This is a genomic window from Haloarcula sp. Atlit-120R (assembly GCF_003665885.1).
GTDB lineage: Archaea > Halobacteriota > Halobacteria > Halobacteriales > Haloarculaceae > Haloarcula > Haloarcula taiwanensis.
This window is the reverse complement of the sequence record NZ_QPLN01000004.1, coordinates 111,157-167,994: the sequence shown is the minus strand read 5'-3', so window position 1 is coordinate 167,994 and position 56,838 is coordinate 111,157. Positions and strand designations below refer to the sequence as shown.

Sequence of the window (56,838 nt, the reverse complement as noted above, 5' to 3'; positions counted from 1 at the left end):
CCGTCTACCGGAACTTCGACTGTCTTCGACCCCGTCGCCGCCCGAAGCGGCCCGTACACAGTCACATCCACACTGCTCAGTCACGTCCCAGTCCTCAAAAAGACCGGGCCCCGTCTCGAAATCGCTGCCAGATAAGACCTGATTCACCGGCAAGCGGAGGTCACGGACGTGGGCGGCTCTGTGGAACAGCCAGTGGCGGTGAGGGCGTGTCACATAACAACCGTGGTGTCGGTGAGAAATTCTCGCTTCGCTCGTTTGGCCTCTGGCCCCTCGGACACGAGCCCGGGTTCCGATGCGGTGTCATCAAACCGGTTCGGATCCGGCGAGACGGCCTCGAGAATCTCGGTGAATGTTGCACCCTGTCTGCCAGTGATATGGACGAACCCGCCACGCCGGCGCTGCTCAAACGGCGTCGTCTCCGGATCCGGGAATGCGTCCCGAATACAGCTGACGTTCTCGCGGAGGTACGCCGAAGCGTCGTACTGGGAATACTGACAGTCGGCATAGAGCTGCTCTTTGTTTCGCTCGTTGAGGTCAGCCTCGACGTGCTTGGATGACTCGTACCGCACCCCCACGGGGGAGATATCGCCAGTGAGGAAACTGAGGTTGACAGTGAAGCAATCCGGGTATCGGAGAATCAGTAGAAAGAATATCTGCTCGTCAACGGTGTAGCGTTCCTGCAAGCGATAATAACACTCCAAGTAATACGCCGCGAGCGCCCCGATCCAGTCGTCACGCTCGCCGTCGAGATACGCGGTTGCGACTTCATAATAGTCCTCGCCAGCGACCTGCTGTAGGCGGTGCTCGAAGCTCTGTCTCATTTCGTCCAGTTCGTCCTCGTACACTTCCGTCAGGGGCACGTCTGGGTCATCAAGTAACTCGCTCTTTCGCTCGCCAGCCGCCGCAATTCGCATCATATTCTCGTGTACGGATCGCTCCGCCTCCACATCTGGGAGCGGAACTCGAACGGCCTGTTGGCGAAGGATCTCCGAGCCGGACTCCATACGCTCACGCCAGTCCGTCATGGATGTATGTCTGATTGCTTCCAAGTATTAATCATTTGTAGATACCCCAGAGTTGTAACCGATGACAAGCACCCAGAAGAAGTTTACAAGCCGAGTAGAAACTAGCGTGACGCTACTATGCCCTCCAAGCAAGCCGTCAGTAGCCTCGGGAGTCTGCTCGCCGTACTCGGACTCTCCGGGGTCGCAACAGCACAGTCTACAGCCCCTGGTGGCGTCGGTGATCCGGCCCTCAACGTCGTCATCCGGTTCGGTGTCGGGTTCATCATTCTCGCGGTGTTGGGCGCCGCAGCCGCCGCCATCGGCCCGACGTACACGACGAATGCCGTGCGAGAGATTCAGGACGACCCCGGCGGGGCAATCGGCTGGGGCGTCCTCGTCGGCATTCTGGTCCCCATCGGACTGGTACTGCTCGCACTGACCGTCATCGGCGCGCTGATCTCGGTTCCCGGGTTGCTCCTTCTCGGCGTCCTCGGTATCGTCGGTACCGGGATTACCGCCGTCTGGGTCGGCAACTCGGTCATCGGCGACGACGGGACCGTCAGGGCGACGGACGGGGTCGCCGGCGGGTTGTTACTGGCCGTCCCCTTCGCGATTCCAATCGTCGGCGGCCTCCTCCTCAACCTCATCACGCTCGTCGGTCTGGGCGTGGTCGGCCGGGACCTGTACGAGAGTTGGTCTGACTGAGCGGTCAATCGTCCCCAATTTACTGGCGGCAGTTGTATCATCAAGAGGATCAGCTAGCCCCAGGACACCCGAGTTCGTACGGATCCTTGTACACGCCCTGCGGAATCGAGACCGAGGTTGGCTCGTCGTAATCAGTGTACTGGACCGTAATCGTCGCGGTTGCGGTCGCTCCCCGCTGTGAGATCTCGATGTCGAGTTCCGACTGGACAGGGCGATTCGTCTCCGGGTCAAGCCACAGTCGCGCCGTCGCGTTCTCAAGCGAACCGCGGTTTAGATCCATGCCACCAGCCTGTCGGCGATCCATAAGTGATTCGATAGTCTCGGCGCTCGGGGAGGCCGTGGCGAGGACAGTCCGGTTGCCGTCACGCGTCTCATTGCCCTGCCAGTAAACATTCGAGCGTTCGAAAAGCAGTAGTTGCCGATGGAGCGGCGTCGCGGTCGCCCACGGTTCGGAGCGAGAGACGTTCTCGACAGCGTAGCCGCCCCAGGGATCCTGACAGCCCTGGTACGCTCTGTAGCCGTCGATGTAGGACTTGACCGTCTGGCCTCGCGTCCGTGTCGTCGCTTGCATTCGTCGTGTGGAGACGTTCACTGCACCCTCTCCGTCGACCCGTACGGTCCGTGACTGCTCGCCATCCGACGCGGTCACGTGCATGTCCATCTCGAACCGGTACGCTTCGACGGCGGCGACAGTGCTGTTCGCCTCCTCGACGGCCGCGACGGCGCGTTCGTCGCTAGGCGGCGGACTATCACCCACGAATGTGCCACATCCAGCGAGGAGGGAAACGAAGCAGACGGCGAGGACCAATCGTCGCATACGATACCGTCGTTCCCCGTCGGTCTAAAACATCATGGATCCGACTGGTGATGTTCCTCACAACAATCTGGAGTCGAGTTGGGTCTGTAAGTCCACCACTAGAATGTACGCCGCCAGTGCGAGAACGAGCACCGAAAACCCGGTCCAGAGGTGGAGATTCACTGCACCCTCTCCGACCCACTGTGGGACTGCCGGGCGCATAACGGGCGGCTGGAGCGGCCAGAGCAAGTCCGACGACACGTACGGATCCGGGGGGAGGATACGTTGGTTGTCGGCTACCAGATGTGAGAGGTGGGCGAACGCAAACGCCGCCCCGAGTCTGGTCCGGTCGGTTCGGACTGCGTACGCGACGACGGCAATCGAGAGCGGAATCGCGAACGGAAGCGAGTGCATAAACACCCGCCCGGAGGGAATCAAATGGAGTTCGTACGCTAATGGTTTGTCGATGAGATCCGGGAACTGGCTGCCGAAAAACGTGACTGCGACTAGCTGGAGCGACGGGAGGTGTCTGTCCCGGAGAAGGGCGTATCCTGCAACGGGGAGAAGGGCGATGATGAAGTGTTCGCTCGGGAGGACCATTCTCTATCCTGGTAGTGTGTCAAGTCGACGTGCGAGCAAATACCTTGTGTGGGATGGGGCTCTGCGTGTCGCATAGTATTCCGGTGAAGAGTCCATCGTGGACTGCATGCCTTCCCGCGCATGACTTCAACTAGCCTAGTGTGGGCAGTAGGCGATTACACTCGGTAGAGGGTGTGTGTGTCTCGTGAGGCTCACTTCGAGGCACAGGCAAACTATATCTCGTTTCAGCAGGCGTACGTTGACTGCTCCGATTATCAGACCGACGCAAAGGCAAGCCGAGAGATGGCACGCAAACTGGTGGCGAGCCTCGACGCGGATATCGACGTCCCGCGTGTCGGAATCGGAGCCGCCGACTACCGTGACATCACTTGGGACCTGCTTGCGGAGTACGATATTAACTCACTGGTCGTCATTCTCGATGAAATCGACAAGTTAGACGACGACGAGCTGTTACGCAGCCTCTCGCAGGCTCGAGAGAGCGGGAAGGCAGAGACACACGTCGGCGCCATCTGCATCAGCAACAGGATCGAATATCGCGAGCAGTTGAGCGAACGCATCGACTCCAGTCTTCAGGAGAACGAACTCGTCTTTGACCCCTACGATGCCGGCCAGTTACGGCGATCCTCGAAAACCGAATGGATGCCTTCGAACCAGACGTGTTGGAGCCCGACGTGATCCCGAAGGTCGCGGCCCTCTCAGCCAAGGAACACGGGGATGCACGGAAAGCGATCGATACGCTATACGAAGCTGGTCGTCTCGCTGAGAAACAGGGGACAGGAACAGTCACAGTCTCACATGTCGATGACGCCGTCCAGCGAGCAGAAGTGAACCGTTTCGAGAAACTCGTTCGTGGGACGACGCCACATATGAAATACATTCTCCGAGCGCAGGCGCTACTTACTGTCGACAACCCAGAACAGGAGGCGTTTCGAACCCATCAGATATACACGCTCTATCTGAAGGTCGCGGAGCAGGCTGGAGCGGATCCGCTCTCCGAGGATCGCGTGTACCGACTGCTGAAAGAACAGTCGTTTCTCGGGGTGACTGAGTCGAATCACACAGGGGGTGGACAGGGTGAAGGAAGCTACTTGGAACATCGGCTACTTCGAGATCCAGAGGTCGTCATTCAGGCCATTGATAGCTCAACGAAGGGCGGGGACCCATGACGGCACTTCACTCGTTACAGGGTGTGTGGGTCGGCTTCGATATTAAACCGCAGAGGGGAGCCAAAGCGCAGTTCCGTTTCCGATAGAGTTCATGTTACCACGACCCGTCAATAGCTCGCTGATAGACGGTTTCGGCCTGATCTGCAACCGCATCCCAGTCGTATTGCTGCGCACGTTCGACGGGATCCGTCGCTGGGCGGTCACCACCTAAAACATCGTCGAGTGTTTCTGTGAGGGAGTCAACAGTAGGATCAACGAGGAAGCCCGCGTCACCGATAACTTCGTCTGCCGCCGAATCCGGATGGTCCGCAGCAATCACGGTACAGTCAGCAGCCATTGCTTCGACGAACGTAATTCCAAATCCTTCTCGCGTCGAGGGAGACGCGAAAATGTCCGCAGCACGCATGTGCCCGAGCACATCCTCGTAGTCATCAAGAAAGCCTAACATCGAAACGCGGTCGGCGTGTTCCAGTGATTCGCGTTTGGTATCCAGCCGGTCACGCTCCGGGCCGTCACCGATGATCCCCAGCGTGACGTCATGCCTGTCGGCGACTGCATCGAAAGCCTCTAGCAGAATGTCAACGTTCTTGTGCTCGATCAGTCGACCTGCGAAGACGATGTCGTAGCCGGTGTCGGGGCGGGGGGCCGTCTGGACCTGCTCGGTATCGAGCCCGTTGGGCACGACCTCGATATGCTCGCGATTCGGGCCGATGTCAGCGAGGTTGTCCGCAGTGATGCCTGAAACAGCGATCGGATGCTGGGGCGTCTTGGCAGTGAGTTGTTCGACGAGTTTGCCACCCGGAGCGAGCGGGCCAAGGTACTCCTCCCAGTAGTCGCCCCAGACCTCGTGCCAGGTCGTGACCACTGGTGTGCTAGTCCCGAGGCTAGCAAGCTTCGTCGAGAGAACTGGAAAATACGGGAAGACGCTAGCGATCGCAAGGTCGTGTTCATCGTTGCTGAGACGTCGACGGAGTGGTGGAAGTGCTCGGGCGGCAAAATCGATGGCCTCGGTGATGGACCGGCGGTCGTCTTCGTAGAGCTCTGCTTCAGGGGCGACCGCACGGAGGGTCATTCCCTCGTGGGTTATCTCTGTTGGGCCGTCCCAGAAATGTCGGCCGTAGATGGTGATGTCGTGGCCTTCGTCGGCGAGGCGGGTGCCGATTTCGTGGATTCGCTTTTCTGCACCGCCTTTCACATAGGGAAACACTACATTACTGATAAAAGCAAGGTCCATTATGAGGTGATTGTATTACCACAGGACAGCGTCTTGAACGCAGCGTTTCGGGGGTGTTCAGTCCACAGAGCTCGGAAAGTCACACCTAATCAGGTGAACTGATCGCAGCAGGTAGCACTACACCATTGTGTGGCACTGTCTAGTTGAGGGGTTGAGAAGTGAGCAGGCCGTAGCGAGAGGTGTTCATGACACTCGCAGACCTGCTCAACGAAACGTTAGACGAGGACAGTCAAGATGTTTGGGAGAACGAGCGCACTCCGACACCCGTCCGGCGATTTGCGGTGCGTCTCCACTCGGCGGGGCTGTCGATCAGGGAGACGGTCGCTATCTTTGACCTGCTGGGTGTCGATCGCTCTCACGGTGCGGTCTGGAACTGGGTTCATACGTTGTCTGAAGCCCAGAGCGACCCGCCGACGGCGTCGCCGTCGCGGGTCGCAGTCGATGAGAAACAAATCGAGGTTGACGGCGAGAAAAAGTGGTTGTACGCCGCTGTCGACACAGAGTCGAAATTATTGCTCGAAATCGACGTGTTCAGCCGCCGCGGGACTGACCCCGCGGCGGCGTTCCTGCATCGACTCATTGAGAAACACGATGTCGCCGATTCAGTGTTTCTCGTAGATGCTGGCGGCTATCTGACTGCCCTCTCACGCCACGATCTGAGCGGTCGGCTCGACTACCGAATCCGGAACCACATCGAAAAGTGGTTCCAGACTGTGACCATGCGAATCGACCGCTTTCACTCGTTTTGGCGGGGCAGTCAATCCAGCGCGAAACAGTGGTTACGGCGCTTCAGACACCACTACAACCACGAACGGCCAAACCAAGCACTCGACGGTAAAACGCCAGCTGAGGTCATTCAGAACTAGACAGTGCCCATTGTGTACTTCTGTAAAAATTGATATTATTTTATAGAGGCTTGAACTTTCCGGGTTTGAAACAACTACTTATATATTTAGGTCTAGTGAAATATGTGATTGGATTTACGTTTTAAAATGCTTGGGCGGATCCGTTTCCAACTATCTGAATGTCATTCTCCGAGTGGTTAATATTCCGATACTATTTAAATGTGGTAATACGAAATTGGACTATGCGTGTTGGAATCAACGGACGCGCTCTTTCTGCTGATGAACCCGGAGGCGCAATCCAAGCAAGTATCAAGTTTGTACAGGGTTTAGTCAATAGTCAGAAACACGAAGTGATTATATTTGGGGACGAATCCTTATCAAAGGTATTTCCAAACAATCCTATACACAATCCGTTATATTACATAGATTCCCAGTATTATGGAGTTTTCTGGGAGAGAATTATACTCCCAAAGGTAGCCGAAAAAAAGAACGTCGATGTTTTATTTTCTCCTAACGGAAATGCGCCGCCATTCCACACTCGATTTAAAAATGTAATGATGATACACGATATAAATGCCCAGTTAGGGATGTCCAGCAAAGTCCATCAGATATATCGGAAGGCCACTGTACCATCAGCCGCGGAACAGTCTGATGCCATCGTAACAGTTTCACAGTTCTCGAAGTCAGAAATATCCGAGAAGATAGGGATTCCAAAAAGTAAAATATATGTCATATATAATGGTATTGATAATCTTTATCTATCCGACGAGGCCGGCGATGAGTTTGAATTACCGGATGAATACATTTTATATACCGGAGCTTTGAATCCAAGAAAAAACATACAGGGAGCAATAAATGGCTTTGAGACAGCAAAAAGAGAATATAATATGCCACACGATCTGGTTATAATCGGTCCGTCAAACAAATCCATATTTAAGAATATGAGCGTTAAGCAGAGTGGTCATATACACACGACTGGTTATATTTCACCTAGCAATCTCAAATATGCATATACGAACGCCGACTTATTTCTATATCCATCAATGTATGAAGGGTTTGGCTTACCGCCACTTGAAGCAATGGCTTGTGGTACTCCCGTGGTCGCATCCGACGTTAGTTCATTTCCGGAGGTGCTTGGAGATGCTGCTGAGCTTGTGAACCCACACTCTATTGAGGAAATATCCAATGCAATTGGAAAGGTTCTCTTCGATAATAGTTATCATAAGTACCTTTCAAATGTGGGCCGAAGGCACGCACAAAAATATACTTGGCAACAAGCTCAAAACAAGATGTGCAATTTAATGGCAAATCTTAGTTAGTAATCTTTTTCCTAAGTGACAACTTAGTGTTAGTATGGTTGATCAGCCAAATATAATACTACTAACAGTCGATTGCCTTCGCTACGACCGGTGTTCTTTTAATGGGCACTTTCGAGAAACGACTCAAAATTTGGATAATATGCTACAAGAGTCAGTAGTATTTGATCAAGCATACTCGACTGGACCATGGACCTCTGATTCAGTACCGGGCATACTAGCGGGCCTTCATTCCCACAACTCGGCATACTTCGACTCACCAAATCTTAAAGCGATACCTAGAGGGACTACAACAATTGCGGAGGATCTGTCTAGCCAAGGATATAACACCTTTGCAATACTTAGTAATCCACATTTAACCAAAGGACGGAACTTTGACATCGGTTTTGATAAGTTCCAAAATATCCGGTCAGATCTTAATGAGAAAAGATTTTCAGAGGAAGATAGCAAATCGAATTCTATTATACAGTTAGGCGATATACTGTGGAAACTGCGAGAGCGGATGCAAAACAGGGATCAATTACGGATTATCAGTCCATATACCCATATGTTTTCGTCGTATCGCTCTATACAAAAATTCAGGGGTTGGCCTACTATCTCTGCGCAAGAGGTTATTTCAAAATTATGCAATACTATTGACGGTACGGATAGACCTTTCTTCGCTTGGAGTCACTTGATGGATCTTCACGCACCACTGAATCCAGAGTCTGTTAAAGAAGGGGGACTCTTAGAAAACGACTCTAGTTACAGGCAGTACATATATGATGCCCGGAGAGCAGCAAATATCCAGGAAAGCAGATACAATTTGATGTATGATAGTACTTTACGATACATCGACCAATGGATCGGAAAATTAGTGGAGTATCTTAAAAACAATGGATATTGGGAAGATACTATAATAATACTAACATCGGACCACGGAGAGGCACTACATGAGAAAGGTGTGTATGGTCACGTGTCATTAGGAGAGGAATTTGCGCACGATGAACCAAGACACTATTTGTATGACGAACTTTTACATGTCCCACTTATGGTCAGGATTCCAAACAAGGATGGCTCAAGAGTGCAAAGACAATTCTCGTTAGCATGGATAAACGAGATATTAGAAGAAATTCTTGGTGAGGACCTTACTTCATTCCCAGCAGAAACCGGAGTTTCACATTTAGACGGAAATGAGGAACTTGAGAGCCCTGTTTACTCAGATAGTATAACAGAAAACGGGCACACGATAGCAGTAAGGAATCAAAAATATAAATATACAAAAATGGAACATGCCAGAGAAATTTCTGATGATGGGATAGGATCCTACCTTTCCAATGGTATTGAGAACAAATTGGGATCAATGTCCCAAATCCCAATTGAACTAATTGAATTTAGTGAGGCCCATTTTTGTGAACCGTCGAGTCTTAGTGCTGTAAATGCAGAACTGGGCGAAAATGTTGATGACTTATTGAAGCAGCTAGGTTATAAGAATTAGAAAGCAGGCTAATGAATCAAGCACTGGGTGCTGATGGCACTGTCTAGTTCTGAATGACCTCAGATGGCGACCCTCTCCTTGATCGACAGCCCCGCCGAGTGGAGACACACCCCAAATCGACGGGTGCGGGTGCGCTCGTTCTCCCAAACGCTTTGACTCTCCTCATCTAACGTTTCGTTGAGCAGGTCTGCGAGTGTCATGAACACCTCTCGCTACGGCCTGCTCACTTCTCAATTCCTCAACTAAACGGTGCCGTGCTGATATTCATGTCATGATTCAGACTTCATTATGGGATAAGCATTGGAGTGCCAGTAATAGTTATTCATACTGCTTACAAGTATCAATTCATTAAATCCCGATACAATTTACACGTCTCGGAGAAAGCATGTTCGTTTGCATATATTTTCATTTTCTCGCGGTATTCAGCATATAAACGGCGATTTTCACGCAACGCAACAACATTAGAGATTATCTGTTCTGTATTCTCTGACAATACCAAGCAGTCAAAATTGTCATTTATCTCTTGGAAATAATTTATATCCGATGTTATTGTTGGGACAGCATATGCAGCACACCAATTAAGTATGCCACTCTGAGAAATGCTCTCATACGGTAAGATCATTACGTCAATGGCACCAAATGCTTGGTGAAATTCCGTATCCGACAGAACACCTGTCAGCTGTAAGTTTTGCAGGCTTGAGTGAATAGATTCTTCAGTGATCTCTGAATCATCCCGTATCCCACCAGCTAAAATAAATTCGGTGTTTGGATGTTCTTTAGCAAGCTTGTTAAATATGTGTGGGTTTTTTCTTGGGTAGATATAACCAACCATTCCGACAACAAAGTCGCTCTCCGCATAGCCAAATTCCTCTTTAGCATTTTGAAGTTCTTTTGTTTGTCTCTGTGGTACCCCATGAGGTATCACAATTTTTTTGCTGAGGCTGGTGAAGGGCGGATCATAGATTTGTTTCGATGCAACAGAATCAAGAAATACTAATTTATATGATAAGACCCACATGATCTGATGTATTATCATAATATAAGCCATTCTGAACAGACTATCATCAGCTGAGTCCTTTTCCCAAACCTCATGTATGGATACGGTTATTTGTGGAACATCATATAATATAAATGTGAGATGGGTAGATATCAAGAATAGCGGAAAATAGAGCCCAGAAGGACCAAATGATTGATATCCTAAGTGAATGTTTATATGGTCTGGGTCATGATTTCGCTGTATTCTAATAACTTGCTTTACGTAGTATATTGGATTTAAATGGGGTTTTAGAGCTATTCTCTCAGTCTCCAGTTCTTCAGACAATGAAGACGCATATTTTCCCACGCCACCGGCTTGGACAGATGGCGAGACAATAATTGAGGTCATGTCTGTAATGAATGTCTCTTCCTCAAACCATTAGGTCTTTTATCATTCCGATTAATTTAGCGACTGTGACTAGTATCGCCGTTGTCGTTTTGGATACGCTGAGACGAGATACGTTTAATGAGCACTTTAACTGGATGCCGGGAACCAAATTCGAGAATGCATATTCCACCTCCCACTGGACAGTTCCCGCTCATGCATCCCTTTTTACAGGAAAATATCCCTCAGAGATTGGTGTTCATGGAAAATCCGTGGATTTAGATTGTCAAAAAGCAGTAATCGCCGAGAAATTACGGGCCGATGGTTATTCGACGAGAATGTTTACCGCAAATCCGCAAATATACATGTGGGACGGGTGGGATCGTGGGTTCAGGGACCATGTAGGCCCCTCAAATCTCGACCCAAAGTACGATAACTTGGTGGACTGGGAAGAATTCTATTCTAAAAATACCAAAACCGGAATTCGTAAATATTTTTCTGCATTAAGATATTGCATTGAAGATGATTCCCCAACAATCCCGTCGTTAAAAAGAGGTTATGAATTAGAAACCTCTACGCCAGACAGCGGTGCTAGTTCGGTACTAAAACGAATCAAGTCAATCGATGTAGGGAGCAAAGATTTCCTATTAATCAATCTAATGGATGTACATACTCCATATTATCCCCCGGAAGAGTACCGAAGCTACGCCGATCCGGTGAACGTGGTCTTTGCAGACAGTTTCTCAGATGAAGAGCTCAATAAAGAACGGATTCGGACCGCATATAAAGATTCTGTAAGGTATTTGTCTGACAAATACAAAGATATCTTCACAATTTTGTCGGAAAAGTATGACTACATTATCACCCTTTCAGATCACGGAGAGTTGCTCGGTGAACACGGGATGTGGAATCACAGTTACGGCCTTTATCAGGAACTGGTTAAAATACCTCTAGTGGTATCCGGACAAAATATACAGACAAAGTCAATTCCTCGTTCAGTAAGCATTTTAGATGTACACCAAACAATAGCAGATTTAGCCGATGTTGATGTCGAATCAAGGGGTGAAAACTTGTTGAATAGTTCTAAAAAGCAAGAGCACCTGTTTGAGTACCATGGATTGTTATCTTGGCATCAGGACCAGTTTGATAGGAAGAATATTCCTGAAAAAACATTTAACAGACTCGATACTCCTTTAGACGGCGTTGTTGATGACGAATGCTTCGCTCGTGAAGATCATGATGAAGGTATAGTTGTAGAACGTGGGAAAACTAATTCAGAGGATGCAAGCGAAAAGATCGACAAGATCATATCCCAATTCAAACGCACACCTCACGGAGGAATGGATGATCAAGATGCTGATGATGATGATGATGTATCGGATGAAGTGAAGTCAAGACTAGAAGACCTCGGTTATGCTTAGATATGAATTCTATTGATTTACCGAAAATCTTCACCAGTGCTAGTCTAGTTTTTATTGGAACGATATTCGGGCGTATATCCGGCTTAGCAGAGCGGCTTATTATTGGTAGAGCAATCGGTGTTGAGCAATACGGCTCTGTTAGCATTCTATTATCTTTAGTAATGTTTTCGTCTATACTTTGCTTATTTGGACTATCTGAGGGAGTTCCCCGCTACATATCGAGGCTTGAAAATAGAAGAGATCGGAGGGGTATCTGGATCTCGGCAACTATACTGTCGGCAGTTTTAAGTATAGCTATTGTAGTCTTGTTAGTTTTTTCTTCTGAGCGATTATCAGATATACTATTAAAGGAAAGGGTCGGGATCCTATTCGAGATGTTCGTATTAAGTATACCATTCATTGCGCTCACCGATATAAACGTTGGAGTGATACGGGGCTACGAAAATACCAAGTATAGAGTCCTCTCAAAAGATCTGTTATACCCATTTATAAGGATATTCATATTAGCGGTGGGAATCCGTTTCGGACTTGGCATTCAGTCGGCTGGATTTGCATACCTTATTGGCTCTTTTGGAGCCTTTTTATCATCTGGATACTTGGCAGCTAGGCTTTTGTCTCCAATTGGTGAATTCAAGTATCAGATTTCTTCCTTATCGAAATTTTCTGCACCACTTATGATATCATCTGCCATGGCGGTTTTACTCACTCAGACAGATACACTTATGCTTGGATATTTTAAAGGTTCCCTTCAGACCGGTTTGTACAGCGCTGCATATCCTCTAGCAGCCGGGCTGCAAATCGTTCTGGGCGCTTTTGGGTTTATATACCTACCACTGGCCTCCAAGCTAGACGCTGATGATGCTTCTGCAGATATGAATCGTATATATACTCTAACTACAAAGTGGGTATTTATAATTACGTTTCCAGCGTTCCTTGTATTTACCCTCTTTTCTTCTCAGACAATTAGACTATTTTGGGGAGAGACGTATCAATCAGCAGGAACTGCATTAGGGATCCTTTCGGCTGGCTTTTTCAGTAATGCAATCGTCGGTCGGAATAGAGAGACACTGTCCGCGATCGGTGAGACAAAGATTGTCATGTATTCTAATGTATTAGCGTACGTGGTCAATGTGTTTCTAAATATTCTATTGATACCACCTCTCGGTTTCGCTGGATCAGCTGTATCATCAGCGCTCTCTTACATCTTAATGAATATTTGCATCTATCTGATTCTAAGAATCAATTTCGGAGTCACACCTTATAGAGGACAGGTGTGGAAGATATACACATCCATTCCTCTGATTCAATTGCCGTTATTCTATGCCACGACACGGATTATATCAGTTGAGCCGATTCACGTGCCTCTCATTTTGATGACTAGTGGAGTTCTGAATCTGATTATAATCTACGTAGGGGGCTTCTTAAACGATGATGACATGATAGTTATATCTGAACTGCTCGATAAGGTACGGCCTATTAGTTAGTTTTAATTGTGTCCGCTCACTTAACTTTTGTATCCGATTGAGCAGATGAACAAAGTTAAAAAAGTCTCCTCCAGCTTATTTTTTATATCGGCTTCTTTGGTTATTATTACAATCTCTGCAGAGGCACCTACTAACTATTTCCGAGACGTGTTTTTTTACGCTGATACCTATATAGTAAGGAACATAATTGAACACGGTTATCTGACTACAGACAGCGTAACGTCCGATGCAAAGGTATTCTGGGGAAAAGCCTTCACTCGTAAAACGTTACCAATACTACCCCTATTAATTTCTGTGATAAAAATAGTAACAAATATCGACCTATCTACTATATACACTACCTTCCCATCGTTTATAATTCACTCTTTTGCATTTATGTTAATATTCCGCCGTCTTAAAATGAATACATTTGCTGTCATTTTATTGGGCGTAGCTGCTGGTACTGCAACACCGGGAACTTCATTGTATACAATGGCACCCAACGGGTCTGGGAGGGGTATTCTCTATACTGCCGTTGTGTTTCTTGTACTATTCCTGTACAGAATAAGGCCAAAAGACTCAAAAAATACGACTGTACTAGCGTTACCCATCATTATTTGCCTTTGTGCCCTATTCCAGTGGTACCCTCCTCACTATGCAAAATTATTAGGCATAGTCGGTGTGGTGACGGTAGCATTATCACACAAGCGCCTACAAAAGATGGCAGCCCTCCTGTCAATAATTATAATAGGCGGCCAGCTGTTTGTATGGATATTCACGATACCACTCGGCCCGTACGTACACTACTTCACTCTTGCAGTCTCTGGATTGAGTGAACTGCAAATATCGTCCCCACTGAGCGGTGGTACTGACGTCGGGACCAACGTAGCACTGAAATCCACAGCGATACCGCACAAATACTACTCATTACTGCCTCTGATACTCCTCTTCCCATCTGGTGTCTATGGTGGACTCCACGCTATAATTAAAATAACTAGGGACCGGTCAAAGATACACCCCATTGAATTGGTTGCAGTTAGTTGGGGAGTCACGGTATCAGTGATCAGCGTATTTTATTTAGCGACATCTACAGGCTGGCTTATAGGGCGGCCATATCTATTAGCACTTCCGGTGATTTTTCTCGGCGCTGGAATAGGAATTAAACAAAGGAGAAAATCCACACAGATAGCGATTTCACTTCTAATACTATTATTAGTTCTTGTTTCACTTTCATTTCAAGCGGGTAGCGCTGCTTCAGAGATACAAACGTATCAACCCGGTGTAGCAGAGGGATCTCAATGGGCTGGAGCGTATGCCGCCGGCAATGTTTATGGAGATGTCAAGACAGGGGCACCGATGGCAGCTTCTGGAGAATTTTCAGCCAGATATCCGAGGGAGTTTCAAGGGCTAGATAGAGGGTTCTATAGTGAAAATTACACAAGGTTTTGTAAACATATGAGGCCCTACCACGGAATGATTCTAAATAGTCAGATGCATCGGACGGGATTCTACGCAGCGGCTTTACCACGTAAACCGATGAATACATTTGCCTACAAGATGAGAGTCAAGAAGTCTGAGAAAGTCTACACAAACAGTGAGGCAACATATATAATTCCAAGCTGTGGTTAGAGATTGATAGAAAGGGTGATTACCTAACTATTCTCCGGGCGCTTCCAGCTCCACCAATGTCAAATCCCGATCTAGCATACAGTAGTCATGCGGCGGGTCGCCGATAATCTCGTCAATCCGATACTCCTCATCAAAATCAGCCCCGGCGGGCTCACAGTAAGGATGGCTGGGACATTCGGTGTGCGGACAGGGCCCCATCAGCGACGCCTTACTACCAGCGTACGCGCCCTTCGACGGAACATTGGCCCGAATCGGTGCGGGCTCGACCTCGACGGCCCGAACGCCGTCTTGATGCATCGCACAGTCTAGCGTCTGGCCGCTCTGTCTGACGTTGGTAATCCGGTACCGGTTCCCGGTCGTTAGATTGAGACACTGGTCGCGGTAGGGACACCCCGCACAGCCGCTGGCTTCGCCGCGGTAGACGAACTCCTCGCCGGCCTCGGCGAGGCGGGTCCCGACGAGCGTGACAGTAGTCATGGTAGCCTATACACTGCGAAGACGGTAAAGTATCATGACCGCCCGGTCAGTTCGTCCAGTTTGTCCAGATATGCCTCGCGGGGCACCTGATACAGCGAGCGGTGGTCCAGGTCGCCGTCGGCGAACTGGGTCGCCAGCTCCACCGCTCCCTCGACGGCAGCGTCGCGGCGTTCGTAGGAGTCGGCGTCGCGCTCAACGTCGGGTTCCAGATAGAAGGTGACGTACCAGCGCTCCCCGGTCCGGTCAGCGCCGGGGCGGCGGGTCCGCTTCCCGCGCGTGAGATAGATGGTCGGGAGACACGGGGCCGGGAACTGCTCGGAGTCAAAGACGTCCGGACGATATGCGAGGATGAGTTTGTCGTCGGTCTCGTTCCACACCGTCCAGTCGTCAGGAAGGCCCGACAGGTCCATATCGTCGAATTAGCGCGGACCGCCAAGAATCCGCTGGTCCGTCCCAGAGTTCGCCAGCTCTGGATACCGACAATCAGTGGCGCGGCGGAACGTCAAAGCGTCACGTTGCACTACTACGTGTCACGTTCTCAGCCGCCAATCAATCCGGCAACAGATTCACATCAATCCAGCGCTAAACACTGGCCGACACACCGAAGAGAACAGTTGACAACCGACACAGTATATAAACCAGCGAAAAAATAATGAGATGTGCTAACATACGTGTGGCCCGCCATCCCCGAGTTCGGCCGACCAGCGCACCGAAATTTATCGGCGGTATGCCCACAAGAGGGCAAAGTTCTTATATGAACAGAACTCGTACGGTAAATAGTATCGGAAACAGTTCGACACTGATTCCCGTTACCAAACCAGGTCGGAACAGTCCCCGTGTTCCGCCCGGCAGGTCAGCCATGGAAGGGTACACGCGCCACCCTGCAGTGAAGGGGTATTCAGCGGCTGTATGCGGTCACATCTGTAGCGGGCAGCACCGAGGACGAGCGGACACACAGCCCAGAGGCCAGCCCGCAACGGCCGGCGGTCGCCTGCAGCCACGACGGATTACTGAGATAGCATGAGCAAGAACAAAGAGACACTTGAAGCGCTGAGCAAGGAGTACCGTGACACGATACCGGCGGACCTCCGGAAGACGAACACGTTCGACTGGTATCTGCAACAGTTGTACGACGAACCGAAGATCGCCCGCAACGCCCACCAGCGCGTGGCGGATATGTTCGACTACTACGGCAAGTCCTACGACGAGGAGGCCGGCGTGGTCGAGTACGAACTGGCGAGCGAGGACCCGCTGAACGACGGCGAGAACACCTTCTACGGCCGGGTCATCCACGAGGCGATCCACGAGTTCGTCAACAAGGTCAAATCCGGCGCTCGCGGGCTCGGCCCCGAGAAGCGCATCAAGCTACTGCTGGGGCCGGTCGGGTCGGGCAAGTCCGACTTCGACCGGCAGGTCCGGCGGTACTTCGAGGACTACACGAGCCGGGACGAGGGGCGGATGTACACGTTCCGATGGACGAACCTCTGTGACGTGATTCACGACCAGGACCCGGCCGACGACGTGGTCCGGTCGCCGATGAACCAGGACCCGCTCGTGCTCCTTCCGCAGGCACAGCGGGACAAGGTCATCGAGGACATCAACGAGGACCTCGATGCGCCCTACACCATCCGGAACGAGCAGTCGCTGGACCCCGCCTCGGAGTTCTACATGGACCGCCTGCTGGCCGAATACGACGACGACCTCCAGGCTGTTCTCGAAAACCACATCGAAATCGTCCGCTTCGTCGCTGACGAGAACCAGCGGCGCGGTATCGAGACTTTCGAACCGAAAGACAAGAAAAATCAGGACGAGACGGAACTGACCGGCGACGTCAACTACTCGAAGATAGCCATCTACGGCGAGAGCGACCCGCGAGCGTTCGACTACTCCGGGGCGTTCTGTAACGCCAACCGCGGGATATTCTCCGGTGAGGAGCTGCTGAAGCTCCAGCGGGAGTTCCTCTATGACTTCCTCCATGCCAGTCAAGAACAGACAATCAAGCCCAAGAACAACCCCCGCATCGACATCGACCAGGTCATCGTCGGCCGGACGAACATGCCCGAGTACCGGGACAAGAAGGGCGACGAGAAGATGGAGGCGTTCAACGACCGGACCAAGCGCATCGACTTCCCGTACGTCCTCCAGTACGAGGCCGAAGCCAACATCTACCAGAAGATGCTACGCAACGCCGACCTGCCGGACATCCAGGTCGAGCCACACACCCTGGAGATGGCGGGCCTGTTCGGCGTCCTCACCCGCATCGAGGAGCCGGACAACGAATCCATCGACCTCGTGCAGAAGGCGAAAGCCTACAACGGCGAAATCGACGAGGCCGACGACGTCGACGTGAAGAAGCTCCGCGAGGAGGCGGAGAAAATGGCCGACATCGGCGAGGGGATGGACGGCGTCTCTCCGCGGTTCATCGGCGACGAGATCGCCGAGGCCATCATGGATTCGATGCACCGCAGCCGGGACTTCCTCTCGCCGCTGACGACGTTCAACCACCTCGAGGGCAACCTCGAAAACCACGGCTCCATCGACGAGGAGTCGTTCAGCAAGTACTACCGCTTCCTCGAACTCGTCCGCGAGGAGTACAAGGAGCGGGCCATCGAGGACGTGCGCCACGCGCTGGCCTACGACATGGACGAGATTCAGCGCCAGGGCGAGAAGTACATGGACCACGTCATGGCCTACATCGACGACGCGACCGTCGAGGACGAACTCACCGGCCGCGAGCAAGAGCCCGACGAGCAGTTCCTCCGGTCGGTTGAGGAGAAGCTCAATCTCCCCGAGGACCGCAAGGACGACTTCCGGCAGGAAGTGTCCAACTGGGTGTCCCGGCGCGCCCGCGAAGGTGACACGTTCAATCCGCAGGACAACGACCGCCTGCGCCGGGCGCTGGAACGCAAGCTCTGGGAGGACAAGAAGCACAACATCAACTTCTCGGCGCTTGTCTCCAGTTCGGAGATGGATGACGAGGAGCGCAACCAGTGGATCGACGCCCTCATCGAGCAGGGCTACTCCGAGGAGGGGGCCAAGGAAGTGCTCGAGTTCGCCGGTGCGGAGGTCGCCAAAAGCGAGATGGAAGAGTAATGACAGGCCAGGAGTACATCGACCGCGCGGACGAGTCTCTCGACGCCGCCTACGAGGCCCCGATGAGCCTCGCGGAGTACGTCGACACCGTCCTCGAAACGCCCCAGGTCGCGGCGCATGCCTCAAAGTACCTGCTCGACGCCATCGAGGACGCGGGGACCCGGATGGTCATCGAGGAAGGCGACGAGAAGGAGCGCTACCGCTTCTTCGACGACCCGTACAACGACGGCGAGCACGCCATCCTCGGCAACACTGAGGTGCTGAATGCCTTCGTCGACGACCTCCGCTCGATCGCCGCGGGTCGCGGGAAAGACGAGAAGATAATCTGGCTGGAGGGGCCGACGGCGACTGGCAAGTCCGAACTGAAGCGCTGTCTCATCAACGGCCTCCGGGAGTACTCGAAGACGCCCGAGGGCCGGCGCTACACCGTCGAGTGGAACGTCGCCGGGGCCGGCGGCAGCGCCACCAGCATGACCTACGGGAACGCGGCCATCGAAGACGAGGACGACTGGTACGAAAGCCCCGTCCAAGCCCACCCGCTGACGGTGTTCCCCGACGACGTGCGGGCGGACCTGCTTGCCGAGGTCAACGAGCGCCTCGACGACCACATCCCCATCCGCGTCGAGGGCCAACTGGACCCGTTCTCGCGGGAGGCCTACGACTTCCTCGAAGAGCAGTACCGCCGGCAGGGCGAGACGGACCTGTTCTCGGCAGTCACCCAGCCGTCCCACCTCCGGGTGAAGAACTTCGTCGTGGACGTGGGACGGGGCATCGGCATCCTCCACTCCGAGGACGAGGGCACGCCGAAGGAACGGCTCGTCGGCTCGTGGATGCACGGCATGCTCCGCGAACTCGATTCGAGAGGCCGGAAGAACCCACAGGCGTTTAGCTACGACGGCGTCCTCTCTCAGGGCAACGGTCTGCTTACGGTCGTCGAGGACGCCGCCCAGCACGCCGACTTGCTCCAGAAGCTGCTGAACGTCCCCGACGAGAGCCACGTCAAACTCGACAAAGGCATCGGAATGGACGTGGACACCCAGCTGGTCATCATCTCGAACCCGGACCTCGAAGCCCAACTGAACAAGCACGCCGACCGCGAGGGCCAGGACCCGCTGAAGGCGCTGAAACGCCGGCTGGACAAACACGAGTTCACGTACCTGACGAACCTCTCGCTGGAGGCGCAGTTGCTCCGGCGCGAACTCACGAACGAGACGGCGGTCTGGGACCCCGAGTCCTGGGACGAACTGGAGACGTGGATTCAGGAGCCACTGACCATCTCGGTCAGAGACGAGGTGGCCTCGGCCACCGAGAAGGAGCTGGCTCCACACACCGTCGAGTCCGCCGCGCTGTACGCCGTCGTCTCGCGGCTCGACAGCGCCGAGATCCCCACCGGGCTGGACCTCGTGGACAAGGCCCTGCTGTTCGACCGCGGCTACCTGATGGAGGGCGACGAGCGCGTCGACATCGACGACTACGACCTGGAGACTACCGCCGAGGACGGCGACCACGGCATCCCGGTCACCTACGTCCGTGATATCATCGCCGACCTGCTCCACGAGCCACAGGACCGACATCACTCCGACCTTCCGGTCGAGCACGTGCTGATGCCACGGGACGTGCTCAACGCCGTCGCCGAGGGGCTCGAAGACGCCCCCGTGTTCTCGACCGGTGAGGCCACGGAGTACGAGGAACGCGTTGTGACTGTCAAGAACTACATCTTCGGCCAGCAGGAACAGGACGTGCTCGACGCGATGATGCGGGACAAGCGCGTCGACGAGGCGACCGTCGAGGAGTACATCGAGCACGTCTACGCCTGGGAATCGGACGACCAGATAGAGAACGAGCGAGGCGAACTTGTCGACCCGGACCCGCTGAAGATGAAGGTGTTCGAGATCGAGCATCTGGGCCGGTTCGACGAGAAGAACTACGACGGCAACGAGCCCGACCACGCCGTCGAGCAGTTCCGCACCGACAAGATAATCACGGCGCTGAACCGCCACGCGTGGCAGCGCCGCGACGAGGAGTTCCGCGTCGGCGACGTCAACCCCAAGGAGATTCCGGTCATCAACACGGTCCTCGGGAGCTACGACTGGGACGATATCAAGCGGACCTACGAGGACTTCGAGCCCGGGCAGTGGGACAACCCGCCGTCCGGGACCGAGACGGCCCGCCTCAAGGCCAAGACGCTCTCGAACATGGTCGAGATGTTCGACTACACCGAGGCGTCGGCCGAACTGACGAGCAGGCACGTCATGAGCCAGGTGAGTTACAGATGGGACTGAAAGACGACCTCGAACGGTACCGCGACGTGGGCGAGGAGCGCCGTCAGGACCTCGCCGAGTTCATCCAGTACGGCGACCTCGGCCAGTCGCGGGGCGACTCCGTCCGCATCCCGATCAAGATTGTCGACCTGCCGGAGTTCGAGTACGACCAGCGCGATCAGGGCGGCGTCGGCCAGGGCGAGGGGGCCGAAGAGGGCGACCCGGTCGGCCAGCCACAGCCCCAGCCCGGCGACGGCGACGACGGGGAGGACGGCGACCCCGGCGAGGAAGGCGGCGAACACGAGTACTACGAGATGGACCCCGAGGAATTCGCCGAGGAACTCGATGAGCAACTCGGGCTCGACCTCGAACCCAAGGGCAAGAAGGTCATCGAGGAGAAGGAGGGCGACTTCACGGACATCACCCGGACCGGCCCCTCCTCGACGCTTGACTTCGAGCGGCTGTTCAAGAAAGGACTCAAGCGCAAGCTCGCGATGGACTTCGACGAGGACTACGTCCGCGAGGCGCTGAAAGTCGACGGCTGGGGGCCGGCCACCGTCTACGAGTGGACCCGCGAGCAGAACATGCCCGTCTCGAAGGCGTGGATAGACGACGCCTACGAGGAACTGCCCGCCGACGAGCGGGCCGTCTGGGACTCCATCGAGGAGATGGAGGACAACGTCGACCGCGTCGAGACCTCCCAGCGCATCCGCCGGGAGGGCGTCGACCAGATTCCATTCCGCCGCGAGGACGAACGCTACCGCTACCCCGAAATCGTCGAAGAGCGGGAGAAAAACGTCGTCGTCGTCAACATCCGGGACGTGTCGGGGTCGATGCGCCAGAAGAAACGCGAACTCGTCGAGCGGACGTTCACGCCGCTTGATTGGTATCTCACCGGTAAGTACGACAACGCCGAGTTCGTCTACATCGCCCACGACGCCGACGCCTGGGAGGTCGAACGCGAGGAGTTCTTCGGCATCCGCTCGGGCGGGGGCACGCGCATCTCCAGCGCGTACGAACTCGCCGCGGAGGTCCTCGAAGAGGAGTACCCCTGGAGCGAGTGGAACCGCTACGTGTTCGCGGCGGGCGACAGCGAGAACTCCTCGAACGACACCGAGGAGAAAGTCATCCCGCTGATGGAACAGATTCCGGCGAACCTCCACGCGTACGTGGAAACCCAGCCGAGCGGCAACGCCATCAACGCCACCCACGCCGAGGAGGTCGAACGCTCCTTCCGCGACGCCGACAACGTCGCGGTCGCGTACGTCTCCTCGCCGGAAGACGTGGTGGACGCCATCTACGACATACTCAGCACGGAGGACCAATGAACAACGACAGATTCGCGAAACAGCGCGTGGCCGACGACCTCGACGAGCCCGTCGAGGAGGCCGGCAATCTCGCCAGAAAGCTCGGCCTGAAGCCGTACCCGGTGAACTACTGGATCGTCGACTACGACGAGATGAACGAACTCATCGCCTACGGTGGGTTCCAGCAGCGATACCCCCACTGGCGGTGGGGAATGCAGTACGACCGCCAGCAAAAACAGGGCCAGTTCCTCGGCGGGAAGGCCTTCGAAATCGTCAACAACGACGACCCTGCTCACGCCTTCCTCCAGGAGTCGAACACCCTGGCCGACCAGAAGGCCGTCATCACCCACGTCGAGGCCCACGCGGACTTCTTCGCCAACAACGAGTGGTTCCGCATGTTCACCGACGGCTCCTCGCGGACGACGACCGATGCCTCCGGCGAGGACCGCCGCCGCGGCCCCGACGCCGCCGGAATGTTAGCCCGCCACGGCGACACCATCCAGGAGTACATGCAGGACCCCGACATCGAGCGGGCCGAGGTCGAGCGGTTCATCGACCACGTCCTCTGTCTGGAGGACAACATCGACCAGCACGTCCCCTACAGCCCCGTCGAAACGGTCCCCGAGGAGTTCGAGGACATCGAAGGGGCCGACGTGACCGACCAGCTGGAGGACCTCGATCTCTCCGAGGAGGTCAAACGGCAGGTGTTCGACGAGGAGTGGCTGGACGCCCAGCGCGACGACGACGAGAACGTCACGTTCCCCGCCGAGCCCGAGAAGGACGTGCTCGGCTTCCTCCGGAAACACGGCATGCAGTACGACGGGGACGCCGAACGCGCCACGGAGATGGCGGACTGGCAGAAAGAACTGCTGGAGCTGCTCCGCCGCGAGGCCTACTACTTCGCCCCCCAGAAGATGACGAAGGTGATGAACGAGGGCTGGGCCTCCTACTGGGAATCCCTGATGATGACCGGCGAGCAGTTCGCCGGCGACGACGAGTTCATCCTCTACTCCGACCACATGTCGAAGGTGCTGGGCTCGGGGGGGCTGAACCCCTACAGCCTCGGCCTGGAGATCTGGGAGTACGTCGAGAACACGGAGAACCGCCGCGAGGTCATCGAGCGCCTACTCCGTGTCGAGGGCATCACCTGGCGGAACTTCGACGACAGCGTCGACTACGAGATGGTTCAGGACCACCTGGAGCCGCCCGAGTGGCTCACCGATGTCCCGGGCCACCTCGACGACCTCGACCCCGAGGACCCGCGGGTCGACGCAGACGGGCTGGCGGCGGCCCGCGACGGCGCGTTCGATGTCGAACAGTACCCTTGGAAGGCGCTGACTTACGAGGGGCTGGCCCAGCGCCACTACTCGCTGGTCAAGCCCCAGTACCGCGGGTTCGTCTCCCGGGTCGGCCAGGAGGAACTGGAGCGGACCGCCCGCTACATGTTCGACGACTCGCGCTACGACAGCGTCACGGACGCACTCGAGGACGTGGACTACACCCGCGGCTGGGAACGAATGCGAGAGATTCGGGAGAGCCACAACGACGTGACTTTCCTCGACGAGTTCCTCACCCAGGAGTTCGTCGACGACAACGACTACTTTACCTACGAGTACACCCACGCCTCCGGCGACTACCGGGTGACCTCGACAGACCACGAGGACGTCAAGAAGAAGCTGATGTTGCAGTTCACCAACTTCGGCAAGCCCACAGTCGTCGTCGAGGATGGCAACTACCAGAACCGTAACGAACTGCTACTGGCTCACCGGTACAACGGCGTGATGCTCGACATCGGGCAGGCCAAGGAGGTCCTGAAGCGCACCTTCGAACTCTGGGGCCGCCCGGTGAACCTCCTGACGATCGTCAAGGAGTTCGACGACCATGACGTGGAGGTCGCCAAACGGCGCGACCGCGAGCCCGAGCCCGAGGAGGTCGGCAAGCGCATCCGATACGACGGCGACGAGGTCACCGTCACCGACGTGGACTGGGCCGAGGTCGAACACCTCACGGCGACCGACATCGACTACAACACCAAGCCCGACGAATGGCTGGCCTGAGTGCTGTGGGGCACTCTCGGCGCAGGCGGAGAACCGCCCTACGACACTGACAGGCAGTTTCTCGTTACAGCCACCCGAATCATAGATAATAAATGTCCTATCTTCACATAGGTCCGGGGAGTGGCATTCGATATGAGCGCGACTCGGTTCACTGTCAAAAGCGATGCACACACCGATGTAGTGGATATTACCGAGCAAGTCCGGGAGGTAATCCCCGCAGACGCAGAGGGAACCTGTACCGTGTTCGTCCGCCACACCACGGCGGGCATCACAGTCAACGAGGCCGAGCCGCGGTTGCTGGGAGACCTCAGCGACGCACTCGGTGACCTCGTCCCGGACAGCGGGTGGGCCCACGACGAACTGGACGGCAACGCGGATTCACACGTCCGGGCGATGTTTGTCGGGCCAAGCGAGACGATTCCCGTCCGCGACGGGGACCTCGATATGGGGACGTGGCAGTCCGTGCTGTTCGTTGACTGTGACGGGCCGCGCGAACGAGCGGTTGACGTGGTCGTTACCGACTGAATCGGAGTGCAGGTGATCCCGGTCAGGCCGCTTCGACCTGCTGCTCGCCGTATATCTCGGCGAGTTTTTCACGGTACGCGCTGCGGATGTTGCGGCGCTTCTTTTTCATGGACGGCGTAAGCAAGTCGTTCTCCGCGGTCCACTCCCGGGAGACAAGCGCAAAGGACTTGATACGCTCGACGCGTTCGAGTTCCTCGTTGACCGCGTCGACGGCGGTCTGGACCCACGCGTGGACGCGTTCGTCATCGACCAGTGCTTCGGGATCGGCGGGAAGGTCGACGCCCTCGCTGTCGGCCCACCGGCGGAGTTCCTCGAAGTTCGGAACGATTATCGCGCCGACGAACTTCTGGTCGTCACCGACGACCATGACCTGGTCGACTCGGTCGCTCGTCGCGAACTGGTCTTCGATGGGCTGTGGCGCGACGTTCTTTCCGGTCGAGAGGACGAGCAGTTCCTTGAGGCGGTCGTGGTAGATGAGGAAGTCGTCGTCGGTCCGCTCGACGATGTCGCCGGTTCGGAACCACTGGGTGCCGTCGATCTCCGTGAAGGCCCGCGTCGTCGCATCGGGCGCGTTCCAGTACCCCTGCGTGACGTTCGGGCCGTCGACGAGCAGTTCGCCCACGTCGCCAGTGACGTCATCGAATTCGCTGGCGTCGACGACACCGGTGTCGATGTGAATGTCGACAGCAGGTAGCGGGGCTCCCAGCGTTCCGGGACGGATATCTTCTGGCGGATTCACCGTCAAAACCGGCGACGTTTCCGTAAGCCCGTATCCTTCGAGAATCGTCAGCCCCATGCCGAGGAACGTCTCACAGAGCGTTTTCGAAAGACTGCCGCCGCCGCTGACCATGAACTCGATGTTCCCGCCAAGCCGTTCTTTGACGGTGCTGTAGACGAGGCGGTCTGCGAGCGAGTGTTTCGCTGTGAGTATCGGTCCAGGGTCGTCGGTTCGGGCGTAGTCGCGGGCTACGTCCATCGCCCAGTCGAAAATCCGCTTTTTGAGCGGGGACTCGCTGGCCTGCGTTCGCATGTTGTCGAAAATACGCTCGTAGACTCTGGGGACACTCAATCCGGTCATCGGTTGGACGGTCTGGAGGTCGTCGGCCAGCGTATCCGGGCTTTCGGCGTAGCTCACAGCCGCGCCGGAGGCGTACATGAAGAAATGACCCGCGAGGCGCTCGAATACGTGTGCCAGCGGGAGGAACGCTATCGAACGCGTCTCGGCGGTAACGGTCGGCAGGTCCGACGACTTGTCCGGTCGTGGCCCGATTCGCCTGCGCGTCTGGTTGACGTTCGACCGGAAGTTGCGGTGAGTGAGCCGGACCCCTTTCGGTTGGCCTGTCGTTCCGGAGGTGTAGATGAGGCTCGCAAGGTCGTCGGGGTCGCGCTCGTCAAGCCAGGACTGGTACGCCGACTCGCTGAACGTCTCCTCGCCGCGCTTGTACACTGTATCGAGTGTGTACACGTCTTCGCGGTCCACATCGATATCGTCCATGACGACGATGAACGAGAGCGAGAGAGCGTCCTCGACAGCAAGAACGCGGTCCAGCATCGCAGCGTTCTCCACGACGACAGCGCTCGCCTCCGGGTCCGACAGCAGATACTGGACCTGGTTCGGTGAGGAATCCGTATACACTGTCGTCACCACCCCGCCCGCAGAGAGAACGGCAAAGTCGCTCAGCGCCCACTCCATCCGCGTGTTTGCCAGGATACCGACGCGGGTGTCCGGGCCGACACCGAGGTCGCGGAACCCTGCAGCCAAGTGTTTGACCAGGTGATGCATCCGCTCGTAGCTGAGTTCGGCGTAGTCGCCGTCGGGAGCCGCCGGTATCACGTCGTCAGTCAGTGCCCGGTCGTAGACGCCACCCTTGTACAGTTGGGCGGTCGTGTCAGCGTTCCGGGCCGCGCTTGCGGCAAACATTTCGCCCAGCGTGTCGTCGCCGATGACTTCGTCAGTATACGCTTCCTCGGCCTGACGCCAGTCAGAGTGATTGCCTGCGGTCATGTCATACCGCAGTGTTCACTAGGCCATCCCAAATATGTGCAGGGTGTTAACACTCAATTGGTTTGTCGGAGTTGATTCCGTCAACGGTTTTAGACGAGGAGGCGACGAGTGAGGGGCAAGGTGTCGCACCAAGATTTTATCGCGGCCACAGCATAATTGACCTATGGTCATCTCGACGGAACCAGCCTGGGGTGAAGCCGTGGAGCAGTTCGTCAAAGAGCACAAGAGCGCGATCGTGTACGCCGATATCGAGCAAGAGACAGTCCTGCACGAGGGAGCGGTTCGCGTCCTCGCAAACGGCTGGGTCGAACTACCAACGGGGCGACTCCTCTCGCCAGACGCTGTCCACCACATCGATACGCAGAGCGGCTGAAAGGAACTGAGTAAGGTGTTGTTGGCGAGGGAAGTCCACAGACCTATCGCGCGAGCGAACTCATCGATTGGTGGTCACTGCCCAGAAGACAGCTAGAGCAGACGCCTTATTGCCACTCTAGCCGGCAGTCCTCGTTGCAAAAGTGGGCGGTTTCGACGCCGCCGTCCTCTATCCATGTGATGACGCGGTGAGTCACTTCGTTGGCGATAGCGTCACCGCAGGTAGCACACTCCGGTGCCTCGTCCTCGTCGATATCTTCGTGGTGATCTGATGTCGGGTCGACCATCTTATTTGAGAGTGTCTTTCACGCCACTTAATCTCACATACTTACACTGAACATCACGAACATACACGAATGTCGAACCGGTAACAGAAGGCTAGCGACACGTAGTTACCGCAGACAGACGCTCGATAGAAGATGCCCGCTATCGGTCCCGGGTAACGGACTCTCCGGGGGTCGTCGTCGCGCCCGTCGAAAGGACGACACCGGCGTTCAGACTGGTGTTGATGGCCGTCTTCGCACCGTCGCCCGCGACGACACCGAACTTCCGTCGGCCCGTCGAGACGCGGTCGCCCTTCACCGTCATCTGGACCGGGTCGCCGTCGTGGCGGAGGTTCGCCACCTGCGTTCCCGCGCCGAAGTTGACCTCGCGACCGATGACGCTGTCACCCACATAGGAGACGTGGGGAACGTTCGAGTCCGCCATCAGAACGGTGTTCTTGAGCTCGACGCCGTGGCCGACGTGGGTATCCTCCCCCAGAAGGGTCGCCCCACGGACGTATGCGTTCGGACCGACGTGTGCGCCCGAGCGGACCAGCGCCGGTCCCTCGATGACGACGCCGGGTTCGATGACCGCGCCGGTCTCGACGACGACTTCGCCGCGCAGGTCAGCATCGCCACGCACCTCTCCGTCGAGTCGCCGGTCCAGTTGCCCCAGTTTCCACTCGTTGGCCTCCAGTAGCTCCCAGGGCCGGCCCACGTCCAGCCAGCGGTCGACTTCGACGGCAGTGACCGTCGACTCCTCAATGACTCTCGCAAGGACATCTGTGATTTCGCGCTCCCCGCGGTCGCTGAGCGGCACGTCCAGCCAGTCCCGCGCTTGCGCCGGGAAGACGTACGCTCCGGCGTTCGCCAGGTCCGTCGGTGGGTCGTCGGGCTTCTCGACAATGCCGGTGACAGTGTCACCATCGGCCGACAGCACGCCGTAACTGGTCGGGTCGTCGACGCGGTACGCGGCGACCGACGGTGCGGCGTCAAAGAGGGCGTTCAGGCTCTCGGCGTCGTAGAGGTTGTCGCCGTTGAGAACTGCAAAGGGGCCGTCGAGGTGGGCCTTCGCGGCGGCCACTGCGTCGGCGGTCCCCAGTTGCTCCTCCTGAACGGCAAAGCTGACCGGGACGCCGCTGTACTCGTCGCCGAAGTACGAGCGGACCACCTCGGCCTCGTAGCCGACGACGAAGATGAGTTCATCGGCCCCCGCCTGGATTGCCATGTCGGCGGTGTGTGCCACCAACGGTCGGTCCGCGACCGGGAGCATCGGCTTCGGTGTGTGGTCTGTCAATGGCCGCATACGCGTCCCCTGCCCCGCCGCGAGTACAACTGCTTGCATGGTCTGCCCGTCGCCCGGCCCCGAAAAATACCTACCGCTGTTGACTCGTTCGGGAGGCGGATTATCGAGAAGTCACGCTGATTCGGTCGTGGAGAAAGCCCTATCTACACCTATTCCACGGCCTCGAACGTCCACTCTGCTCCGAATGGCGTCGTCCGGTAGTCCCACCGCCTGTCCGCGTCCGGTTCCGTCACCAGTTCGATAGTTCTGGTTTCCCCAGCGGGAATCCGCTGCGTGTAGGGGCCATCAGAGTCAATGTACCACGTATCTGCGGAATAGCCGGCAAGTATTCCTGGTTCATCGGGCGTCTTGAACTCGAAGATGGACTTGAACATCCCTGCGCTGTCGCCCACGTTCTCGACCTCCATCTCGACTATCGCTTCATCGCCCGTGACGTCCTCCGGCGGAACATCGATGTTCGCCAGTTCGAATTCGGGGAAGCCACCGGGTGACTGGAGCGGGATTTCGACATCAGCGACTGCACTCCCTTCTGCGAGATTTATGCCGAACGCGAGGTCGTCAATCTTGGCCTTCGGGACAGCGTAAATCAGATGGCCGCTGTAGGTCTGCCCTGGATTGATGTTCTCCCCGGCTGCGTTCGTTCCGTCACGGCCTGCGGCCGACTCGCTCACGAAGCTCGACTCAGGAACGACAAAGTCGTCTTTCGACACCGTCTTCGCCTCGCCAGTTCCGTTCTCGAACGTCACGCTCAGAATCAGGAGGATATTATCTGAGACCGTTTCGCGAATGGCATGGACGGTGTTATCTCCCAAAGCCCGTTCGCCAGAGGGCAGTTCGTAGGCGATCATCTGTTCGTAGGACATATCAGACACTGTGGCCTGAACGCCGCTCGCAAGTTCGATGGTTTCCCCAGTACTCCCCCGCTTCGGGAGGACCGACACGGTTGACGTGACCGTATCGTCGACGGCGTAGAAGTCCGACGACGGTTCAAACGCCCAAGCACCGGCGTACTCGGCGTCGACACGATAGCTATGCGAGACTTCTTCGCCGGACGCCAGTCCGTCAGCGTTGACGGTGACTGTCTGTGGCTCAGTGTCAGCTGATTCTGAGTGGACGAACTCAATGGTTGCATCCCCGGAGATCGGCTCACCACCGACGTTGACGGCAGTCACGTCACCCTTGACCGTGTCACCGAACGCGACCTCTTTTGGCCCACTCACGGAGAGCAGTTTCAGCCGTGCCGGTGCCTCTTGATCTACTTCATACGTTGGTTCCGGCGTTGGTGTCGACTCACTGGTTCCGCCTCCGCCGTCTCCTCCGTCGCTCCCACTACATCCTGCAAGGCTGAGTGCAGCGATGCTGCTTCCGATCGTACTTACGTATGTTCGCCGTTTCATATACTACTGGCTTCATATACATATATAAATATGTGTTCTTTTATCCATATAATTGTCAGATATTAATACACAGAGCGGCGACACTGCGAAGCTCGGAGGTTGAATTCGCGGCTACGTACCGGCCGGTCAGAATATTGACGCGTCGAGTAGCGGGCACAGCAGTCGCTCACTGGTTTGCTTACGACAGTAATGTGCTCGGTCAGGGATTTGAACCCTGGTCCTCGGCTCGAAAGGCCAAGATGATTGGCCGGACTACACCAACCGAGCGTACTCATTCGTTCCGGGTGGACCAATTTAACCCCATCGAAATAGACGCTACCTGAGGATGCGTACCATTCCCAGAGACATCCAGATTGGGTGACAACTGTCGTCACACTTTATCGGTCAGACCGACTGTCCCACGATATGTCGGTCAGTTCGTTCGTCAAGAGCAACTTCTTGGCCGGGCTCGTTCTCGTTGGTCCGCTTGTGGCAACCATCGCTATCGTCCGCATCATCCTGGGCTGGGTCGGGGGGTTCCTCGACCCGCTCATCCGCGGGACGCGGCTGGCGGCGCTGACGGCGAACAACGTCTTGCTTGCCCAGTTGCTGACGCTCTCGGTTCTCGTCGCGCTCGTTACCGTTCTGGGCTATCTCGCCCAGCGAAGTATCGGCCAACAGCTCTTCGGGAAGACGGGCCAACTGGTCACGTTCGTCCCTGTTGTTCGGACCATCTACGGCAGTATTCGGCAGATGACCACCTCCGTGGTCAATCGGCAGTCGGACTTCGAGTCCGTCGTGTACGTGGAATACCCTCGGGAGGGTGTCTACCAGCTTGGGCTGAAAACAGGGACAAGCCCCGCAGATGTCTCCGAGGCAGCCGATGAACGCGCATCGAGCCTGTTCATTCCCGGAAGCCCTAACCCGACCCAGGGGATGCTCGTGATGGTTCCCGAAAGCCAGACCTACGAGTCCGACCTCAGCGTTCGGGCAGCCATCCGCCTGCTGATGACGACCGGCATGGCACAGTCCAACGACGCCATTCCACTCGACGACCCGAGGTCAGCAGCGGAGTGACCGACGCCGGGTAGGGCGGCGACGGCGCTGCCGGTCCCAGCAGCTTACTTCCCTTCGAAGTCCGGTTCTCCGTCGCCCATGAACGCGTTGATGCCCTCCATCACATCGTCGGTGCCGATGAGATGACCGAAAGCCTGTGATTCGACTTCGAGGCCGGCGTCGATGTCGTCGCGGCCGGCGAGCATCGCGCGCTTGGTGAGTTTCTGTGCGACCGGCGGGCCGGCGGCCATGTCCTTCGCCAGTTCGAGCGCGTGCTCGTGGAGGGCGTCGTTGTCGACGACCTCGTTGATGAAGCCGTATTCGGCCATCTCGTCGGCGTCGTAGCGGTCGCCCGTGAAGATAATCTCCTTGGCGCGGCCTTCGCCGACGATGCGGGCGAGGCGCTGTGTGCCGCCCCACCCCGGCAGGAGGCCGAGGTTGTGTTCGGGCTGGCCCAGTTCGGAGCGCTCCGAGGCCACGCGGAGGTCGGCACAGGTCGCCAGTTCCATCCCGCCGCCCAGCGCGTAGCCGTCGATCCCGGCGACGACCGGCATCGAGCATTCCTCAAGCTTCCCGAAGGTTTGCTGGCCCTTGCGGGAGAGTTCGATAGCGTCCAGCGGCGTCGCGTTCGAGGCCATCGCCTGGACGTCGGCCCCCGCGGAGAACGCCTTGTCGCCGGCCCCGGTCAGCAGGATAGCACGCACCTCGTCGTCTTCTTCGAGCAGGTCGACGGCGTCGGCGAGGTCGTCCATCAGCTCCGGGCTGACAGTGTTCATCCTGTGTGGGCGGTCGAGTTCGATGTGGCCGACCATCTCGCCGGGGTACTCGACGGTGACGTTGTCGAACTCTGCCGGCGCGTCGTCTTCACTGCCGTAGAAGCCACCGTCCTCTGCGGCCTCTCGGAGGCCGTCGGAGACGGCGTAGCGCTCCGCGCCGGTCTCCTCGTGGGTTTCTTCGAGTGTGTCGACGAGCGTCTCAAGACCGGTCTTGTCGGCGATTTTCGCGGGACCGTCCGGGAAGCCACCGCCGAGCTGGACAGCCTGGTCGATGTCCGCGACGGGGGCCACGTCGTTCTCGACGAGCTTCCCGACTTCGTTTGCCATCACGGCGATGAGGCGGTGCTCGACATCTTCGCGGCCGGCATCCGTCGGAATGTCGACGCCGCCGTTCTCGTAGTCGTAGAAGCCTTTCCCGGTCTTCTTCCCGAGTTCCTCGTTCTCGACTTTCTGTTCGAGTAGCGGACACGGGGCGTAGGGCTCGCCCAGCACTTCGTGCATATATTCGAGGACGTGGAGGCCGACATCGTTCCCCACCTGATCGGAGAGTTCGAACGACCCCATCGGCAGGCCCATGTCGAACTTCGTCGTCGAGTCGACCTCGGCGATGGTCGCCTCATCGCTGTGGACGAGCCACGCGGCCTCGTTCATCAGCGGGACGAGGATGCGGTTGACGATGAACCCCGGCGAGTCCTTGCGGACGCGGACCGGTGTTTTACCGAAGTCCTCCGCAAGCGCCTCGATAGCGTCCAGCGTGTCGTCGCCGGAGTGTGCACCGGAGATTACTTCGACCAGTTGCATTCGCACCGGCGGGTTGAAGAAGTGCATCCCGCAGAACTGCTCGGGCCGTTCGGTGACTTCCGACAGTTCCGTGATGGAGAGGCTGGACGTGTTCGTGGCGAAGATGGCGTCTTCGGGGGCGTGTTCTTCGACCTCTGTGTACACGTCTTTCTTGATCTCCATCTTCTCCGGCACGGCCTCGATGACCACGTCGACGTCGCTGACTGCTTCCTCTACATCGACAAGCGGCGTCACGCGGTCCAGCGCCGCGTCAGCCTCGTCCTGCGTGAGCTGGTCCCGCTCGGCCAGCTTGTTCAGCGACCATTCGATGTTGTCGTAGCCGTCCTCGACAAACTCGTCTTTGATGTCTCGCATCCGCACGTCGTAGCCTGCGAGTGCGGCCACTTCGGTGATTCCATGACCCATATTCCCGGCACCGAGCACGGCGATAGTGTCAATATCCTCGAAATCCATGACATATCGTTCCACTGCCGGCCGAGGCTTCAACGTTTCTCTCATTAGAAAACCACTTTCGAGTTTATTTCGGATTACAAACCATTAATGCATTTCACGTCAACACACCACATATGGACTTCCAACTAACGAAAGAGCAGCGACAGATAAAAGACGAGATTGCCCGGTTCGCGGAAAACGAAATCAAGCCCGTCGCGACCGAGTACGACACGGAAGAGAAGTTCCCCCGAGAGATCGTCGAGAAGGCCGCTGAGATGGGGCTGACAGGTGCGAACATCCCGATGGAGTACGGCGGCGCAGGCTACGATACGCTGACGAACGCCATCATCGCCGAGGAGCTGTTCGCGGCCGATCCCGGCATCGGTCTGAGCATCCAGTCGGCCGCCTTCGGCGCGGACGCACTCATTGGATTTGGCTCGGAGGCCCAGAAAGAGGAGTACTTGGAGCCGGTGGCGACCGGCGACGCCATCATGGGCGCGGCCATCTCCGAACCCGACACCGGTTCAGATGTGTCGTCGGTGTCGACACAGGCGCGCAAGGAGGGCGACGAGTGGGTCATCAACGGCAACAAGATGTGGATTACCAATGGCTCGGTCGGTGACTACTTCGTCGTGCTCTGTGAGACCGACCCCGACGCAGAGGGGCGGTACAACGGCTTCTCACAGATTCTCGTCGAGTCCGACCGCGACGGGTTCGAGGCAGAGAAGATTACGGGGAAGCTCGGCATTCGCGCGTCGGACACGGCAGAGCTCATCCTCAACGACGTGCGCGTCCCCGAGGACAATCTTGTCGGTACGCGCGGGGCCGGCTTCCTCCAGATAATGCAGTTCTTCGACGAGACCCGGACCGGCGTGGCCGCACAGGGTGTCGGTATCGCCCGCGGGGCCGCCGAGCGTGCCCTGGAGTACGCACAGGACCGTGAGCAGTTCGGCCAGTCCATCTCGGAGTTTCAGGCCATCCAGCACAAGCTTGCCGAGATGTTCACCGAAATCGAGGCGGCACGGCAGCTCACGCATAAATCCGCCTGGAGCGTCGACAACGACGCCGACCGGCTCACCGAGTTGGCGTCGATGGCCAAAGAAAAGGCCTCCCGCGTCGCCGTCGAGACGGCCGACGAGGCCGTCCAGATCCACGGTGGCGCTGGCTACGTCAACGACTTCGACGTCGAGCGGTTCTACCGCGACGCAAAGATTACCCAGATCTACGAGGGAACGACCGAGATCCAGAAGAACATCATCGCCCGGGAACTGCTCGGAAAGGGCATGACCTGAGCAGTCCCCGGTTGTCGACGTGAGACACCCGTCTCCCGAGGGTGCGCTCGTTGAGTGAGGAACGACAGCAGTCCAACCGCTGCTTTTTAAGCCGCCGAGTAACGTAGAGTAGCCAACTATGGGCGACCGAGTCCCACGCCGTGCTACTCGCCCGCTCCGGACCGTAATCAGTGGTTGCTCCCCCCGCCGCCGTTGTTGTCCCCGGTGACTCGGACCACGACCGACTGTCTCGTGTGCAGACGATACGCTCCCCCCACACTACACTAATGTTCGACCGACTGAAAGCGGATATCCGTACAGCACTCGCAAAGGACCCGGCGGCGACCAGTGCCATAGAGGTCGCGCTCACCTATCCCGGCCTGCACGCGATCTGGGCCTACCGGGTCGCGCACTGGCTCTGGACCAACGACTGGACGCTGCTCGCCAGACTCGTCTCCCACATCACGCGGTTCCTGACAGGCGTCGAGATTCATCCCGCCGCGGAGGTCGGCGACCGCGTATTCATCGACCACGGGATGGGTATCGTCATCGGTGAGACGGCCGAGATCGGCGACGACGTGCTCCTGTACCACGGCGTGACGCTCGGCGGCACGTCCATGCGACGGGAGAAGCGCCACCCGACAGTCGAAGACGGCGCGACCGTCGGTGCTGACGCCTCGATAATGGGACCGATTACCGTCGGAGAAAACGCCTCCGTCGGCGCTGGCGCTGTCGTCGTTGACGACGTGGCGCCGGAGACGACAGTCGTCGGCAACCCGGCGGAACCAGTCGGTGCGGACGGTGTCACTTCACCGAATCCAGACCCTATCATCGCCGACGGCTAACAGGGACAGACACGTTCTTTTCGGTCGAGCTAGTACCACAGAACGATGAGTGACTCGCCACACGAGGCGTTACGTGCGGACCCCGACATCGGGCCGCTGGTCGCGGCACACGGCGAACTCACGCTTGACCCCGCATCAGACCTCTTTGAGCGACTCGTCGTTTCGATTCTCCGCCAGCAAGTGTCGATGGCGTCGGCCGCCGCAACGCGAGAGCGGCTGTTCGACGCCGTCACCGTGACGCCGGCGGGCATCAGAGAGGCAGATGACGAGGTGCTCCGGGATGCTGGTCTCTCGCGGCAGAAGACTCGTTACGTCAACGAGGTCGCCGACACGTTTCTGGACCATGGCTACTCGCTGGAGACGTTCGCGGACGCCAGTGACGAGGAGATCCGCGAGGCCCTGACAGCGATTACGGGTGTCGGCGACTGGACTGCAAATATGCAACTCCTGTTCGCGTTCGGCCGCGAAGACGTGTTCCCGGTCGGCGACCTCGGCATCCGCAAGGGGTTCGAAGCCGTCGTCGGAGAGGGGTACAGCCGCGCAGAGATGCGCGAGTACGCCGAGCGGTGGTCGCCGTATCGGAGCTACGCGAGCCTGTATCTGTGGCGGGCCAGCGAGGATATCGCCGAGAGCGTCGCCGAAGTGCGCGAGGACTGAGCCGGTTCGGAATCTGGTGCGAACGGTTACTCCTCGCTCTGTTCCTCTTCTTCGGTCTCCACGTCTGACTCGTCGTCGGCACGGCGGGTCACGTCGACCTGATAGTGCTTGAGGATGTCCCGTCCCAGCAACAACGGGTAGTCCATGTGCCCGCGGTCTTCGACGCTTGCGGTGACGGTGTGCTGGGTCCCGCCAACACCGACGACAAGGTCGACGACCGGGCGCGACCGACCGGACTTGAGGCTCCCGGACTTGATTTTCACGATGTCGAGAATCGGTCCCGTTCCGATTTCCGCGGCGAGTTTGGCGTCGATACTAGTTCTGGTCGCACCCGTGTCGGACTTCGCGAGGACGGACTTGGTCCCCTGGGTCCCGGTGACGACGACCTCCTCGATGTAGCCCACGACGACGTTCTCCTGCGCCTGCGGCTGTGGCTTTTTCGGCGTACACGCGGGCTTGGAGTCGTCGAGTCGGTCCGAGAGCCGTTCGACAGTTTCGTCGTCGACACTCCCGCCAGCGCGCTCGATGGCGAGCTGGGCGATATAGGGAGCGGGGCTGACACCACTTGCCTTGAACAGTCCGCGGAACCCGGCGGTGGGGTTGACTTCGAGCACGTAGTACCCGTCGTCGCTCTGGACGATGTCGACGCCGGCGTAGTCCAGCCCGATTGCCTCCACCGAGTCGAGGGCTATCTCCCTGACCCGCTCGGGGAGCTTGCCGGTCATGTCCTCAACGTCGCCGCCCAGCGCGACGTTGGTCCGCCACTCGCCCTCGGGCGCGTAGCGGTTCATCGCGCCGACGATCTGGTCGCCGACGACGTACACGCGGAGGTCGTGGTGGCGTTTCTCGTCGTGTTCCATGTACTCCTGTAAGAACGCGTAGCGGCCCCCGACCTGTGCGTTGACCTGGTTTTCGATGTCGACCATCCACGTTCCGCCGCCGTGAGTGCCGATGGCCGTCTTGTACACCGCGCGGTCACCGAAGCGGTCCCGCTCCTCGTTTAACATATCGCTCGACAGCGCGAGCAACGCGTCCGGGACCGGGACGCCGGCGTCAGCCAATGCGGCAGCGCTCGCAAACTTGTGTAGGGCCGTCGTCGCCGCCATTGGCTCGTTCAACATCGGCGCGAGCCGGCTGATGGTCATCCCCAGTCCGATCCCTTCGGCAGGGTGTTCGCTGCTTGACAGCAGCAGTCGGTTCGCAACGACGTCGACACTTGGGTTGAGTGTCATCTCGCCGTCAGCAACGCTGACCGCAGTGTTTTCCGCGCGAAGCCACTCCGTTCCGTAGCCCATCTCGTCGACCGCGTTCAGAATCGCCTTCGATTCTTTGCTTGAGTGGAGACTGAGAACACCCACTGTGAGGTCTTGGTCGCTCATGTTGTCGCCTTCTGCCGGCCCCAGTATAGGTGTACGGATGCGGCATGCGGCACGGCCAGTCCGGACCTGCCTCGCCGGAGGGGTTTTATCAGCCGCCTCGTGTTGTGAGTGCATGGGCAAGGCCGAGCCGTTCACCTACGACGGGGGAATTGTGTCGCCGGGGGAGACCCGCAACATTCGCTATACGGTCAGCGAGACGTATCTGGGGGATGCCGTCCGAATGCCGGTTACCATCGTCAACGGGGAACGGCCCGGTCCGACAGTGTTTCTCACCGCAGCGGCACACGGCGACGAACTCAACGGCATCGAGGTCGTCCGGGAAGTGGCCCACGAGTGGGACCACGAGGGGCTGGCGGGGACGCTAATCTGTCTCCCGGTGCTGAACGTCCCTGCGTTTCTGGCACAGGAGCGATACCTGCCCATCTACGACAGAGACCTGAACCGCTCGTTCCCCGGTGACCCCGACTCGACGAGCGCCAAGCGGATGGCACACAAGATTTTCCGGAACTTCCTGGCCCCCTGTGACGTGGGCCTCGATTTCCACACGTCAACACGCGGGCGAACTAACATGCTCCATGTCCGGGCAGACATGGACGACCCGTCAGTCGCGCGGGTCGCGAACGCCTTCGCGTCGAACGTCATCATCTCCTCTGACGGCCCGTCAGGGTCGCTCCGGCGGGAACTGAGCGATTCGGGCGTCCCAACGATCACGATAGAGATGGGCGAAGCCCACCGGTTCCAGCGACCGCTTATCGACTCGGCACTGGAGAGCGTCCGGTCGGTGCTCGCGGAGTTTGGCCTCCGTGACTCCGATACGGTCCGGTGGCCGGGCTGGCGGACAGTCATCGACGACAGTGGCGAGAAAACCTGGATACGGGCGGACTCGGGCGGTTTAGTGGACATGCACTACGACCGCGGCGACCTGGTGTATGAAGACGACGTGATCTGTACGATCGCGAACCCGTTCAAGACGGAGAACACGCTGATGCGTGCGCCGTTTACCGGCCTGCTGGTCGGCATCCTCGAGAATCCACTGGTGTATCCCGGGAACCCCCTCTGTCACCTTGTCAGACTTGATGACCGGACACAGCGCGCAATCGAGTGGAACCGTCGGACGGACGACGACGATTGGTAACTGCGGAGTAGTCAATTGACGAACGTCTTCGGGCAGGATTCCGGCGATACGCGTCCGTTGTAGAAACTACTATCTGTCCCCGGACTAACCCCCCAGTGTATGAGTCAGTCTTACAATCGCGGCACCGTCGAGGACTTCGGACGGTGGCGGGAGTTCACGGCCGGGATGTGGGCCTGGATCTTCCACAAGTTCACCGGCTGGGTTCTCGTGGGCTACCTGTTCACCCACATCGCGGTGCTGAGCACTTCGGTCGGCGTCGATCCGGCGAGCGCACAGGCAGGCACCGACCTCTACACCAGCACGCTCAGCGGCCTCGAATCGCTGCTGATCGTCCGGTTCCTCGAAGTCGGGCTCCTGGCCGTCGCCGTCTTCCACATCCTCAACGGGATTCGACTGCTGATGGTTGACCTCGGCGTTGGGCTGGAATCGCAGGACAAGAGCTTCTACGCCTCGCTCGTGCTGACGGGCGCCATCGTCGTCGCAAGCGTGCCGACGTTCCTCGGGGGGAAACTACTCTAATGGCACAGCACTACTCCTCCTTTGACCGCGGCGGCCGTCGCTGGCTGTTCCAGCGCCTGACAGCGGTGTTCCTGATCGGCGTGCTCGCGTTCCACTTCATGCTGTTGCACTTCGTGAACCACGCCGCAGATATCACGTTCCTGGGCACGCAGGCCCGAATGAGTCAGGTCAGCTACTTCGCGACGATGTGGCTGTTCCTCGTGACCGCGACGTTCCACGGCGTCAACGGCGTGTACAACGCGCTGGTCAACCAGGGACTCACCGGTTCCCAGAAAAACGCAGTCAAATATATGCTCGGCATCGCCGGCCTCCTGCTCGTCGTGCAGGGGACCCGCGTGTCGCTGGCCATGACGACCCTCGTCTGAACTATGAGCACGCAAATCGAACAACAGGAGACCGAAACGGAGGCCGACGAGGAGACAGAGCCCGAGGTCGAATCCCCGGGTGACCGTCGGCGCGCACAGCGAGACGAACGACAGGCACAGGAGCAGGCCCAGCGAGAAGTCGAAGAGGAGACGCTCGACGACGAAGACACGATCACGCTGAAGGTGTTCCGCTATGACCCCGAAGTCGAGGGGAAGCAGGAACCACGGTTCGACGACTTCCGCGTCCCGTTCCACAAGGGGATGACTATCCTCGATGCCCTCATCTACGCACGGGACCACTACGACTCATCGCTGACCTTCCGACACTCCTGCCGGCAGGCCGTCTGTGGATCCGATGCGCTGTTTGTCAACGGGAGACAGCGACTCGGCTGCAAGACGCAGATATCCGAGCTCGAGGACCCCATCCGTATCGAGCCACTGCCCCATCAGGAGGTCGTGAAGGACCTCGTCGTCGACATGGAGCACTTCTACGACCAGATGGAGGCCGTCGAGCCGTACTTCGACGCCGACGAGCTCCCTGAGGACGAACTCGAAGAGCAACGCCAGACCCGGGAGAACCGCGAAAAGGTCAAGATGTCCACGCGGTGTATCTGGTGTGGCGCGTGCATGTCCTCGTGTAACATCGCCGCCGGCGACAACGAGTACCTCGGCCCCGCCGCCATCAACAAGGCCTACCGGTTCGCGATGGACGAACGCGAAGGCGAGAACCGCAAGCAGGAGCGCCTGCGTATCATCGAACAGGAACACGGCGTCTGGCGCTGCCAGACCCAGTTCTCCTGTACCGAAGTGTGTCCGAAGGACATCCCGCTGACAGAGCACATCCAGGAACTGAAGCGGGAAGCGGTCAAGAACAACCTCAAGTTCTGGTAACGCGGTTCGACTGGCTAGTTTTCCGGTTCGCGTTCGGAGTCCGACAGCGACGGTGGCCCGAGCCGAATAGCCACAGCGGTCGTGATCTAGATCCACGCACTGAACTGTGTGAGATGGGTTTTGGAGGGGATCACAGGCACGAGCGCAGAGCTCAGTTCAGCTATCGGAACAGATAAACTCGAAGCGCGCACCGCCGCTTTCGCTGTCGGTGGCGATGACCTCCCAGTTGTGTGCGTCGACGATTTGTTCGACGATGCAGAGCCCGAACCCGGTTCCCTCATCGGCCGTCGAGTAGCCGGGTTCGAACAGGTCCGCGGTGCCGTCCTGAAAGCCCGCGCCGTCGTCCGTGACGTAGAATCCCCACGGCTCTGTTCCGACGGTGACGGTCACGTCGTCGCCACCGTGTTCGATAGCGTTCCGAAAGAGGTTCTCAAGTAATTCCAGCATCGCGCCTTCGTCGGCCTTGATGCTGTCGTCAGCAACAGTTTCAAGCGTCGCGTTCTGGGTGTCGACCATCGACCAGGCCCGCTGAGAAAGGGCGTCGAGGTCGACTGTTTCGATCTCCGTCGGGTCGACGCCCTGTTTGGCGAGTACGAGCAAGTCGTCGATGAGCGTGTACATTCGGTCAATGCTCCGCTCGGCTCGCTCGAAGTGTGCTTCTTCGCCGGTCTCACGCGCGAGTTCGAGCGAGCCGTCGAGGACATCCAGCGGGTTCCGGAGGTCGTGACTGATAGCGTCCGAGAAACGCTCAAGGCGCTGGTTCTGTCGTTTGAGTTCCTGTTCGCGCTGTTTCCGTTCGGAGATATCGCGGGTCGTAACGACAACGTGGTCTTCCAGCGGGCCGCTCGCGACCTGCTGGCCACGGGATTCCGCCCAGATCCAGTCACCATCGGCGTGGCGATATCGGTGTTCGATGACAGCGACGTACCCCGGGTCGTCTATCATCCGGCCGAACTCGGTGAGCGCGGTCGAGAGGTCGTCCGGGTGTACGTACTCGAAGAGGTCCGAGTCTTGCATTTCCTCTTGCTCGTAGCCGAGGACGCGTTCCACAGACGGGCTGATGTACTCGACGCTGCCCTGCTCGTCGAACACAGTGAGTACGTCGGAGGTGTGTGTGACGAACTGGTGAAACTGGGCCTCAAAGCGCGGCCGGTCGCTGACATCGCGGGAGGTGAATACTCGGCAATCGCGGTCCGTCTCAGTGGCCGTTGAGACGATGGTTTCGAGCCAGAGCCAGTCGCCGTCGGCGTTTCGGAACCGGTACTCGGTCCCGTCGTCCTCTCGTTCGCCCACGAGTGTGGCGCGGACGCGGTCTGTATCTTCTGGGTGGACGAGATCCAGCCAGTTCGTGCCGACGAGCGACTCCATATCATACCCTAATATACGTTCGATAGCCGGACTCACGAACCGTATCACCAGTTCGGTGTCGGTAACTGTCAGAACTGATGGTGCTTCTGCTAACACCGCTTCGAAATCATCAGTTGACGTGAGGTACTGGTCTGGCATCAGCGTTGAAACGGGCCGGGGCCGTACTGAGACTATCCGGTTGCTCTAGTATCAGTAGTTGGTTCCTAAGTATTCACAGCGTGTGATATAATTCCATCGGATAGGTCAAAAATTCACTTTTACTGACAGTACGTGCCGGTGTCAGAAATGGGATACAGCTCACTATAAGCGTCACGCTCGGTAACGCAACAGGGAGGCTTAAGTTTGGCTAATCCTAAGCCGAAACCACGCCAAGAGACACTCTCACAATGTACGAACACGATGTCATCGTGGTCGGCGCGGGTGGCGCTGGCCTCAGGGCGGCTATTGCAGCGGACGAAGAGGGTGCAGACGTTGCCCTCGTGACCAAGCTCCATCCGGTTCGGAGCCACACAGGTGCCGCGGAGGGGGGAATCAACGCCGCGCTGCAGGAAGGGGACTCCTGGGACCTCCACGCGTACGACACGATGAAGGGGTCCGACTACCTCGGCGATGCCCCTGCTATCGACACCTTCGCCAAGGACGCCCCGGAAGAGGTCATCCAGCTCGAACACTGGGGAATGCCCTTCTCGCGTGAGGACGACGGGCGCGTCTCCCAGCGACCCTTCGGCGGTCTCTCCTACCCGCGGACGACCTACGCGGGTGCCGAAACCGGTCACCACCTCCTGCACACGATGTACGAGCAGGCGGTCAAGCGCGGCATCGAAGTGTACGACGAGTGGTACGTGACCCAGCTTGCGGTCACTGACCACGACGACCCCGAGGACCGCGTCTGTCACGGCTGTGTCGCCTACGACATCAAGTCCGGGGAGATTCAGGGCTTCCGGGCGAACAACGGCGTCATCCTGGCGACCGGCGGTCTGGGGCAGGCCTTCGACCACACCACGAACGCCGTCGCCAACACCGGGGACGGCTGTGCGATGGCCTACCGCGCCGGCGTCCCGATGGAGGACATGGAGATGATCCAGTTCCACCCGACCACGCTCCCGTCGACAGGCGTGCTCATCTCCGAAGGGGTCCGCGGCGAGGGCGGCATCCTCTACAACGACGACGAGGAGCGGTTCATGTTCGAGCACGGCTACGCCAACAACGAGGGGGAACTGGCCTCCCGCGACGTGGTCGCCCGGGCCGAACTGACGGAAGTCAACGAGGGCCGCGGCGTCGAGGACGAGTACGTCGACCTCGACATGCGCCACCTCGGCGAGGAGCGCATTCTCGACCGTCTTGAGAACATCCTCCACCTCGCGGAGGACTTCGAGGGCGTCGACGGCCTTGAGGAGCCGATGCCGGTCAAGCCCGGCCAGCACTACGCCATGGGCGGCGTCGAGACCGACGAGAACGGCGAGACGTGCATCGACGGCCTCTACGCGGCCGGTGAGACCGCCTGCGTGTCGCTACACGGCGCGAACCGACTCGGGGGCAACGCCCTGCCGGAACTACTCGTGTTCGGCGCTCGCGCCGGCCACCACGCCGCTGGCAAGGACATGAAAACCGCCGAAATCGAGACTGGTCCCTCCGCCAAAAGCGAGCCTGGCGACGTGGAGCCACCGGTCGAACCTGGCGCAATCGACGCCAGTAGCGGCGACGTTGCCGCAGACGGGGCCGCTGTCGAACCGACGGCGGTACTCGAAAGCACCGTCGAGCAGGAACGCCAGCGCGTCGAAACCCTCATCGAGTCCGACGGCATCAACCACGCTGAAGTTCGCGCGGATGTCCAGGAGACGATGACCGAGAACGTCAACGTGTTCCGGACAGAGGAGGGCCTGGAGAAGGCCCTGCGGGACCTTCGGGAAGCCCGCAAGGAGTACGAGAACGTCGCTGTCGAGGACCCCTCCCGGACCTACAACACGGACCTCATCCACACCATCGAGACGCGCAACATCCTCGACGTGGCCGAGGCCATCACGCTCGGCGCACTTGCCCGCGAGGAGTTCCGCGGCGCACACTGGCGCGCCGAACACCAGGAGCGCAAGGACGACGAGTGGATAAAACACACCATGCTGGCCTGGAACGAGGGCCAGCCGGAACTGTACTACAAGCCCGTTATCCTCGAAGGCGACGAAGAGACCTACGAACCGAAGGTCCGGTCGTACTGACGACCTGCCCACCGCCTGGGTTATCTGTTTGTGCGAGTTTCAGGGCGCGCCGACGAGGATAAACGTGCTCTCAGTATCGCCGTTGTGGATCGCTCGCTCCGCCTCCGGCGGAAGCCTGATTGCGTCGCCGGCTTCGAGGGACACCTCGTCGCCGTCAACCTCGACAGTCGCTGTTCCCTCGACGAGGACGTACACCTCTTCGTGACCTTCGTCGGCGTGGTCGTGCGGTTTGCCGGTCCAGCCAGCCTCACAGTCCAGCACAGTGACGCCAACCTGCTCACAGTCCAGCGGGTCCCGGAGGAAGTGCATCGCATCTGCGACCGGTTCCACGTCGGTGTAGTTGACTTTCGTGTAGCTCACGTCCAATACTGTCGTCGGCCAGCATGAAATAAGCTGTTGTGGATCCGATAGGAATAGGCAAGGGACAGATACCGCTCCGACGATAGACGGTACCACAATGGTCCAGCAAACGCCCGGCTAAACATCACTCGACTGCCGGGAGCGTTGCGCGCGGAAACACCCGGAATCATCACTTACTTGGTTGTCAGGAACGTATATTGGGTAGCTTGGAAGGGTGGCTCAGTGGTAGAGCGCTACCAGCCAACATGCCAGAATCGGTTGGTGGTTACCCCGCAAAGGGCTCCGCGTGGTTCGACTCCCGCCCCTTCCATTTTCCGTCATTCATCGTGAGCGGATGCGAACGGCTTCGATGTGCCACACCGGCAGCTCAGCCCTGATAGTTGGGCTGGCCAGAATTACTGCACACACCGGAGGGGCGGCTGGGAGCTACGAACTGTTGGCGTGGGAGCTAGCGGCTCACAGGAAGTGGAAAGGTAAGGAATGTGGGGGTGGGGGGTGGGGGTGGTGCGGCACCAGTACGGTGCCTATCTGGAACAAAGCGGGGAGATGTATAAAAAATCACCGCCGAGATTATCAGATCTGATTTTTCGTCAGGCCGTCAGTACCGGGCACCACGCCATCGCCGTAGATAACAAAGAGAGAAACAACAGCGACGTGTCCCGGTTTCGACCAGTTACTTGTGGGTGAATAGCACGACGTTCCCGTCGTTGATGGTCGTACAGAGGTCCATCTCGAAATCGAGATTGAGCGACGTGAACTCCTGCTTGCAGACGACCATATCGTCGAACGGCTCTTCACAGGACGGACAGGCTACAGCCGTCGTGTTCTGGTACGAAGCGATCGCCTCGTTATCCTCGCGCGGCGTCAACGACGAGCGGAGTTCGTCGAAGTCGTCCATGTTCGGGCAACCGCGGGCGTGCGTCATAAATCATGCGCCACCCCGTCACCAAGGTATTAAAGTTTATTTGTGGTAATACAATCACAATGACTTCACCCGGTGTCGGAACGCGCTTTGCACTCGTCGCAGGAACCACGGAAACCGCAAGTCGGGCGGGTATCAGCGCCGCTGGAGCCGATCCCGAGCTCATGTCAGTAACGCCCGCGGCGGATGCAGAGTTGGTGACATACGGCAGTCCGGTCCGGACGGACGTGACACCAGTCAGTCCAAGCGGCTGTCCGACGCCGGCACTGGTGACACGGGCTGTCCGAGAAGTCCTGGGGTTTGATACCACAGTTATTGACGGCGGACTGGCGGAGCGAACGGGAGCGCCAACGGTCGCTGTCGGCGCACGTCCGGGAAAAGACATCGCAGAGCAAGACCCGGTGTCGACGGCCCACGGGGCGTTCGCGGCCGCCCGACAGCTCGGGCAGGCGCTCCCGGCCGACGAGTTGTATCTTGGCGAGACTATTCCCGGCGGGACAACGACGGCCCTCGGCGTCCTCCGGGCATTGGGTGAGGACGGGATGGTCTCATCGTCGCTTCCAGAGAATCCCACAGAACAGAAAGAGAAACTGGTCGCCGAGGGACTCCAAGCCAGTTCGTTGTCACCGGGTGACGCCGCAAACGAACCGAAACGGGCGGTCCGCCGGATGGGTGACCCCGTTCTGGCAACGCTCGCTGGTCTGACCGCGGGAGCCGTCGAGAGCGATACCGCCGTGACACTCGCCGGCGGCAGCCAGTGCATCGCGGTCGCTGCGCTGGTCCGCCACGGCGGCTACGAGGGACCGCTCGGACTGGCGACGACGAGCTACGTAGCTGACGACGAGAGTGCCGACGTGCGAGCCTCCGCTGCTCGGCTCGATCTCGACCTGACGGTAACGGACCCCGGATTCGACCAGAGCGACCACGTCGCGATGGAGCGGTTCGTCGCCGGCGAGGCCAAGGAAGGGGTCGGAATGGGCGGCGCGCTGGCGCTAGCCGACCGCGCCGGTATCCCGATGGCAGAGGTACGGGACCGGTTTGGGGCCCTCTACGACGACCTGATCGGCGACGCGCCCTCAGCGACGGCCGAGGAGGGGACGTGAGGATGGACGGGGTCGTCCTCGCCGGCACAAGCTCCGGCGTCGGCAAAACCGTTGCCACGCTGGCGACTCTGACAGCGCTCGAAGACGCCGGGTATCAGCCCCAGCCGGCCAAGGCTGGCCCGGATTTCATCGACCCGAGCCACCACGAGGCGCTCGTGGACACGCCCTCGCGGACGCTCGACCCCTGGCTCGCTGGCGAGGCTGGTATGTGTCGCACCTACTGGCGCGGCACAGGGGATATCTGCATCGTAGAGGGCGTGATGGGGCTCTACGATGGGACGAAGACGTCGACGGCAGCCGTTGCCGAAGGGCTTGACCTCCCGGTCGTTCTGGTCGTGGATGCAAAAGCCGGGATGGAGAGCGTCGCCGCAACGGCGCTGGGGTTCGCACGGTACGCCGACCGCATCGGCGCTGACATCGACGTGGTCGGCATCCTCGCACAGCGCGCCCACGGCGGCCGGCATGCCGACGGTATCAGGGACGCGCTCCCCGAGGACCTCACCTACTTCGGCCGGATTCCGCCGATGTCGGACCTGGAGATTCCCGACCGGCATCTCGGACTGCACATGGGCGCAGAGGCCGGCTTAGACCGCGACGCGCTCTCGACAGCGGCGGAGACTATCGATGTCGAACAGCTTGTCGACGTGGCCCGGACACCGCCGGCAGTCGAGACGGCGAGGACGACTACTGACGGCTCACTGGCCGACCGTCGGGTCGCCGTCGCACGGGACAGCGCGTTCTGTTTCACCTACCCCTCGGTACTCGAACGGCTCCGTGCCGAGGCGACCGTCGAGCCGTTCTCGCCGGTCGCCGGCGACCCAGTCCCCGACGCCGACGCGATATATCTGCCCGGCGGCTATCCGGAGCTCTACGGTGAATCGCTCGAAGCCAGCGGCACACTCGACGAGCTAGCCAGTCGTGCCGCCGACGGTGTCCCCATCTACGGCGAGTGCGGCGGCCTGATGGCGCTGTCGGAGTCGCTGACGACGACCGGCGGCGACACCCACGAGATGGCCGGAGTCCTCCCCGCGGACATCGAGATGCAAGACCGGTATCAGGCGCTCGACCACGTAGAGCTAGCGGCGCAGTCAGACTCTGTCGTGGCTGGGTCCGGGACACACCGCCGCGGCCACGAGTTCCACTACTCAGCTGCGACCCTCGACAGTGACGCGTCGTTCGCCTTCGAAATGGTTCGAGGCGACGGTATCGACGGCGAACACGACGGTCTCACAGAGTACAACACTGTCGGCACGTACTGCCACTGCCACGGAGAAAGCGGTGCGTTCGACCGTCTACTGGCAGTGCCCTCGACGGACATCTGACGGCGGGCCTGCCGTCGGACGCGCGGCTGACTGCCCGCAACCTTTTTTTCGACAGACAGCATCGTTCTGATAATGAACGAGTTGCGCGACCTGCTCGGAGACCTGGTCGCAGACGTCGACGCCGTGTTCCTGTTTTCCCCGAACGCGTCGTTCTTCGAGGAGTTCGCAGACGTCGATGAAGAAATCGTCGTTGTCGGCCCGGAGAACACCCTCGATGCGGAGCCGTTCGTCGAGCTACCCATCGATTTCACCGACCTCGAAGGCCGCCTCCGCTTCGGTATCGAAGGCGCACTGGAGCAGGGCATCGTCGACGAGGGCGACGAGGTCCTCTGCGTGACCGAAGTGCTGGACGGTGCCGAGAACACGCTCGTCCGGGTTCAGACGAACGACTTCTCGCCCTCTGGTGTGTACGACATGTTCGTCAACTCGCGGGCAGACGCAAGCGTCGTCCGCGACGTCTTCGAGGTCGCTATCGAACTCGGAAAGAAGGGGCAGAAAGGCAAGCCGGTCGGTGCACTGTTCGTCGTTGGCGACGCCGGTAAGGTGATGAACAAGTCCCGGCCGCTGTCGTACAACCCTTTCGAGAAGTCCCACGTCCACGTCGGCGACCCCATCGTCAACGTGATGCTCAAGGAGTTCTCGCGGCTCGACGGGGCGTTCGTCATTTCAGACGCCGGCAAAATCGTCTCCGCGTATCGGTATCTCGAACCCTCCGCGGAGGGGGTCGACATCCCCAAAGGACTCGGTGCGCGGCACATGGCGGCGGGCGCGATCACCCGTGACACCACCGCGACGGCTATCGTTCTCTCTGAGAGCGACGGGCTCGTACGGGCGTTCAAAGGCGGGGAGCTAGTCCTCGAAATCGACCCCGAGGAGTACTGAGGATGCAGCTCGGCTTCGACTGGGCGACGATCATCCGGCAGGTGTTCTCACCGCAGGGAACGTTCATCCTTTCGCTCGTGGTACTGGCTGTCGGTATCGTCCTCGGCTATCTCGTCTGGCGCTCCTCCCGGCGGTTTATGCGCGAACTCGGCGTCCCAGAGGCAGTAGAGGGAACCCCATTCGAGCGGACGGCGAGAGGGCTCGGGACATCGACGGTCGGCATCGTCTCGAATCTGGCGGCGCTGTTCATCTACATCACGACGGTCACTGCCGTCCTCAACATCGCACAACTGACCGACCCGGAACTGTACTGGGCCCGTTTCACGTCGTTCCTGCCCGATCTGTTTATCGCCCTCTTTGCCGTCATCATCGGTCTCATTGCGGGCGATAAAGCCAAGCTCATCGTCTCCGAGCGACTGCGCAGCGTCAAGATGCCCGAGGCGACGGTGTTGCCAGAAGTCGTCAAGTACAGCATCTTCTATCTGGCAGTGCTCATCGCGCTCGGTCAACTGGGCGTCGAGACCCTCGCCCTGCTCATTCTCCTCGGGGCGTACGCGTTCGGGCTCGTGTTCGTCTGCGGGCTGGCGCTGAAAGACATCCTGCAGGCCGGTGCGGCCGGTCTCTACCTCCTGTTGACAGAGCCATACAGCATCGGGGACGAGATCGTCATCGGCGACCAGAGCGGCATCGTTCAGGAGGTGGACATTCTCGTCACGCGTATCGAAAGCGACGGTGAGGAGTACATAATCCCGAACAAGCGGGTGTTCAATACGGGTATCGTCCGTATCCGGAGCTAAGCGCTGTGTTACGGTTCTTCGGTCGCTGTGTCGTCCGAGCCCAGCGGCTCGGCCGGAACACCGGCGACGGTCGTTTCCGGCGGCACGTCGTCAGCCACGAGCGAGTTCGCCGCGACCTGTGCGCCCGGACCGATTTCGACGCCGGGAAGGACAACCGCGCCCGCACCGACCATCGCCCGCTCACCGACGACGACCTCGCCGGTTCGGTACTCGTCCTGCAGGAACTCGTGACACAGCAGCGTCGCGTCGTAGCCGATGATGGCGTGGTCCTCGACAGTGATGAGTTCGGGCCAGAACACGTCGGGCGTCGATTCCAGGCCCCACGCGACGCCGTCGCCGACGGTGACGCCCAGCCGGGACAGCAGCCAGTTCTTGAGCCGAAGGCTCGGCGAGATGCGACAGACGAGGATGACGACGTAGTTGACCATCACCCGGAGCGGGTGTTTACCGTCCGGCCACGGGAATAAGGAGTTGTACGGGCCGGGCGTCGGGTGCTGGCGCAGCCGGTCGTGTCGTGGACCACTCACGTCCGTCGTGTACGGGGCCGCGATAATCAAACCCGTCGGCTCGCCGGCGGTCACCGCGTCCAGAACGTCGGCGTCAGCATCACCAGCACGGGGACAATTTCGATTCGGCCGACCCACATCAGCAGTATCATCAATACCTTGCTCGACCGGGCGAAGCCCTCGTAGGTCCCGTACGGGCCGGCCTGTCCGAACGCGGGGCCGATGTTGAAAAACATCGACGCGGCGGCACTGAGGGCCTCGAACTCGGTTATCGGCGCCCCAGAGCGCTCCCCATCGACGACGAGGAGAACAGTTCCGATGACGAAAAACACCATTGCCACTAACGTGTAGGCGTACACGTCGCGGACAGTGTCTTCACTGATAGCCTCGTTACTGAGCCGTACTGGGCGGATGCTCCGTGGATGGGCCGCGACGTTCAGGTCCCGCCAGAAGGACTTGGTGACGACGAGCCAGCGGAGCGTTTTGATAGAGCAGGTGGTGCTGCCGGCCATCCCGCCGATGAACATCATGACGAAGAGGACGTTCTTAGCCCCGGCAGACCAAGTATTGAAATCCGTCGAGGCGAACCCGGTCGTTGTGACGATAGCGGCGACCTGGAAGACAGCGTGTCGGACAGTGTCCCCGACACCGCCAGTGACGCCCTGGTCAAGTACCAGCAAGCCACCAACAAGCATTGAGCCGACAGCAAGGATTCCGAGATAAAAGCGGAACTCCTCGCTATTGCGCAGTCTGTGGGTGTCGCCACGGAGCAGCGCATACAGCAAGACGAAGTTCGTCGCGCCGACGATCATAAACAGCGTGACCGCCCACTGGACGGCCGGCGAGAACGCGCCGATGCTCTCGGCTCGCGGAGAGAATCCGGCGGTTGCGATGGCGGTGAACGCGTGTGCGACTGCGTCAAAAAGCGTCATCCCGGGCGCGAGACCGCTAGCACCGAGCGCAGCGAGAATTAGCGCTGCCCCTGCGGTCAGTCCCAGGTACAGCAGTCCGAGGATGCGCGCCGTCTGCTCGATACCGGGAGTGAGCTTCGTGACGTTCTCGGTCCGCGCTTCGGTCTCCATGAGCTGTGCGCCCGCGACCGAGAGCCGCGACAGCACGGCCGTCGCAAGCAACAGGACGCCCAGCCCGCCGAGCCACTGAAGGACCTGCCGCCACATGAGCAGCGCCTGCGAGTGAGCGTCGAAGTCCCTGATGACCGTCGCGCCGGTGGTCGTGATGCCGCTCATCCCCTCGAACAGGGCGTTGACCGGGCTGGCAAACACCCCTGTGCCCTCGATGTACAGCGGCATCGCACCGACGACAGCGATAGTCAACCACGCCAGGGACACCGTGAGAAACGCCTCACGGTCGCGAATGTGTTCGCGCTGGAACCGGGCCAGCGCTTTGCCGACGCCGAGAGTGACTGCTATCGTGACCAGATACGGCCACGGCGACTCGGCGTAGAGCAGGGCCACGACCACCGGAATCGCCAGCGGAACGGCTAGCCACTGCATGATAGCCCCGAGGACGTTCAGCGCGGACCGGATATCGACGGTTGTCAGTGCCACCGCAACTCACCGTCCGGCGGGCCGCCACCACGTGACCGCTGACGCTGCAACCACGCGCTCAGTCCGCACCGCCGCGGATGTCGTCCATATGGTCGATGCGCTGCTGAACGAGGTCGTCTTTGCCGATATCGTGGCGGACCCGAAGGCCTTCGGTGCCGGCGCGCTCCAGCGATTCCTCGGCGATGGCTTCCGCATCCGCGATGGTCTCCGCGAGGCCGACGACGGCGTAGGAACGGGAGGTGGTGGTGTAGATACCGTCCTCGCGGTCGTCGACGCTCGCGTAGAACAACAGCGCCTCGGGAGCGGTGTCGCTCGCGTCACCGGACTGGTCGGCGTGCTCCTCGACGACGCTCGCGATGACATCGTCGTCGATAGTCACCTTCGCCCCGGCGTCAGGGTCGGTCGGGTAGCCGTCCGGAACGGCGTACTTACAGACAGTCGCCAGCGGGCGGAAGGACAGTTGCGGGAGCGGGTCGTCGTCGCGGGCGGCGGTCAGCACGTCAAGGAAATCCGTGTTGAGGACTGGTAGGGTGTTCATCGCCTCGGGGTCGCCGAAGCGGGCGTTGAACTCCACCACGCGTGGTCCCGTTTCGGTGAGCATGAACTGCCCGTAGAGGACGCCCTTGTAGCCGTCGAGGGCGTCGACGGTCGCACGGAGCACATCGACGGCGTCCATGTAGTCGTCCTCGTCCATGAACGGCAGATGGAGGCTGGCGTCGGAGTAGCTCCCCATCCCGCCGGTGTTCGGCCCTTCGTCGCCCTCGTAGGCGCGCTTGTGGTCCTGGACGGCGGGCGTGACGCGCAGTTGCCCGTTGGCGACGAACGCCTGGACGGTGAACTCCTCGCCGACGAGTCGCTCTTCGAGGACGACGCGGTCGTAGTCGGCGTTCCGGAGGTACTCCTTGGCCTCCTCGGCGGTGCACTGGTCGCCGATGACGCGGACCCCCTTGCCGCCGGTGAGGCCGGCGGGCTTGACCGCGAGGTCACCGTCGTACTCGTCGATGTACTCGCAGGCGGCGTCCATGTCCTCGAACGTCTCGAAGTCCGGACAGCCGGGGATGTCGTGTTCCCGCATGAACCGGCGCTGGAACGCCTTGTCTGTCTCGATACGAGCCTCCTGCTCCTGTGGCCCGAAGGTGTAGATGCCGGCGTCGTCCAGCGCGTCGGCGACTCCAGCGGCGAGGGCTGCCTCGGGTCCGATAACCGCCAGCGTGGCGTCGACCTCCCGGGCGTAGGTCGTCACGGCCTTCGGATTGGTCGTGTCGAGTGCCTCGAAGCCGTCGGCGAGAGCGACGATACCCGGGTTCCGGTTGCTAGCACAGGCGTACAGCTCCCCAGGCGAGTCCGCGAGCGAGCGCGCAATCGCGTGTTCCCGGCCACCGCCACCCACGAGCAGCACTGTCTCTGACATACCCGAAGGCCGGATTGGCTCTCACGTAAGTATTGTCTTTTCGCCGGTTTTCGCTGACTGTGGCGGTCGTTTCTGTTTCGAGTGCGCTCGCGTACAGGTCGCTGGATGGAGACCGGGAGCTACTTTACCCGACCGTCTGACACACGGGTACATGTCCCCGCCCCGCCCATTTATCGACCCCGCAACAGGAGAGCTGGACACGGCCCAGATACTCTCGGAGGCCGTTCCGCTCGCGAAGCTCATTGGCGTCTTCGTCGCCGGAAGCCTCCTCCCCTACGCCATCGTGTTCTTCGGTTCGGAGGGGTCCGTACCGGGTGCAGTACTGGCCCTGCTCGGTGAGTTCATCCTCGCCGTCGGAGCCGGTGTCGTCCTTATGTACGTCATCGCCCGTGGAATCCGGCTGGCCGGCGAGTAAGTCCTCGCTGCCGGCGTCGCGTTCCTTTTCACCGCGGCGCTCCCAGCCACAGGTATGAGCGACGCCACGGACCCGGTATCTCGCAATCGACTCGACGAGGCGGAGAGCCCGTATCTCCGCCAGCACGCGGACAACCCCGTCAACTGGCAGCCCTGGGACGAGACGGCTCTAGAAGCCGCAAAGGAACGGGACGTGCCAATCTTCCTCTCCATTGGCTACGCGGCGTGTCACTGGTGCCACGTCATGGAGGAGGAGAGCTTCGAGGACGAGGAAATCGCCGAGCAGCTCAACGAGCACTTCGTCCCGATAAAGGTCGACCGCGAGGAGCGCCCGGATCTCGACTCCGTGTATATGAGTATCTGTCAGCAGGTGACCGGTGGCGGCGGCTGGCCGCTGTCGGCCTGGCTCACGCCGGAGGGCGAGCCGTTCTACGTCGGGACCTACTTCCCGCCGGAGGAGAAGCGCGGCCAGCCGGGCTTTGGCGACCTGCTCCAGCGCCTTTCAGACTCGTGGTCGGACCCCGAACAGCGCGAGGAGATGGAAAACCGTGCCCAGCAGTGGACTGAGGCAATCGAGAGCGACCTCGAAGCGACGCCCGCCGCTCCCGAAGACCCCGCTGAGGACATTATCCAGACCGCGGCGACCATCGCCCACCGCGGAGCGGACCGACAGGACGGCGGCTGGGGTTCCGGCGGGCCGAAGTTCCCCCAGAACGGGCGACTGCACGCGCTGCTTCGGGCACACGCTGATGGTGGACAGGAAGACTACCTGACCGTCGTCGAGGAGACGCTCGACGTGATGGCCGACCGGGGACTGTACGACCACGTCGGCGGCGGCTTCCACCGTTACGCGACCGACCAGCAGTGGGCGGTCCCGCACTTCGAGAAGATGCTGTACGACAACGCCGAGATTCCCCGTGCCTTCCTCGCGGGCTACCAGGCCATCGGCTCCGAACGCTACGCCGCGGTCGTCCGGGAGACCTTCGAGTTCGTCCAGCGCGAACTCCAGCATCCAGACGGCGGCTTTTTCAGCACGCTGGACGCCGAGAGCGCGCCCGTCGATGACCCCGAGGGCGAGACGGAAGAGGGGCTGTTCTACGTCTGGACGCCCGAGCAGGTCCGCGAGGCCGTCGACGACGAGACCGACGCGGACATCTTCTGTGACTACTTCGGCGTCACGGAGCGGGGGAACTTCGAAGGCGGGACGGTCCTTGCGGTTCGAAAGCCCGTCCCGGCGCTCGCCGAGGAGTACGAACGAAGCGAGGACGAAATCACGGCGAGCCTCCAGCGGGCCCTGAACCAGACCTTCGAGGCCAGAAAGAGCCGACCGCGACCGGCCCGCGACGAGAAGGTGCTGGCCGGCTGGAACGGCCTGATGATTCGGGCGCTCGCCGAGGGCGCTCTCGTGCTGGACGACGCCTACGCCGACGTGGCTGCCGACGCCCTCTCGTTCGTCCGGGAGCACCTGTGGGACGCCGACGCGGGGCGACTCAACCGCCGGTACAAGGACGGCGACGTGGCCATCGACGGCTACCTGGAGGACTACGCGTTCCTCGGTCGCGGCGCGCTGACGCTGTTCGAGGCGACCGGCGACATCGAGCACCTCGCGTTCGCTATGGACCTCGGACAGGCCATCACAGAGGCGTTCTGGGACGACAAACAGGAGACGCTGTTTTTCACGCCGACCGGCGGCGAATCGCTGGTCGCACGGCCCCAGGAACTGACCGACCAGTCGACGCCGTCCAGCACCGGCGTCGCCGTCGACCTCCTGCTGTCGCTGTCGCATTTCAGCGACGACGACCGCTTCGAGGACGTGGCCGAGCGGGTCATCCGGACCCACGCCGATCGCGTCTCCTCGAACCCGCTCCAGCACGCCTCGCTCACGCTGGCGACGGACACCTACGAGCAGGGCGCGCTGGAACTCACCTTCGTCGGCGACCGGTCGGAGTACCCCGACGAGTGGACGGAGACACTTTCCGACCGGTACATTCCGCGCCGTCTACTGGCCCACCGACCGGCCGACGAGAGTCGTTTCGAGCAGTGGCTCGGAACGCTGGGACTGGACGATTCGCCGCCAATCTGGGCCGGCCGCGAGCAGGTCGATGAGCGGCCGACGGTGTACGCCTGCCGGAACTTCGCCTGTTCGCCACCGAAACACGACCTCAAGACGGCGTTAGACTGGGGCGCGGGAACTGACGACGCGGCGTGAGAATCAGGCCATCTCGGCTTCGATTTTGTCGGCGAGGTACACCGCGATAGGGACCGGCTCCTCCTCGACGAATCGGGCAACCTCCTCGCCATTGTGTTCGACGACGACTGTCGGGATGAGTTCGATATCGTATGCCTCGACCTCCGGTCCCGTTTTCGAGCCGTCCTCCTCCTTCTCAACGGGGTAGTGGTGGACCACTGCGTCGGGGACACCGGCGGCTTTCAACGCCGCCCCGAAGTCGGGGAGCTGTGCCCGGCAGTCCTTGCACCAGTCGCCGCCCCAGATCTTGTACTCGAACTCGTCGGCGTAGCGCGTGAGAACGTCGACAGTGTCGGAGTAGGCGTCTTCGACCCACACCGGATTCGGCTCCATGGTTTCGAGCGTCTGACTCATGACCGGCTATATGTATTCGGGGGGCTTGAAATCCCCGGCCACGGACCCCCCGGTTCAGACGGGCTTCTGCGGAAAACGCCGCGTTTCAGCCGAGGTAACGACCGGACACGCTACCGGTCGACCGCCACAGTCGTCCGAACGTCCCGCGACGACCGCCCGATTTCAACGGTGTACGTTCCGCTGTCGACCGTCCACCCGGAGTCGGGGACGTACCGCGAGAACGCGAGGTCATCCAGCGTCAGTGTCACCGTCTGTCGTTCACCGGCGTCCAACTGCACAGCTTCGAATCCGGCGAGTTCACGCACGGGGCGGTCAGCGTCCTCGACGGACGGCGGTCGGACGTAGGCCTGAACGACCTCCCGGCCCTGCCTGTCGGCGACGTTCTCGACTGTGACTGCGACGGTCTGCTCGTCTGTGATTTCGGCATCGCCGTATGCGAATGTCGCATACGAGTGGCCGTGCCCGAAGGGGTAGGTCAGGTTCGCGTCTTCGTCGTCGAAGTGTCGGTAGCCGATAAAGACGCCCTCATCGTAGTGGACTTGATCGTCAACGCCGGGGTAGCGGCGCTCGGGCCCTGCAGTCGGGTACTGGCTTTCCGGGGCGAACGTCACCGGGAGCCGGCCGCTGGGGTCGCAGTCGCCGTAGAGGACTGCCGCCGCCGCGTCGCCGTCCGCCTGTCCGGGGTACCACTGTTCGATGACCGCGGCCACGTCCTCCCGCCACGGGAGTTCCACTGGGCCGCCAGACCTGACGACGACGACGGTGTTCTCGTTGGCGGCGGCGACAGCCGAGACAAGTGCGTCCTGTCGGCCCGGCAGTTCGAGCGACTCGCGGTCCCGGGCCTCCGTCGTTGCATCACGGACGAACACGACGGCGACATCGGCTGCCGCGGCTGCATCGACAGCGTCGTCAAGCGACGGCTCCCGTCGGGTGTCGTCCTCAGCCGTACCGTCAGCATCGTCGTCACCGACGAACGGTAGAAGGTCGAACAGCGAGACGGACTCGATCTGTCGGATGCCAAACGCGGTCGTGACAGCGCCCTCGGCGCGAGATTCGATTCCTTCGACTGGTGTGACCGAGTGGACCGGCGACGTCTCGGAGGAGCCACCACCGCCAAGTTTCGGCTCATCGACATTCGGCCCGATAACAGCCACGTCCGCCCCATCGGCCAGCGGCAGGACGCCG

The 56,838-nt window shown here is 59.3% G+C and carries 50 protein-coding genes, 2 tRNA genes and 2 pseudogenes (2 of these 54 cut by a window edge); 30 read left to right on the top strand and 24 right to left on the bottom strand.

The window, feature by feature from the left end:
- Together DVK01_RS15350 and DVK01_RS22590 are read right to left on the bottom strand one after the other, a co-directional pair.
- On the bottom strand, positions 1 to 71 hold the 5' portion of the coding sequence (locus tag DVK01_RS15350) for a ubiquitin-like small modifier protein 1 (RefSeq protein WP_101350172.1). Its footprint begins 190 nt before the window's first position; the window shows 71 of its 261 coding nt (coding positions 1-71); the start codon lies at positions 69 to 71; the stop codon falls past the left edge of the window.
- Positions 72 to 209: 138 nt separating this feature from the next.
- Positions 210 to 1,004, bottom strand: a complete 795-nt coding sequence (locus tag DVK01_RS22590) for a hypothetical protein (RefSeq protein WP_233562791.1) — start codon at positions 1,002 to 1,004, stop codon at positions 210 to 212.
- Between the two features lie 138 nt (positions 1,005 to 1,142).
- Here DVK01_RS22590 and DVK01_RS15340 point away from each other — a divergent pair, with 138 nt between their 5' ends.
- Positions 1,143 to 1,709, top strand: a complete 567-nt coding sequence (locus DVK01_RS15340; RefSeq protein WP_121537453.1) for a hypothetical protein — start codon at positions 1,143 to 1,145, stop codon at positions 1,707 to 1,709.
- Positions 1,710 to 1,758: 49 nt separating this feature from the next.
- Here DVK01_RS15340 and DVK01_RS15335 read toward each other — a convergent pair whose 3' ends face one another.
- Both DVK01_RS15335 and DVK01_RS15330 read right to left on the bottom strand, forming a co-directional pair.
- Positions 1,759 to 2,526: a hypothetical protein gene (locus tag DVK01_RS15335; RefSeq protein WP_199722358.1), complete on the bottom strand. Its 768-nt coding sequence runs from the start codon at positions 2,524 to 2,526 to the stop codon at positions 1,759 to 1,761.
- Positions 2,527 to 2,583: 57 nt separating this feature from the next.
- The gene (locus tag DVK01_RS15330) at positions 2,584 to 3,105 is read right to left on the bottom strand and encodes a metal-dependent hydrolase (RefSeq protein WP_121537451.1); all 522 of its coding nucleotides are present in this window, start codon (positions 3,103 to 3,105) and stop codon (positions 2,584 to 2,586) included.
- Between the two features lie 174 nt (positions 3,106 to 3,279).
- Here DVK01_RS15330 and DVK01_RS23020 point away from each other — a divergent pair.
- Positions 3,280 to 4,271 (top strand): annotated as a pseudogene (locus DVK01_RS23020) (Cdc6/Cdc18 family protein); the annotation flags it as partial.
- Positions 4,272 to 4,365: 94 nt separating this feature from the next.
- On the opposite strand, the gene DVK01_RS15320 reads toward DVK01_RS23020, so the two are convergent.
- The gene (locus DVK01_RS15320) at positions 4,366 to 5,505 is read right to left on the bottom strand and encodes a glycosyltransferase family 4 protein (RefSeq protein ID WP_121537449.1); all 1,140 of its coding nucleotides are present in this window, start codon (positions 5,503 to 5,505) and stop codon (positions 4,366 to 4,368) included.
- 185 nt (positions 5,506 to 5,690) lie between these two features.
- On the opposite strand from DVK01_RS15320, the gene DVK01_RS15315 reads away from it, so the two are divergent.
- From DVK01_RS15315 to DVK01_RS15305, 3 genes are all read left to right on the top strand, one after another.
- Positions 5,691 to 6,371 (top strand): IS6 family transposase, encoded by a 681-nt coding sequence (locus tag DVK01_RS15315; protein ID WP_121537638.1) that lies wholly within the window; start codon positions 5,691 to 5,693, stop codon positions 6,369 to 6,371.
- Positions 6,372 to 6,592: 221 nt separating this feature from the next.
- Complete coding sequence (locus DVK01_RS15310; RefSeq protein ID WP_158598772.1) at positions 6,593 to 7,669, top strand: glycosyltransferase family 1 protein; 1,077 nt, start codon at positions 6,593 to 6,595, stop codon at positions 7,667 to 7,669.
- Positions 7,670 to 7,703: 34 nt separating this feature from the next.
- Positions 7,704 to 9,143 carry a sulfatase gene (locus DVK01_RS15305; RefSeq protein ID WP_121537445.1) on the top strand — a complete coding sequence of 480 codons (1,440 nt, stop codon included), beginning with the start codon at positions 7,704 to 7,706 and terminating at the stop codon, positions 9,141 to 9,143.
- A 62-nt stretch (positions 9,144 to 9,205) separates the two neighbouring features.
- On the opposite strand, the pseudogene DVK01_RS15300 reads toward DVK01_RS15305, so the two are convergent.
- Positions 9,206 to 9,343 (bottom strand): annotated as a pseudogene (locus DVK01_RS15300) (IS6 family transposase); the annotation flags it as partial.
- Positions 9,344 to 9,483: 140 nt separating this feature from the next.
- Positions 9,484 to 10,527 (bottom strand): glycosyltransferase, encoded by a 1,044-nt coding sequence (locus tag DVK01_RS15295; protein ID WP_121537443.1) that lies wholly within the window; start codon positions 10,525 to 10,527, stop codon positions 9,484 to 9,486.
- Positions 10,528 to 10,592: 65 nt separating this feature from the next.
- On the opposite strand from DVK01_RS15295, the gene DVK01_RS15290 reads away from it, so the two are divergent.
- The 3 genes from DVK01_RS15290 to DVK01_RS21625 are packed head-to-tail and all read left to right on the top strand — an operon-like array spanning position 10,593 to position 15,016.
- Positions 10,593 to 11,924, top strand: a complete 1,332-nt coding sequence (locus tag DVK01_RS15290; protein ID WP_158598771.1) for a sulfatase-like hydrolase/transferase — start codon at positions 10,593 to 10,595, stop codon at positions 11,922 to 11,924.
- A gap of 2 nt (positions 11,925 to 11,926) precedes the next feature.
- Entirely contained in the window at positions 11,927 to 13,408 is a 1,482-nt protein-coding gene (locus DVK01_RS15285; protein WP_121537439.1) for a flippase, read from the top strand.
- Positions 13,409 to 13,453: 45 nt separating this feature from the next.
- Positions 13,454 to 15,016 (top strand): hypothetical protein, encoded by a 1,563-nt coding sequence (locus DVK01_RS21625; protein ID WP_147435171.1) that lies wholly within the window; start codon positions 13,454 to 13,456, stop codon positions 15,014 to 15,016.
- 27 nt (positions 15,017 to 15,043) lie between these two features.
- Here DVK01_RS21625 and DVK01_RS15280 read toward each other — a convergent pair whose 3' ends face one another.
- Positions 15,044 to 15,493, bottom strand: coding sequence for a UPF0179 family protein (locus DVK01_RS15280; RefSeq protein ID WP_121537437.1), 450 nt, complete (start codon positions 15,491 to 15,493; stop codon positions 15,044 to 15,046).
- Positions 15,494 to 15,525: 32 nt separating this feature from the next.
- Positions 15,526 to 15,903: a DUF5820 family protein gene (locus DVK01_RS15275; RefSeq protein WP_101350187.1), complete on the bottom strand. Its 378-nt coding sequence runs from the start codon at positions 15,901 to 15,903 to the stop codon at positions 15,526 to 15,528.
- Positions 15,904 to 16,513: 610 nt separating this feature from the next.
- Here DVK01_RS15275 and DVK01_RS15270 point away from each other — a divergent pair.
- From DVK01_RS15270 to DVK01_RS15250, 5 genes are all read left to right on the top strand, one after another.
- Entirely contained in the window at positions 16,514 to 18,586 is a 2,073-nt protein-coding gene (locus DVK01_RS15270) for a PrkA family serine protein kinase (RefSeq protein WP_121537435.1), read from the top strand.
- Positions 18,586 to 20,868 carry a PrkA family serine protein kinase gene (locus DVK01_RS15265; protein ID WP_121537433.1) on the top strand — a complete coding sequence of 761 codons (2,283 nt, stop codon included), beginning with the start codon at positions 18,586 to 18,588 and terminating at the stop codon, positions 20,866 to 20,868. Before DVK01_RS15270 ends, DVK01_RS15265 begins: the two co-directional genes overlap by 1 nt.
- The gene (locus DVK01_RS15260; RefSeq protein WP_121537431.1) at positions 20,859 to 22,175 is read left to right on the top strand and encodes a YeaH/YhbH family protein; all 1,317 of its coding nucleotides are present in this window, start codon (positions 20,859 to 20,861) and stop codon (positions 22,173 to 22,175) included. Before DVK01_RS15265 ends, DVK01_RS15260 begins: the two co-directional genes overlap by 10 nt.
- Positions 22,172 to 24,211: a SpoVR family protein gene (locus DVK01_RS15255; RefSeq protein WP_121537429.1), complete on the top strand. Its 2,040-nt coding sequence runs from the start codon at positions 22,172 to 22,174 to the stop codon at positions 24,209 to 24,211. The genes DVK01_RS15260 and DVK01_RS15255 overlap by 4 nt, the downstream gene beginning before the upstream one ends.
- 132 nt (positions 24,212 to 24,343) lie before the next feature.
- Positions 24,344 to 24,736 (top strand): secondary thiamine-phosphate synthase enzyme YjbQ, encoded by a 393-nt coding sequence (locus tag DVK01_RS15250; RefSeq protein WP_101350192.1) that lies wholly within the window; start codon positions 24,344 to 24,346, stop codon positions 24,734 to 24,736.
- 22 nt (positions 24,737 to 24,758) lie between these two features.
- On the opposite strand, the gene DVK01_RS15245 is transcribed toward DVK01_RS15250, so the two are convergent.
- Positions 24,759 to 26,741, bottom strand: a complete 1,983-nt coding sequence (locus DVK01_RS15245; RefSeq protein WP_121537427.1) for a long-chain fatty acid--CoA ligase — start codon at positions 26,739 to 26,741, stop codon at positions 24,759 to 24,761.
- A 163-nt stretch (positions 26,742 to 26,904) separates the two neighbouring features.
- Between DVK01_RS15245 and DVK01_RS15240 the strand changes: the two genes are divergently transcribed.
- The gene (locus DVK01_RS15240) at positions 26,905 to 27,114 is read left to right on the top strand and encodes a hypothetical protein (RefSeq protein WP_064288162.1); all 210 of its coding nucleotides are present in this window, start codon (positions 26,905 to 26,907) and stop codon (positions 27,112 to 27,114) included.
- A 106-nt stretch (positions 27,115 to 27,220) separates the two neighbouring features.
- Here the strand turns inward: DVK01_RS15240 and DVK01_RS15235 are convergent, their stop codons facing one another.
- The 4 genes from DVK01_RS15235 to DVK01_RS15220 form a co-directional block, all read right to left on the bottom strand.
- Entirely contained in the window at positions 27,221 to 27,400 is a 180-nt protein-coding gene (locus DVK01_RS15235) for a hypothetical protein (protein ID WP_101350194.1), read from the bottom strand.
- A 139-nt stretch (positions 27,401 to 27,539) separates the two neighbouring features.
- Positions 27,540 to 28,721 (bottom strand): bifunctional sugar-1-phosphate nucleotidylyltransferase/acetyltransferase, encoded by a 1,182-nt coding sequence (gene glmU / locus DVK01_RS15230; protein WP_121537426.1) that lies wholly within the window; start codon positions 28,719 to 28,721, stop codon positions 27,540 to 27,542.
- 110 nt (positions 28,722 to 28,831) lie between these two features.
- Positions 28,832 to 30,079, bottom strand: a complete 1,248-nt coding sequence (locus tag DVK01_RS15225) for a DUF4352 domain-containing protein (RefSeq protein ID WP_121537424.1) — start codon at positions 30,077 to 30,079, stop codon at positions 28,832 to 28,834.
- 192 nt (positions 30,080 to 30,271) lie between these two features.
- Positions 30,272 to 30,346 (bottom strand) — tRNA-Glu (locus tag DVK01_RS15220).
- Between the two features lie 138 nt (positions 30,347 to 30,484).
- On the opposite strand from DVK01_RS15220, the gene DVK01_RS15215 reads away from it, so the two are divergent.
- A complete protein-coding gene (locus tag DVK01_RS15215) occupies positions 30,485 to 31,135 on the top strand; it encodes a DUF502 domain-containing protein (RefSeq protein ID WP_101350197.1) in 651 nt (216 codons plus the stop codon).
- Between the two features lie 44 nt (positions 31,136 to 31,179).
- On the opposite strand, the gene DVK01_RS15210 is transcribed toward DVK01_RS15215, so the two are convergent.
- The gene (locus DVK01_RS15210; RefSeq protein ID WP_101350198.1) at positions 31,180 to 33,144 is read right to left on the bottom strand and encodes a 3-hydroxyacyl-CoA dehydrogenase/enoyl-CoA hydratase family protein; all 1,965 of its coding nucleotides are present in this window, start codon (positions 33,142 to 33,144) and stop codon (positions 31,180 to 31,182) included.
- A gap of 113 nt (positions 33,145 to 33,257) precedes the next feature.
- Between DVK01_RS15210 and DVK01_RS15205 the strand changes: the two genes are divergently transcribed.
- From DVK01_RS15205 to DVK01_RS15195, 3 genes are all read left to right on the top strand, one after another.
- The gene (locus tag DVK01_RS15205; protein ID WP_101350199.1) at positions 33,258 to 34,415 is read left to right on the top strand and encodes an acyl-CoA dehydrogenase family protein; all 1,158 of its coding nucleotides are present in this window, start codon (positions 33,258 to 33,260) and stop codon (positions 34,413 to 34,415) included.
- Between the two features lie 266 nt (positions 34,416 to 34,681).
- The gene (gene cysE, locus DVK01_RS15200; protein WP_101350200.1) at positions 34,682 to 35,239 is read left to right on the top strand and encodes a serine O-acetyltransferase; all 558 of its coding nucleotides are present in this window, start codon (positions 34,682 to 34,684) and stop codon (positions 35,237 to 35,239) included.
- A gap of 45 nt (positions 35,240 to 35,284) precedes the next feature.
- Positions 35,285 to 35,896 (top strand): DNA-3-methyladenine glycosylase, encoded by a 612-nt coding sequence (locus tag DVK01_RS15195; protein ID WP_121537422.1) that lies wholly within the window; start codon positions 35,285 to 35,287, stop codon positions 35,894 to 35,896.
- A 26-nt stretch (positions 35,897 to 35,922) separates the two neighbouring features.
- Here DVK01_RS15195 and DVK01_RS15190 read toward each other — a convergent pair whose 3' ends face one another.
- Positions 35,923 to 37,275 carry a RimK family alpha-L-glutamate ligase gene (locus DVK01_RS15190; protein ID WP_101350202.1) on the bottom strand — a complete coding sequence of 451 codons (1,353 nt, stop codon included), beginning with the start codon at positions 37,273 to 37,275 and terminating at the stop codon, positions 35,923 to 35,925.
- 112 nt (positions 37,276 to 37,387) lie between these two features.
- Here DVK01_RS15190 and DVK01_RS15185 point away from each other — a divergent pair, with 112 nt between their 5' ends.
- The 4 genes from DVK01_RS15185 to DVK01_RS15170 all read left to right on the top strand — a co-directional run bounded on the left by DVK01_RS15185 (position 37,388) and on the right by DVK01_RS15170 (position 40,185).
- Complete coding sequence (locus DVK01_RS15185) at positions 37,388 to 38,410, top strand: succinylglutamate desuccinylase/aspartoacylase family protein (protein WP_101350203.1); 1,023 nt, start codon at positions 37,388 to 37,390, stop codon at positions 38,408 to 38,410.
- Between the two features lie 99 nt (positions 38,411 to 38,509).
- Positions 38,510 to 38,929: a succinate dehydrogenase, cytochrome b556 subunit gene (gene sdhC, locus DVK01_RS15180; RefSeq protein ID WP_053969169.1), complete on the top strand. Its 420-nt coding sequence runs from the start codon at positions 38,510 to 38,512 to the stop codon at positions 38,927 to 38,929.
- Positions 38,929 to 39,294, top strand: a complete 366-nt coding sequence (locus DVK01_RS15175; protein ID WP_053969170.1) for a succinate dehydrogenase hydrophobic membrane anchor subunit — start codon at positions 38,929 to 38,931, stop codon at positions 39,292 to 39,294. The genes sdhC and DVK01_RS15175 overlap by 1 nt, the downstream gene beginning before the upstream one ends.
- A 3-nt stretch (positions 39,295 to 39,297) precedes the next feature.
- Positions 39,298 to 40,185: a succinate dehydrogenase/fumarate reductase iron-sulfur subunit gene (locus tag DVK01_RS15170; protein ID WP_101350204.1), complete on the top strand. Its 888-nt coding sequence runs from the start codon at positions 39,298 to 39,300 to the stop codon at positions 40,183 to 40,185.
- A gap of 156 nt (positions 40,186 to 40,341) precedes the next feature.
- Here the strand turns inward: DVK01_RS15170 and DVK01_RS15165 are convergent, their stop codons facing one another.
- Entirely contained in the window at positions 40,342 to 41,691 is a 1,350-nt protein-coding gene (locus DVK01_RS15165) for a PAS domain-containing sensor histidine kinase (protein ID WP_101350205.1), read from the bottom strand.
- A 248-nt stretch (positions 41,692 to 41,939) separates the two neighbouring features.
- On the opposite strand from DVK01_RS15165, the gene DVK01_RS15160 reads away from it, so the two are divergent.
- A complete protein-coding gene (locus DVK01_RS15160; protein WP_101350206.1) occupies positions 41,940 to 43,766 on the top strand; it encodes an FAD-binding protein in 1,827 nt (608 codons plus the stop codon).
- A gap of 39 nt (positions 43,767 to 43,805) precedes the next feature.
- Here the strand turns inward: DVK01_RS15160 and DVK01_RS15155 are convergent, their stop codons facing one another.
- A complete protein-coding gene (locus DVK01_RS15155) occupies positions 43,806 to 44,126 on the bottom strand; it encodes a cupin domain-containing protein (RefSeq protein WP_198560170.1) in 321 nt (106 codons plus the stop codon).
- A 208-nt stretch (positions 44,127 to 44,334) separates the two neighbouring features.
- Between DVK01_RS15155 and DVK01_RS15150 the strand changes: the two genes are divergently transcribed.
- A tRNA-OTHER gene (locus DVK01_RS15150) sits at positions 44,335 to 44,436 on the top strand.
- A gap of 363 nt (positions 44,437 to 44,799) precedes the next feature.
- Here the strand turns inward: DVK01_RS15150 and DVK01_RS15145 are convergent.
- A complete protein-coding gene (locus tag DVK01_RS15145) occupies positions 44,800 to 45,024 on the bottom strand; it encodes a hypothetical protein (protein WP_014040518.1) in 225 nt (74 codons plus the stop codon).
- A gap of 86 nt (positions 45,025 to 45,110) precedes the next feature.
- Here DVK01_RS15145 and DVK01_RS15140 point away from each other — a divergent pair, with 86 nt between their 5' ends.
- From DVK01_RS15140 to DVK01_RS15125, 4 genes are all read left to right on the top strand, one after another.
- The gene (locus DVK01_RS15140) at positions 45,111 to 46,151 is read left to right on the top strand and encodes a nicotinate-nucleotide--dimethylbenzimidazole phosphoribosyltransferase (RefSeq protein WP_121537420.1); all 1,041 of its coding nucleotides are present in this window, start codon (positions 45,111 to 45,113) and stop codon (positions 46,149 to 46,151) included.
- Between the two features lie 2 nt (positions 46,152 to 46,153).
- Entirely contained in the window at positions 46,154 to 47,473 is a 1,320-nt protein-coding gene (locus DVK01_RS15135) for a cobyrinic acid a,c-diamide synthase (protein ID WP_121537418.1), read from the top strand.
- A 72-nt stretch (positions 47,474 to 47,545) separates the two neighbouring features.
- Positions 47,546 to 48,355: a diadenylate cyclase DacZ gene (gene dacZ, locus DVK01_RS15130; RefSeq protein WP_053969176.1), complete on the top strand. Its 810-nt coding sequence runs from the start codon at positions 47,546 to 47,548 to the stop codon at positions 48,353 to 48,355.
- 2 nt (positions 48,356 to 48,357) lie between these two features.
- A complete protein-coding gene (locus DVK01_RS15125; RefSeq protein WP_101350210.1) occupies positions 48,358 to 49,152 on the top strand; it encodes a mechanosensitive ion channel domain-containing protein in 795 nt (264 codons plus the stop codon).
- An 8-nt stretch (positions 49,153 to 49,160) separates the two neighbouring features.
- Here DVK01_RS15125 and DVK01_RS15120 read toward each other — a convergent pair whose 3' ends face one another.
- From DVK01_RS15120 to purD, 3 genes are read right to left on the bottom strand one after another with little or no spacing between them, the layout of a single operon-like run.
- Positions 49,161 to 49,709 carry a DapH/DapD/GlmU-related protein gene (locus tag DVK01_RS15120; protein ID WP_198560242.1) on the bottom strand — a complete coding sequence of 183 codons (549 nt, stop codon included), beginning with the start codon at positions 49,707 to 49,709 and terminating at the stop codon, positions 49,161 to 49,163.
- 20 nt (positions 49,710 to 49,729) lie between these two features.
- Entirely contained in the window at positions 49,730 to 51,226 is a 1,497-nt protein-coding gene (locus DVK01_RS15115) for a TrkH family potassium uptake protein (RefSeq protein WP_101350212.1), read from the bottom strand.
- 58 nt (positions 51,227 to 51,284) lie between these two features.
- Entirely contained in the window at positions 51,285 to 52,637 is a 1,353-nt protein-coding gene (purD, locus tag DVK01_RS15110; protein ID WP_101350213.1) for a phosphoribosylamine--glycine ligase, read from the bottom strand.
- Between the two features lie 151 nt (positions 52,638 to 52,788).
- On the opposite strand from purD, the gene DVK01_RS15105 reads away from it, so the two are divergent.
- Complete coding sequence (locus DVK01_RS15105) at positions 52,789 to 53,052, top strand: hypothetical protein (RefSeq protein WP_121537416.1); 264 nt, start codon at positions 52,789 to 52,791, stop codon at positions 53,050 to 53,052.
- A 54-nt stretch (positions 53,053 to 53,106) separates the two neighbouring features.
- Complete coding sequence (locus DVK01_RS15100; RefSeq protein WP_121537414.1) at positions 53,107 to 55,260, top strand: thioredoxin domain-containing protein; 2,154 nt, start codon at positions 53,107 to 53,109, stop codon at positions 55,258 to 55,260.
- A gap of 3 nt (positions 55,261 to 55,263) precedes the next feature.
- Here DVK01_RS15100 and DVK01_RS15095 read toward each other — a convergent pair whose 3' ends face one another.
- Both DVK01_RS15095 and DVK01_RS15090 read right to left on the bottom strand, forming a co-directional pair.
- Positions 55,264 to 55,653 (bottom strand): thioredoxin family protein, encoded by a 390-nt coding sequence (locus DVK01_RS15095; protein ID WP_101350216.1) that lies wholly within the window; start codon positions 55,651 to 55,653, stop codon positions 55,264 to 55,266.
- Positions 55,654 to 55,763: 110 nt separating this feature from the next.
- Positions 55,764 to 56,838 carry the 3' portion of a glycoside hydrolase family 3 protein gene (locus DVK01_RS15090; RefSeq protein WP_101351446.1) on the bottom strand. The gene runs 1,055 nt beyond the window's last position, so only the last 1,075 of its 2,130 coding nucleotides appear in the window; its start codon lies off the right edge, out of view; its stop codon occupies positions 55,764 to 55,766.

What these genes read in the sequence shown, in the direction of transcription:
- DVK01_RS15145 (WP_014040518.1), bottom strand. Translation starts at nt 45,024, where the DNA reads ATGGACGACTTCGACGAACTCCGCTCGTCGTTGACGCCGCGCGAGGAT.
- DVK01_RS15255 (WP_121537429.1), top strand. Translation starts at nt 22,172, where the DNA reads ATGAACAACGACAGATTCGCGAAACAGCGCGTGGCCGACGACCTCGAC.
- DVK01_RS15320 (WP_121537449.1), bottom strand. Translation starts at nt 5,505, where the DNA reads ATGGACCTTGCTTTTATCAGTAATGTAGTGTTTCCCTATGTGAAAGGC.
- DVK01_RS15305 (WP_121537445.1), top strand. Translation starts at nt 7,704, where the DNA reads ATGGTTGATCAGCCAAATATAATACTACTAACAGTCGATTGCCTTCGC.
- DVK01_RS15340 (WP_121537453.1), top strand. Translation starts at nt 1,143, where the DNA reads ATGCCCTCCAAGCAAGCCGTCAGTAGCCTCGGGAGTCTGCTCGCCGTA.
- DVK01_RS15275 (WP_101350187.1), bottom strand. Translation starts at nt 15,903, where the DNA reads ATGGACCTGTCGGGCCTTCCTGACGACTGGACGGTGTGGAACGAGACC.
- DVK01_RS15225 (WP_121537424.1), bottom strand. Translation starts at nt 30,079, where the DNA reads ATGAAACGGCGAACATACGTAAGTACGATCGGAAGCAGCATCGCTGCA.
- DVK01_RS15140 (WP_121537420.1), top strand. Translation starts at nt 45,111, where the DNA reads ATGACTTCACCCGGTGTCGGAACGCGCTTTGCACTCGTCGCAGGAACC.
- DVK01_RS15185 (WP_101350203.1), top strand. Translation starts at nt 37,388, where the DNA reads ATGGGCAAGGCCGAGCCGTTCACCTACGACGGGGGAATTGTGTCGCCG.
- cysE (WP_101350200.1), top strand. Translation starts at nt 34,682, where the DNA reads ATGTTCGACCGACTGAAAGCGGATATCCGTACAGCACTCGCAAAGGAC.
- DVK01_RS22590 (WP_233562791.1), bottom strand. Translation starts at nt 1,004, where the DNA reads ATGGAGTCCGGCTCGGAGATCCTTCGCCAACAGGCCGTTCGAGTTCCG.
- DVK01_RS15280 (WP_121537437.1), bottom strand. Translation starts at nt 15,493, where the DNA reads ATGACTACTGTCACGCTCGTCGGGACCCGCCTCGCCGAGGCCGGCGAG.
- DVK01_RS15270 (WP_121537435.1), top strand. Translation starts at nt 16,514, where the DNA reads ATGAGCAAGAACAAAGAGACACTTGAAGCGCTGAGCAAGGAGTACCGT.
- DVK01_RS15160 (WP_101350206.1), top strand. Translation starts at nt 41,940, where the DNA reads ATGTACGAACACGATGTCATCGTGGTCGGCGCGGGTGGCGCTGGCCTC.
- DVK01_RS15315 (WP_121537638.1), top strand. Translation starts at nt 5,691, where the DNA reads ATGACACTCGCAGACCTGCTCAACGAAACGTTAGACGAGGACAGTCAA.
- glmU (WP_121537426.1), bottom strand. Translation starts at nt 28,721, where the DNA reads ATGCAAGCAGTTGTACTCGCGGCGGGGCAGGGGACGCGTATGCGGCCA.
- purD (WP_101350213.1), bottom strand. Translation starts at nt 52,637, where the DNA reads ATGTCAGAGACAGTGCTGCTCGTGGGTGGCGGTGGCCGGGAACACGCG.
- DVK01_RS15190 (WP_101350202.1), bottom strand. Translation starts at nt 37,275, where the DNA reads ATGAGCGACCAAGACCTCACAGTGGGTGTTCTCAGTCTCCACTCAAGC.
- DVK01_RS15195 (WP_121537422.1), top strand. Translation starts at nt 35,285, where the DNA reads ATGAGTGACTCGCCACACGAGGCGTTACGTGCGGACCCCGACATCGGG.
- DVK01_RS15175 (WP_053969170.1), top strand. Translation starts at nt 38,929, where the DNA reads ATGGCACAGCACTACTCCTCCTTTGACCGCGGCGGCCGTCGCTGGCTG.
- DVK01_RS15245 (WP_121537427.1), bottom strand. Translation starts at nt 26,741, where the DNA reads ATGACCGCAGGCAATCACTCTGACTGGCGTCAGGCCGAGGAAGCGTAT.
- DVK01_RS15165 (WP_101350205.1), bottom strand. Translation starts at nt 41,691, where the DNA reads ATGCCAGACCAGTACCTCACGTCAACTGATGATTTCGAAGCGGTGTTA.
- DVK01_RS15335 (WP_199722358.1), bottom strand. Translation starts at nt 2,526, where the DNA reads ATGCGACGATTGGTCCTCGCCGTCTGCTTCGTTTCCCTCCTCGCTGGA.
- DVK01_RS15260 (WP_121537431.1), top strand. Translation starts at nt 20,859, where the DNA reads ATGGGACTGAAAGACGACCTCGAACGGTACCGCGACGTGGGCGAGGAG.
- DVK01_RS15240 (WP_064288162.1), top strand. Translation starts at nt 26,905, where the DNA reads ATGGTCATCTCGACGGAACCAGCCTGGGGTGAAGCCGTGGAGCAGTTC.
- DVK01_RS15095 (WP_101350216.1), bottom strand. Translation starts at nt 55,653, where the DNA reads ATGAGTCAGACGCTCGAAACCATGGAGCCGAATCCGGTGTGGGTCGAA.
- DVK01_RS15235 (WP_101350194.1), bottom strand. Translation starts at nt 27,400, where the DNA reads ATGGTCGACCCGACATCAGATCACCACGAAGATATCGACGAGGACGAG.
- DVK01_RS15265 (WP_121537433.1), top strand. Translation starts at nt 18,586, where the DNA reads ATGACAGGCCAGGAGTACATCGACCGCGCGGACGAGTCTCTCGACGCC.
- DVK01_RS15105 (WP_121537416.1), top strand. Translation starts at nt 52,789, where the DNA reads ATGTCCCCGCCCCGCCCATTTATCGACCCCGCAACAGGAGAGCTGGAC.
- sdhC (WP_053969169.1), top strand. Translation starts at nt 38,510, where the DNA reads ATGAGTCAGTCTTACAATCGCGGCACCGTCGAGGACTTCGGACGGTGG.
- DVK01_RS15295 (WP_121537443.1), bottom strand. Translation starts at nt 10,527, where the DNA reads ATGACCTCAATTATTGTCTCGCCATCTGTCCAAGCCGGTGGCGTGGGA.
- DVK01_RS15210 (WP_101350198.1), bottom strand. Translation starts at nt 33,144, where the DNA reads ATGGATTTCGAGGATATTGACACTATCGCCGTGCTCGGTGCCGGGAAT.
- DVK01_RS15125 (WP_101350210.1), top strand. Translation starts at nt 48,358, where the DNA reads ATGCAGCTCGGCTTCGACTGGGCGACGATCATCCGGCAGGTGTTCTCA.
- DVK01_RS15250 (WP_101350192.1), top strand. Translation starts at nt 24,344, where the DNA reads ATGAGCGCGACTCGGTTCACTGTCAAAAGCGATGCACACACCGATGTA.
- DVK01_RS21625 (WP_147435171.1), top strand. Translation starts at nt 13,454, where the DNA reads ATGAACAAAGTTAAAAAAGTCTCCTCCAGCTTATTTTTTATATCGGCT.
- DVK01_RS15310 (WP_158598772.1), top strand. Translation starts at nt 6,593, where the DNA reads ATGCGTGTTGGAATCAACGGACGCGCTCTTTCTGCTGATGAACCCGGA.
- DVK01_RS15215 (WP_101350197.1), top strand. Translation starts at nt 30,485, where the DNA reads ATGTCGGTCAGTTCGTTCGTCAAGAGCAACTTCTTGGCCGGGCTCGTT.
- DVK01_RS15135 (WP_121537418.1), top strand. Translation starts at nt 46,154, where the DNA reads ATGGACGGGGTCGTCCTCGCCGGCACAAGCTCCGGCGTCGGCAAAACC.
- dacZ (WP_053969176.1), top strand. Translation starts at nt 47,546, where the DNA reads ATGAACGAGTTGCGCGACCTGCTCGGAGACCTGGTCGCAGACGTCGAC.
- DVK01_RS15205 (WP_101350199.1), top strand. Translation starts at nt 33,258, where the DNA reads ATGGACTTCCAACTAACGAAAGAGCAGCGACAGATAAAAGACGAGATT.
- DVK01_RS15285 (WP_121537439.1), top strand. Translation starts at nt 11,927, where the DNA reads ATGAATTCTATTGATTTACCGAAAATCTTCACCAGTGCTAGTCTAGTT.
- DVK01_RS15100 (WP_121537414.1), top strand. Translation starts at nt 53,107, where the DNA reads ATGAGCGACGCCACGGACCCGGTATCTCGCAATCGACTCGACGAGGCG.
- DVK01_RS15330 (WP_121537451.1), bottom strand. Translation starts at nt 3,105, where the DNA reads ATGGTCCTCCCGAGCGAACACTTCATCATCGCCCTTCTCCCCGTTGCA.
- DVK01_RS15170 (WP_101350204.1), top strand. Translation starts at nt 39,298, where the DNA reads ATGAGCACGCAAATCGAACAACAGGAGACCGAAACGGAGGCCGACGAG.